The 42,265-nt window shown below is 59.0% G+C and carries 40 protein-coding genes, 2 tRNA genes, 2 rRNA genes and 1 pseudogene (1 of these 45 running past the window's edge); 22 read left to right on the forward strand and 23 right to left on the reverse strand.

What is annotated here, in order from left to right:
* Positions 1-39: 39 nt before the first annotated feature.
* The 3 genes from fabI to fabA form a co-directional block, all read right to left on the reverse strand.
* Positions 40-846, reverse strand: a complete 807-nt coding sequence (gene fabI / locus PR017_RS13325) for an enoyl-ACP reductase FabI (RefSeq protein ID WP_111220857.1) — start codon at positions 844-846, stop codon at positions 40-42.
* Between the two features lie 4 nt (positions 847-850).
* Positions 851-2,074, reverse strand: coding sequence for a beta-ketoacyl-ACP synthase I (fabB, locus tag PR017_RS13330; RefSeq protein WP_111220856.1), 1,224 nt, complete (start codon positions 2,072-2,074; stop codon positions 851-853).
* Positions 2,075-2,141: 67 nt separating this feature from the next.
* On the reverse strand, positions 2,142-2,657 hold the full coding sequence (fabA, locus tag PR017_RS13335; protein WP_111220855.1) for a 3-hydroxyacyl-[acyl-carrier-protein] dehydratase FabA: 516 nt from the start codon (positions 2,655-2,657) through the stop codon (positions 2,142-2,144).
* A gap of 298 nt (positions 2,658-2,955) precedes the next feature.
* On the opposite strand from fabA, the gene irrA reads away from it, so the two are divergent.
* A complete protein-coding gene (irrA, locus tag PR017_RS13340; protein ID WP_111220854.1) occupies positions 2,956-3,375 on the forward strand; it encodes an iron response transcriptional regulator IrrA in 420 nt (139 codons plus the stop codon).
* Positions 3,376-3,391: 16 nt separating this feature from the next.
* Here the strand turns inward: irrA and PR017_RS13345 are convergent, their stop codons facing one another.
* Positions 3,392-4,027, reverse strand: coding sequence for a trimeric intracellular cation channel family protein (locus tag PR017_RS13345; protein WP_111220853.1), 636 nt, complete (start codon positions 4,025-4,027; stop codon positions 3,392-3,394).
* Between the two features lie 136 nt (positions 4,028-4,163).
* On the opposite strand from PR017_RS13345, the gene PR017_RS13350 reads away from it, so the two are divergent.
* Positions 4,164-4,640, forward strand: a complete 477-nt coding sequence (locus PR017_RS13350) for a hypothetical protein (RefSeq protein ID WP_111220852.1) — start codon at positions 4,164-4,166, stop codon at positions 4,638-4,640.
* A 27-nt stretch (positions 4,641-4,667) separates the two neighbouring features.
* Here the strand turns inward: PR017_RS13350 and PR017_RS13355 are convergent, their stop codons facing one another.
* From PR017_RS13355 to PR017_RS13370, 4 genes are all read right to left on the reverse strand, one after another.
* A complete protein-coding gene (locus PR017_RS13355; protein WP_111220851.1) occupies positions 4,668-5,342 on the reverse strand; it encodes a pentapeptide repeat-containing protein in 675 nt (224 codons plus the stop codon).
* Between the two features lie 158 nt (positions 5,343-5,500).
* Positions 5,501-5,743, reverse strand: coding sequence for a DUF2188 domain-containing protein (locus tag PR017_RS13360; RefSeq protein WP_111220850.1), 243 nt, complete (start codon positions 5,741-5,743; stop codon positions 5,501-5,503).
* Between the two features lie 179 nt (positions 5,744-5,922).
* Positions 5,923-6,129, reverse strand: coding sequence for a hypothetical protein (locus PR017_RS13365; RefSeq protein WP_111220849.1), 207 nt, complete (start codon positions 6,127-6,129; stop codon positions 5,923-5,925).
* Between the two features lie 75 nt (positions 6,130-6,204).
* Positions 6,205-6,375: a hypothetical protein gene (locus PR017_RS13370; RefSeq protein WP_164498248.1), complete on the reverse strand. Its 171-nt coding sequence runs from the start codon at positions 6,373-6,375 to the stop codon at positions 6,205-6,207.
* 205 nt (positions 6,376-6,580) lie between these two features.
* Between PR017_RS13370 and tkt the strand changes: the two genes are divergently transcribed.
* Positions 6,581-8,626: a transketolase gene (gene tkt / locus PR017_RS13375; protein ID WP_164498247.1), complete on the forward strand. Its 2,046-nt coding sequence runs from the start codon at positions 6,581-6,583 to the stop codon at positions 8,624-8,626.
* A 105-nt stretch (positions 8,627-8,731) separates the two neighbouring features.
* Here tkt and PR017_RS13380 read toward each other — a convergent pair whose 3' ends face one another.
* The gene (locus tag PR017_RS13380; protein ID WP_133255602.1) at positions 8,732-9,268 is read right to left on the reverse strand and encodes a hypothetical protein; all 537 of its coding nucleotides are present in this window, start codon (positions 9,266-9,268) and stop codon (positions 8,732-8,734) included.
* A 363-nt stretch (positions 9,269-9,631) separates the two neighbouring features.
* Here PR017_RS13380 and PR017_RS13385 point away from each other — a divergent pair, with 363 nt between their 5' ends.
* From PR017_RS13385 to PR017_RS13400, 4 genes are all read left to right on the forward strand, one after another.
* Entirely contained in the window at positions 9,632-9,949 is a 318-nt protein-coding gene (locus PR017_RS13385) for a PepSY domain-containing protein (protein ID WP_111220846.1), read from the forward strand.
* 39 nt (positions 9,950-9,988) lie between these two features.
* Entirely contained in the window at positions 9,989-10,603 is a 615-nt protein-coding gene (locus PR017_RS13390; RefSeq protein ID WP_111220845.1) for a general stress protein, read from the forward strand.
* Positions 10,604-10,740: 137 nt separating this feature from the next.
* Positions 10,741-12,858, forward strand: a complete 2,118-nt coding sequence (gene katE, locus PR017_RS13395) for a catalase (RefSeq protein ID WP_111220844.1) — start codon at positions 10,741-10,743, stop codon at positions 12,856-12,858.
* Between the two features lie 287 nt (positions 12,859-13,145).
* Positions 13,146-13,430: a hypothetical protein gene (locus PR017_RS13400; protein ID WP_111220843.1), complete on the forward strand. Its 285-nt coding sequence runs from the start codon at positions 13,146-13,148 to the stop codon at positions 13,428-13,430.
* 11 nt (positions 13,431-13,441) lie between these two features.
* On the opposite strand, the gene copD is transcribed toward PR017_RS13400, so the two are convergent.
* Together copD and copC are read right to left on the reverse strand one after the other, a co-directional pair.
* On the reverse strand, positions 13,442-14,329 hold the full coding sequence (gene copD / locus PR017_RS13405) for a copper homeostasis membrane protein CopD (protein ID WP_111220842.1): 888 nt from the start codon (positions 14,327-14,329) through the stop codon (positions 13,442-13,444).
* Positions 14,326-14,694 carry a copper homeostasis periplasmic binding protein CopC gene (gene copC / locus PR017_RS13410; protein ID WP_111220841.1) on the reverse strand — a complete coding sequence of 123 codons (369 nt, stop codon included), beginning with the start codon at positions 14,692-14,694 and terminating at the stop codon, positions 14,326-14,328. Before copC ends, copD begins: the two co-directional genes overlap by 4 nt.
* 312 nt (positions 14,695-15,006) lie before the next feature.
* Between copC and PR017_RS13415 the strand changes: the two genes are divergently transcribed.
* Entirely contained in the window at positions 15,007-15,744 is a 738-nt protein-coding gene (locus PR017_RS13415; RefSeq protein WP_111220916.1) for a metallophosphoesterase family protein, read from the forward strand.
* Between the two features lie 6 nt (positions 15,745-15,750).
* Here PR017_RS13415 and PR017_RS13420 read toward each other — a convergent pair whose 3' ends face one another.
* A complete protein-coding gene (locus tag PR017_RS13420) occupies positions 15,751-16,044 on the reverse strand; it encodes an exopolysaccharide production repressor protein (RefSeq protein WP_111220840.1) in 294 nt (97 codons plus the stop codon).
* 766 nt (positions 16,045-16,810) lie between these two features.
* Between PR017_RS13420 and PR017_RS13425 the strand changes: the two genes are divergently transcribed.
* The 3 genes from PR017_RS13425 (at position 16,811) to PR017_RS13435 (ending at position 20,138) form a co-directional block, all read left to right on the forward strand.
* A complete protein-coding gene (locus PR017_RS13425; RefSeq protein WP_111220839.1) occupies positions 16,811-17,491 on the forward strand; it encodes a sugar transferase in 681 nt (226 codons plus the stop codon).
* A gap of 174 nt (positions 17,492-17,665) precedes the next feature.
* A complete protein-coding gene (locus PR017_RS13430) occupies positions 17,666-18,292 on the forward strand; it encodes a ribonuclease D (protein ID WP_111220838.1) in 627 nt (208 codons plus the stop codon).
* A gap of 232 nt (positions 18,293-18,524) precedes the next feature.
* The gene (locus PR017_RS13435; RefSeq protein WP_133255601.1) at positions 18,525-20,138 is read left to right on the forward strand and encodes a hypothetical protein; all 1,614 of its coding nucleotides are present in this window, start codon (positions 18,525-18,527) and stop codon (positions 20,136-20,138) included.
* A 101-nt stretch (positions 20,139-20,239) separates the two neighbouring features.
* On the opposite strand, the gene rpsA is transcribed toward PR017_RS13435, so the two are convergent.
* From rpsA to PR017_RS13450, 3 genes are all read right to left on the reverse strand, one after another.
* Entirely contained in the window at positions 20,240-21,940 is a 1,701-nt protein-coding gene (gene rpsA / locus PR017_RS13440) for a 30S ribosomal protein S1 (RefSeq protein ID WP_111220836.1), read from the reverse strand.
* Positions 21,941-22,112: 172 nt separating this feature from the next.
* Positions 22,113-22,745, reverse strand: coding sequence for a (d)CMP kinase (gene cmk, locus PR017_RS13445; protein ID WP_111220835.1), 633 nt, complete (start codon positions 22,743-22,745; stop codon positions 22,113-22,115).
* Positions 22,746-22,771: 26 nt separating this feature from the next.
* Positions 22,772-23,416, reverse strand: a complete 645-nt coding sequence (locus PR017_RS13450; RefSeq protein WP_111220834.1) for an FMN-binding negative transcriptional regulator — start codon at positions 23,414-23,416, stop codon at positions 22,772-22,774.
* Positions 23,417-23,721: 305 nt separating this feature from the next.
* Here PR017_RS13450 and PR017_RS13455 point away from each other — a divergent pair, with 305 nt between their 5' ends.
* Both PR017_RS13455 and PR017_RS13460 read left to right on the forward strand, forming a co-directional pair.
* On the forward strand, positions 23,722-24,111 hold the full coding sequence (locus PR017_RS13455; RefSeq protein WP_111220915.1) for a TIGR02300 family protein: 390 nt from the start codon (positions 23,722-23,724) through the stop codon (positions 24,109-24,111).
* A 147-nt stretch (positions 24,112-24,258) separates the two neighbouring features.
* Positions 24,259-24,334, forward strand: a tRNA-Ala gene (locus PR017_RS13460).
* Between the two features lie 91 nt (positions 24,335-24,425).
* Here PR017_RS13460 and PR017_RS13465 read toward each other — a convergent pair.
* Positions 24,426-24,905, reverse strand: a complete 480-nt coding sequence (locus PR017_RS13465) for a MarR family winged helix-turn-helix transcriptional regulator (RefSeq protein ID WP_111220833.1) — start codon at positions 24,903-24,905, stop codon at positions 24,426-24,428.
* Positions 24,906-25,138: 233 nt separating this feature from the next.
* Here PR017_RS13465 and PR017_RS13470 point away from each other — a divergent pair, with 233 nt between their 5' ends.
* Together PR017_RS13470 and PR017_RS13475 are read left to right on the forward strand one after the other, a co-directional pair.
* Complete coding sequence (locus tag PR017_RS13470) at positions 25,139-26,116, forward strand: quinone oxidoreductase family protein (RefSeq protein ID WP_111220832.1); 978 nt, start codon at positions 25,139-25,141, stop codon at positions 26,114-26,116.
* Between the two features lie 71 nt (positions 26,117-26,187).
* The gene (locus PR017_RS13475) at positions 26,188-26,601 is read left to right on the forward strand and encodes a cupin domain-containing protein (RefSeq protein WP_111220831.1); all 414 of its coding nucleotides are present in this window, start codon (positions 26,188-26,190) and stop codon (positions 26,599-26,601) included.
* A 297-nt stretch (positions 26,602-26,898) separates the two neighbouring features.
* On the opposite strand, the gene PR017_RS13480 is transcribed toward PR017_RS13475, so the two are convergent.
* From PR017_RS13480 to PR017_RS13490, 3 genes are all read right to left on the reverse strand, one after another.
* Complete coding sequence (locus tag PR017_RS13480; protein ID WP_111220830.1) at positions 26,899-28,575, reverse strand: flagellin N-terminal helical domain-containing protein; 1,677 nt, start codon at positions 28,573-28,575, stop codon at positions 26,899-26,901.
* A 201-nt stretch (positions 28,576-28,776) separates the two neighbouring features.
* A complete protein-coding gene (locus tag PR017_RS13485; protein WP_111220914.1) occupies positions 28,777-30,171 on the reverse strand; it encodes an ArnT family glycosyltransferase in 1,395 nt (464 codons plus the stop codon).
* Positions 30,172-30,433: 262 nt separating this feature from the next.
* Positions 30,434-31,018 (reverse strand): dual specificity protein phosphatase family protein, encoded by a 585-nt coding sequence (locus PR017_RS13490; protein WP_111220829.1) that lies wholly within the window; start codon positions 31,016-31,018, stop codon positions 30,434-30,436.
* A gap of 253 nt (positions 31,019-31,271) precedes the next feature.
* On the opposite strand from PR017_RS13490, the gene PR017_RS13495 reads away from it, so the two are divergent.
* The 5 genes from PR017_RS13495 to PR017_RS13515 all read left to right on the forward strand — a co-directional run bounded on the left by PR017_RS13495 (position 31,272) and on the right by PR017_RS13515 (position 36,261).
* Positions 31,272-31,487 (forward strand): hypothetical protein, encoded by a 216-nt coding sequence (locus PR017_RS13495; RefSeq protein WP_111220828.1) that lies wholly within the window; start codon positions 31,272-31,274, stop codon positions 31,485-31,487.
* 272 nt (positions 31,488-31,759) lie between these two features.
* Positions 31,760-32,167, forward strand: a complete 408-nt coding sequence (locus PR017_RS13500) for a hypothetical protein (protein ID WP_111220827.1) — start codon at positions 31,760-31,762, stop codon at positions 32,165-32,167.
* 97 nt (positions 32,168-32,264) lie between these two features.
* Complete coding sequence (locus PR017_RS13505) at positions 32,265-32,984, forward strand: YoaK family protein (RefSeq protein WP_111220826.1); 720 nt, start codon at positions 32,265-32,267, stop codon at positions 32,982-32,984.
* Between the two features lie 59 nt (positions 32,985-33,043).
* Complete coding sequence (locus PR017_RS13510; protein WP_111220825.1) at positions 33,044-33,835, forward strand: YdcF family protein; 792 nt, start codon at positions 33,044-33,046, stop codon at positions 33,833-33,835.
* 464 nt (positions 33,836-34,299) lie between these two features.
* Complete coding sequence (locus tag PR017_RS13515; RefSeq protein ID WP_278330474.1) at positions 34,300-36,261, forward strand: methyl-accepting chemotaxis protein; 1,962 nt, start codon at positions 34,300-34,302, stop codon at positions 36,259-36,261.
* 393 nt (positions 36,262-36,654) lie between these two features.
* Here the strand turns inward: PR017_RS13515 and poxB are convergent, their stop codons facing one another.
* Positions 36,655-38,376, reverse strand: a complete 1,722-nt coding sequence (poxB, locus tag PR017_RS13520; protein ID WP_111222014.1) for a ubiquinone-dependent pyruvate dehydrogenase — start codon at positions 38,374-38,376, stop codon at positions 36,655-36,657.
* A 254-nt stretch (positions 38,377-38,630) separates the two neighbouring features.
* Between poxB and PR017_RS13525 the strand changes: the two are divergent.
* Positions 38,631-39,140: pseudogene (locus tag PR017_RS13525) on the forward strand (MSMEG_0569 family flavin-dependent oxidoreductase); the annotation flags it as partial.
* Between the two features lie 3 nt (positions 39,141-39,143).
* Positions 39,144-40,031, forward strand: a complete 888-nt coding sequence (locus tag PR017_RS13530; protein ID WP_111222015.1) for a Pnap_2097 family protein — start codon at positions 39,144-39,146, stop codon at positions 40,029-40,031.
* A gap of 180 nt (positions 40,032-40,211) precedes the next feature.
* Here the strand turns inward: PR017_RS13530 and PR017_RS13535 are convergent.
* The 3 genes from PR017_RS13535 to PR017_RS13545 form a co-directional block, all read right to left on the reverse strand.
* Positions 40,212-40,288, reverse strand: a tRNA-Met gene (locus PR017_RS13535).
* Positions 40,289-40,410: 122 nt separating this feature from the next.
* Positions 40,411-40,525, reverse strand: a 5S ribosomal RNA gene (gene rrf / locus PR017_RS13540).
* Positions 40,526-40,713: 188 nt separating this feature from the next.
* Positions 40,714-42,265 (reverse strand): 23S ribosomal RNA (locus tag PR017_RS13545); it runs 1,343 nt beyond the window's last position.

The raw sequence follows: 42,265 nt of genomic DNA on the forward strand, positions 1-42,265 counted from the left end.
ACGGACCGACGCAGGGCTGCGCCGGCCTGATGTTTGGTATCAGTCGATTTCAGCACGCGTCAGCGTTTCCAGCGTCGGCATCGAAGTGATGTTGAAGCCGGAATCGACGTGGTGGATCTCGCCCGTAACACCTGCGGAAAGATCCGACAGGAGATACAGCGCAGAACTGCCGACATTGTCGATCGTCACGGTCTTGCGCAACGGCGCATTATGCTGGTTCCACGACAGGATCGCACGGGCATCGGCAATACCGGCGCCTGCAAGCGTGCGGATCGGGCCGGCCGAGATGGCGTTGACGCGGATACCGCGCGGACCGTAATCGGCAGCCAGATAGCGCACCGATGCCTCGAGCGCCGCCTTGGCGACACCCATGACATTGTAGTTCGGGATCACGCGCGACGAGCCGTTATAGGTCAGCGTCAGCATGCTGCCGCCTTCGGTCATCAGCGTGGCAACCCGCTTGGCGATTTCCGTGAAGGAGAAACAGGAGATCACCATGGTCCGCGAAAAGTTATCGCGCGTGGTGTTGGCATAGAGACCCTTAAGTTCGTTCTTGTCGGAAAAGCCAATGGCATGGACGACGAAATCGACGCTGCCCCAGCGGCTCTTCAGGGCATCGATGACGCTATCGACCGAGGCGACATCCTCGACATCGCAGGGCAGGATGAAGTCCGAACCGAGTTCGGCGGCCAGCGGCTTTACCCGCTTGCCCAGCGCATCACCCTGGTAGGTGAAGGCCAATTCCGCACCCTGGGCCGCCAGCGCCTTCGCGATGCCCCAGGCGATGGAATGATTGTTCGCGACGCCCATGATGAGGCCGCGCTTACCCTGCATTATTCCGGTCATTGATTTATCCGTTGTGGCGCTGGAACACGAGCGTAGCGTTGGTCCCGCCGAAGCCGAAGGAGTTGGAAAGCACGGTATCCATCCGGGCATTGTCGATGCGCTTGCGCACGATCGGAACGCCGTCAAATTCCGGGTCAAGTTCCGTGATGTGGGCGCTTTCGCCGATGAAGCGCTCCTGCATCATCAGGATCGAGTAGATGGATTCCTGGACACCGGCAGCACCGAGCGAATGGCCGGTCTGCGACTTCGTGGACTGGATCGGCGGAATTTTGTCGCCGAACACTTCGCGGATCGCGCCGATTTCCTTGCTGTCGCCCACCGGGGTAGAGGTCCCGTGAGTGTTGATGTAGTCGACCTCGCCGTCCACCGTCTTCAGCGCCTGGCGCATGCAGCGAATGGCACCCTCCCCCGATGGCGCGACCATGTCGTAGCCATCCGAGGTGGCACCATATCCGGTGATCTCGCAATAGATCCTGGCGCCGCGCGCCTTGGCATGCTCGAGCTCTTCGAGCACCAGCACACCAGCACCGCCGGCAATGACGAAGCCGTCGCGGCTGACGTCATAGGCCCGTGATGCAGTGGAGGGAGTGTCGTTGTACTTGGAGGACATGGCACCCATGGCATCGAACAGGTTCGACATGGTCCAGTCGAGATCCTCGTGGCCGCCGGCAAACATCACGTCCTGCTTGCCCCACTGGATCATCTCCATCGCATTGCCGATGCAATGGGCGGAGGTCGAGCAGGCCGATGAGATCGAATAGTTCACGCCGTGTATCTTGAACCAGGTGGCAAGCGTCGCCGACGCGGTCGAAGACATAGCCTTGGGAACCGCGAACGGGCCGATGCGCTTCGGGCTGTTGTTCTTGATGGTGATGTCGGCCGCTTCGATCAGCGTGCGCGTCGAAGGCCCGCCGGAGCCCATGATGATGCCGGTGCGCTCGTTGCCACCGATATCCGAATCCTCGAGGCCCGAATCAGCGATTGCCTGCTTCATGGCCACATGGTTCCACGCACCGCCCTGCGACAGGAAGCGCATGGCCCGACGGTCGACCAGATCGGTTGGGTCGAGCGACGGCTTGCCCCAGACGTGGCACTTGAAACCGTGCTCGGCAAAATCCGGCGAGAAAGAGATGCCGGACTTGGTCTCGCGCAGCGCAGCAGTGACTTCGGAGGCATCGTTTCCGATGGAAGAGACAATACCAAGACCTGTGACAACAACCCGTCTCATGTGTTGGACCTTTTTGTTAGTGTCGAATTGTGTGCGGTGGATAGAGGATCGCGCGCGTCAACGCCAATCACTCCGCCTTTTCCTTGGCCAACCCGACCCGGAGGTCGGTTGCCCGGTAGATTTCTTCGCCGTCGGCCTTCATCCAGCCATCGGCAATGCCAAGCACCATGCGGCCGCGCATCACGCGCTTGAAATCTATGCCGAATTGCAGAAGTTTCGTCGCCGGACGGACCATGCCCTTGAATTTGACTTCCCCGGTCGAGAGCGCCATGCCGCGGCCCGGTTCCCCGAGCCAGCCGAGGTAGAAGCCCGTCAGCTGCCACATGCCGTCGAGACCAAGGCAGCCTGGCATGATCGGATTGCCGGCAAAATGGCACGGGAAATACCAGTCGTCCGGACGCACGTCGTATTCCGCACGCACGTATCCCTTGTCGAAGGCGCCACCAGTTTCCGAGATATCGGTTATGCGATGAACCATCAGCATCGGCGGCAACGGCAATTGTGCGTTACCTGGGCCGAACAGTTCGCCGCGACCGCAGCTCAGGATTTCCTCGTAGTTGAAGCTGGATGGTTTCGTCGTCATAAAAATCCGTTTCCCCCGCATGAATGCCTATGGAGAGTGAGGTTAGTGTAAGATCGGCAGGAATTGAAGCTCTAGCATTGGCTTCTGCATTCCCACCCACTGATCGGGCACGTTTCACCTTTATGTGGTGGTCGCATACAGGAAGCCCAAGGCCGCTGCCAGAGGCAAATGCTGTAAAAGCCGGACATTGCGGCTTTTTGCCCGTCGATGTCCCCACTGGAACTATTGAAAGCCGGGCAATCAAAAGATATATGAAGCACTCAAGATTAGTCGACACGACGACTTTGGAGTCCGTTTGATGGCGTTTGCAGCCGAATTGCCGATCGAGACCAGACTGCGCATGGCGGGCCTGAGGCCGACCCGGCAGCGCGTCGCGCTGGGCGATCTGCTGTTCGCCAAGGGCGACCGTCACCTCACCGTCGAGGAACTGCATGAGGAAGCCGTCGCCGCAAAGGTGCCGGTCTCTCTGGCAACCGTCTACAATACGCTGCACCAGTTCACCGAAGCGGGCCTTATCCGCGTTCTGGCCGTCGAGAGCGCCCGCACCTATTTCGACACCAACGTGTCGGACCATCACCACTTCTTCGTTGAAGGACACAACGAAGTTCTCGACATTCCGATCAGCAATCTCGTCATCGACAATCTGCCGGAGCCACCGGAAGGCATGGAAATTGCCCATGTCGACGTGGTCATCCGCTTGCGCCCGATCCAGCGCTAGCTGCCAGTCAGTCCTTCTATAAGACATCGTCCGGATGACGTCCGGGCCTCGGGCGATAGCCGCGAAACGTCCAGCCAAACCACAAAGCTCCGCCGCGAACCCCGAACGCCGCGATCACCCCAAGCGCGGAGGCGGCGTAGAGCGGCATCGGCGTCGAATTGGCGGCGACAAAGACGCAGGCGCCGATGAGCGCCGCTGTCACATAGATCTCCGGACGCAGCAGTACCGAAGGCTCGTTGCTGATCATATCGCGCAGGATACCGCCGAAGGTGGCCGTCAACGTGCCGGTGACGATGGCAACCGTGGGTGAACCCGTGGCTGCCAGGCCCTTGGCGGCGCCCATCACGCAATAGGCTGCCAGCCCGACGGCATCGAGCCATATCAGCAGCTTGTACCGCGACTCCAGCAGATGCGCCGTGAAGAACACGAGGACGCCGATGACGCAGCAGACGAGGATGTAGGTCGGATTGAGCACCCAGAAGACGGGCAGCCTGCCGAGCACGATGTCGCGCATCGTGCCACCGCCGATACCCGTCACCGCCGCCAGAAACAGAAACCCGATCAGGTCGAGCTGCTTGCGTGATGCCGAAAGGGCGCCGGTCGCGGCAAACACGGCAACGCCTGCATAATCGAGGAACGACAGTAGCGACATGAATGGCCCCACGAACAGGTCAGCTGCAAATGCCGCAGTGGATCACGGCAGTCAGGGCCGCGCAAGCAGGAAGGACTAACTTGCAGCCCGGACTGCCACGCGCCTGTGTCGGAGCCAGTTATTGCGAGGTGATTTTGTGAGATTTTTGTTTCTGGCATTTTTGAATGTGATGGCGTTCGTGGTCATGCCCGCAGTCGCCAGCGCCCAGCAGGCGCTCCTGACCGATCCCGTCGCTTTCGAAAAGGAGCATTTCACCAAGCGTTGCGGCGCCGGGGTCAGCTTTGGCGATGGGTTTGCAACAGAGCAGGACATTAACAACGACAAACGCGGCGATATCGTCATCAACGAAGGCGAAATCACCTGCAAGGGCGAAAAAGGCCCCGACTGTACAGACGAAGGTTGCCCGCACAACTTCTACATCCAGGTCGACACCGGCGGCTACCTGATGATCGCCACCGCGCAGATCTACAGCTACGACTTCATCATGCGCTTCGGCAACATGGTGCTTGTGATGAAGATGCATCCGCGCTTCTGCGACCGCACGGACACCGAACCATGCCAGATCACGGTGCGCGTGCGCGGCACGAAGTTCACGACGATCTCCAAGAAGTAGCGGCGCCGCAATCGGCACCTTTAAGTCTCAGTCCGCGTGGCAGGGCCAGCCGGCCGGCTTTTTCAAGGCGGGCGGCAGTTTTGTCTTGTCGTCACCACAGGACAGATCGACCTGCGGCTGCAGCAGACCGCGCGCATTCGAGAGATCCAGACCTTCGATATCGGTCAGGAACATGAAAGCCCTGTCGAAGTTTATCGGCCCCTCGACGCTAGCCGCATCGAAATGGGCCCGCGAGAGGTTAGCCAGGGTAAAATTCGTATCGCCCAGTACCACTTTGTCGAAGTTGGCCCGCCCAAGCTCTGCCTTCTGGAAGTCAGTCCCAGTCAGCTTCGCTCCGGAAAAGTTCGCCCGCTGCAGTTCGGCACTGGCAAAGGACGCACCATCAGCCAGAACCTTGGAAAAACCGCTGCGGTAGGCCTGGACCCGCGCGAAGTCTGCCTTCTTCATCGTCGAGCCGGTAAACCAGGCGCGCATGAGGTTAGCTTTTTCAAGCTGAGCCCCGTCGAGGTTCGAGTTCGGAAGCCCGGTGACAGACAGGTCGGCGCCGGAAAGGTTTGCATCCTTCAGGTTGCTGCCGTCGAGCATGATATTCTTCTTGCTGCATTCGCTCCAGTCGAGACCAGGCTCCGGCATACTGTCGCAATCCGCAGCTCGAGCGCCCGGCGCGCAAGAAAACGCCAGCGATGCGGCAAGTGCGAACATGGCAAGCTGCAGAGGGTGGCTACGGCTTCTGGAGCCGATGGCTTCAGACAAGGGCATACCCTGTCTGGACGAAACTACCGGCGTATTAACAACCATGCCACACCCATGTCACCTGATTTCCAACGCTCGAGCCTCCGGCCTTTGCGCCTGTCTATCGATCAGCCGTCATCCTTGACGTCCGCTTCGGGGCGATCGCCGCCGCTGGCCGACTCGGTCTTCCAGCTTCCGTCCGCCGCCTGATAGGCAATCTCCGCATCCTGGCCACCAATCTGCTGGCGCTTGGCCGCGTCCTTGGCGGCTTTCAGCGCCTGCGCATGATCAGGGAAGGTTTCCGACCATACGTCGCCCAGTCGATAGCCCCAGCCTTCGTCGTGTTCGGCAACATGATACGTAACGTGCATGACATATTTTCCTAATTCCAGATGTCGCAGCCTAGCCTACTTCGTATGCCGGAAGGCATAATCCTTGCGGCATACCCGGTAGTCGTCTTCCGCGCCTACACGAAATAGGGCTGCAACTGCGACTGGACAATGTGGATGCCGCGATTGCATGCGGAAATTGTCATCGGTCTGGATGGCGCCTATTCCACCATCAGCCCGTCGAACACTTCGAGCATGGCATCGGAGATCGCCTTGCCGAGAGCGCCGCCGGTACGCTGCAAGGCTTCCTCGTCCATATCGCGGGCAGACAGCGCCAGCGCCGAGCCTTCATTGCGAACGATTTCCTGCGCCCGCTGGATGGCCCAGAGTGCGAATTCGCTGCGGCTGTTGATTTCGACGTTATCCATGACGGCTCCGGCTCAAGCCTGAACATACTGCATTTTCAAGCGCCGGTGTCACGCCAGCTACTGTGAAAATCACCATCAGCGGCTGGTATGATCGAGGTTGGCATCCTGGCGCTCCTCGACGGGACCCATCAGCATCTTCAGCCGACCGATTTGCTTTTTGTCAAGAAGATTGAGGCGAGCAAATTCGTGCAGGCTCCAGATGTCGCGAAGGCTGGTGTCGCGTGTGTCGGATCGTTTTAATGTCATCGAGCCCGAGTACAAGACAATCTGGTCAAATGATAGGCGTCGCATGCCCAATCGGGGAGCAACATCCCCTCCCCTGCCATCGCCAGCCGTTCACCTTTTGCGGAGGACGGTTGAATTCCACAACCTGGCTATATCTACCAATAGACGAGCCCCGGCCCTGTCGCGCGGCAAACCATTCCCTGAGAACGAAATTTGGAGCATCCCCATGGCAACCCAATCCCCGGTCCAGACCGAAAAAACCGTTCCTGCCCCGCGCGACCAGCACCTGCGCGACATGGCCGATTGCATCCGTTTCCTGTCGATGGATGCGGTGCAGAAAGCAAAAAGCGGCCATCCGGGGATGCCGATGGGCATGGCTGATATCGCCACGGTGCTGTTTTCCGAGTTTATGAAGTTCGACGCAGCAGATCCGCACTGGTTCGACCGTGACCGCTTCCTGATCTCCAACGGCCATGGCTCGATGCTGCTCTACAGCCTCCTCTACCTGACCGGCGTCAAGGAAATGACCATCGACGAAATCAAGAACTTTCGCCAGATCGACAGCCGCACGCCAGGTCACCCCGAATACCATCATGCCCACGGCATCGAGACCACCACCGGTCCGCTTGGTCAGGGCCTTGCCAATTCCGTGGGCCTGGCTTTTGCCGAACGCATCATGAATGCCAAATTCGGCGATGCCCTGGTCGATCACTTCACATATGTATTCATGGGCGACGGTTGCCTGATGGAAGGCATCAGCCACGAGGCAATCTCGCTTGCCGGCCACCGCAAGCTCGGCCGCCTGATCGCGTTCTTCGACAACAATTCGATCACGATCGACGGTGCAGTCAACTTGTCCGAGTCGGATGACCAGGCAGCGCGCTTCCGGGCGTCCAACTGGCATGTGCAGGAAATCGATGGCCACGATACCGACGCCATCCGCGCTGCGATCATCGAAGCACAGAAGGTAACAGACAAGCCATCGATGATCTCTTGCAAGACCGTCATCGGCTTCGGCTTCCCGACCAAGGCCGGCACCCAGAAGGCGCACAGCGATGCACCCGGCGAAGAAGAAATCGCCGGCGCGCGCCGTCTGCTGAAGTGGGATGCACCACCTTTCGAAATCCCGCAGCCACTGCTGGACGCCTGGCGCGCTATCGGCGCCAAGGGCCGCGACGCCCGCATGGCTTGGGCTGACCGCGTCAAGGCTGCCCCAAATGGGCTGGGCGAAGATTTCGACCGCCGGATGAAAGGCGAGCTGCCGGCCGGTTGGAAGCAGGCAGTCACCGACGCCAAGACAGAGCTGCTTGGCAGCGAAAAGGATCTCGCCACGCGACAGGCAAGCGGGATCGTCCTCAACCATCTGTTCGATGCCATTCCGGAGATGCTCGGCGGCTCGGCTGACCTGACACCATCCAACAACACCAAGGCGAAGAACCAGGTCGAAATCCCCGCCGGCCAGTTCGACGGCTCCTATGTCCATTACGGTGTTCGGGAGCACGGAATGGCCGCGGCGATGAACGGCATAGCCCTGCATGGCGGCCTGGTGCCCTACGGCGGCACCTTCCTGACATTCTCCGACTATTGCCGCCCGGCAATCCGCCTGGCAGCGATGATGGATATCCGCACCATCTTCGTCATGACCCACGATTCGATTGGCCTCGGCGAAGACGGTCCGACGCATCAGCCGGTCGAGCATCTGAGTGCGCTGCGTGCCATCCCGAAGCTTGCTGTCTACCGCCCGGGCGATCCGATCGAAACAGCCGAATGCTGGGAAGCTATTCTCGACGCACCACGCCAGGCAGCGCTGATTGCCCTGTCACGCCAGCCGATGCCGCTGCTGCGCCGCGATCCCGGCACGGAAAACCTCTCGGCCAAGGGTGGCTACGTGCTGCTGGAGGCTGAGGGCGGTCGCCGCAAGTTGACGATTCTTGCGACGGGATCCGAACTGCATCTGGCCGTCGAAGCGCGCGACCTACTGCAGGCCGAGGGTATTCCGACCGCCGTCGTCTCCATGCCCTGCAAGTTGCTGTTCGAAGCCCAGGATGCCGCCTACAAGGCATCGGTGCTCGGCGAGACGCGCGCACGCGTTGCGGTCGAGGCTGCCGTGCAGGATAGCTGGGACAGGTATCTCGGTCTCGACGGTCGTTTCGTCGGCATGCACGACTTCGGCGCATCCGGCAAAATCGAGGATGTCTACCGCAAGTTCGATATCAACACCGAAGCTGTCGCCCGCGCCGGCCGCGAAGTTGTGGCCGCCCTCGCGGTTTGAAGATCTGACGCGAGTTTCCAATAGCCTGAATAGAAAATGCCGCCCGGTGAGGCGGCATTTTCGTGGGCAGTAGAGTCTGTCGTTTCTGAAACACGCCTACTGGTGTCAAAGGTACGGCGAATACGTCCCACCGGCCTCGAAGTTGGACCGGCGAGACGCTGCGGCGGCATTGCTTTCGCGGCGCTCGGCCATCCGCATCGACTGCTGGAAAAGCTCATCCAGGCGAACGCGCTCGGATGCCATCGCCGCGAAGGCACGGTCAAATCTCACTATCAAATGACGATGTTTTTTCACTTCTGCCTGCAGCTCTTCCTCGCTCATCCTCTCCTCCGAGGGAAGCGGACGCATGGTCATGCGCTGGCCGATATCGTCCTGGAAGGAAGCGAGCGTCAGCCCGACCTTGCGCAACTGCTGGCGCGTGGTTGCCGAGGATTCCGTTGCAATCAGCAGGCGCACCGCGCTGACAAGCAACTGTTTGCGGAATGGTAGGTCGTCTATATCGACAACATCCAGCGCCAGATCCGCCAGCTTGAGATAGTGAAGATACTGATCGACCAGATCGCGCGCCTCTCGCAACGTATCTGCGTCTGACTGCTTGCTGGAATTGGCGCGAAAATTCTGTCTCTGCTGGGTAGGGTTCATCGGGTCCACCATCCTTGTCGACAGCGTAAACGTCATGTGAACCATAATGTTTCACGCGATGACGGTCTTTTGATAGCTGCAGACTGGAAGGCATTTTTGAACTGAAACGATGCCCTCCCAGCGGCCGTCATTGCCCGCTTGAAAACGGGGTCAAGATCCTTTGAGGGATTGCTTCATCTATCGGAAATCCAAGCTATCCCAAAGGGTTGACTTGAGCCTCGGTAAGTCATCACGTGTCCGTCGGAAAACTCCCTGTACCGTTTGACCCGCGTAATTACTTCAACTTGACTTTGGAACAACTCAACAGCGAACTGGTTGTGAGAGGGCAACAAACAACAACAAGACACAGACGAGGAAACCCCGATGAAGAAGATTTTGCTGACGTCGATTGCTGCCCTGATGACAACTTCGGTTGCCTTCGCGCAGAGCCAGACACCGACAACATCGCAGGATACACCGGCCGTCGCCACGCCTGCAACTAACAACGCCGGCGCACCCGTGCAGGGCAAAAACAGCTTTACGGAAGCTCAGGCAAAATCGCGCATGGAAGCAGCCGGGTTCGCTGATGTCGCCGACCTGAAGCTCGATGACCAGGGCATCTGGCGCGCCAGCGCAAACAAGGATGCCAAGCCGGTGCAGGTGTCGCTCGATTATCAGGGCAACGTCGTCCAGGCGAAGTAATCCATTCCCCAATTAAAATATATTCGGAAGGACACTACAATGAGAACTGTCACAGGTCTGTTCGACAACTATAATGATGCGAAGACTGCGGTTGGCCAGCTCGAAAGCGCCGGCGTGGCATCGAAGAACATCAGTATCGTTTCAAACACTGCCGATGGCCGCAAGGTCGAGGATCAGGGTAACAACGCAGCTGAAGGAGCAGGCACGGGCGTTGGTATCGGCGCAGTCGCTGGTGGTGCTGGCGGATTGCTCGCCGGCCTCGGAATGCTCGCCATTCCAGGCGTCGGCCCGGTCGTCGCAGCGGGTTGGCTTGTCGCCACGCTGACAGGCGCCGTTGCCGGTGCAGTAGTTGGCGGCGCCGCTGGCGGTGTCGTTGGCGCCCTCATCAGCTCCGGCGTGCCGGAAGAGGACGCCCATGTCTACGCTGAAGGCGTTCGACGTGGCGGCACTCTGGTCACCGCCCAGGTCGAAGAGGATGAGGCTATTGCGGCTGAAGCCATTCTCGACCGCTCGCAACGCGTCAACCTGACGGACCGTCGCGACGCATACACTGCCGGTGGCTGGAACAAGTTCGACGACACTCTCGATCCTTACTCCCAGTCGGAAGTCGAAGCCGAGCGCAACCGCTACCGCCCGAACGACCCACGCATCTGATTAATAGATAGAGAATCTCGAGGAAAGCCGGCCATCATGGCCGGCTTTTCGTATTTCCGGGGTAGTTTGGAAAGCAGGGGGAACGAAGTCGCAAGGTCTAGGTTCAACCTTGGTCTCATCCCGACCGGAGAACCCTCATGGCTAAAAAACCAACCCAGACCTTTGTCTCTGACAAGGTAACGATCCACGACCAGACGCTGCAACGCGGCAATGGCGGCGAACTGCACCAGTATGCCGAAGGCGATACGCCTGTCCTGACGACATCCCAAGGCGGCCCCGTCTCGGATGACCAGAACACCCTCAAGGTCGGAGCGCGTGGCCCGGCACTGATCGACGACTTTCATTTCCGCGAAAAGATCTTCCATTTCGACCACGAGCGCATCCCTGAGCGCGTCGTTCATGCGCGCGGCTATGGTGCACACGGCTATTTCGAAACCTATGAGTCGCTCGCAGACTACACCCGGGCTGACCTTTTCCAGCGGCCCGGCGAAAAGACGCCGGCTTTCGTGCGTTTCTCGACTGTCGCCGGCAGCAAGGGCTCGTTTGACCTTGCTCGCGACGTGCGCGGCTTTGCCGTTAAAATCTACACCAAGGAAGGCAACTGGGACCTGGTTGGCAACAACATCCCGGTATTCTTCATCCAGGACGCCATCAAGTTTCCCGATGTCATCCACGCCGTCAAGCCGGAGCCGGATAAGGGCTTCCCGCAGGCGCAGTCGGCCCACGACAATTTCTGGGACTTCATCAGCCTAACGCCGGAAAGCATGCACATGATCATGTGGGTGATGTCCGATCGTGGCCTTCCCCGCTCCTTCCGGTTCATGGAAGGGTTCGGTGTTCACACCTTCCGCTTCGTCAATGCCGACAACGAGTCGACATTCGTCAAATTCCACTGGAAGCCGAAGCTCGGCCTGCAGTCTGTCGCCTGGAACGAAGCGGTCAAGATCAACGGTGCCGACCCGGATTTCCACCGCCGCGATCTCTATCAGGCCATCCAGTCCGGCAATTTCCCTGAGTGGGAGCTGCAGGTACAGCTCTTCGACCAGGATTTTGCCGACAAATTCGATTTCGACGTTCTCGATGCCACCAAGCTCATCCCGGAAGAAATCCTGAAGCCCGTGCCCGTCGGTCGCCTTGTATTGGACCGGATGCCCGACAATTTCTTTGCGGAAACCGAGCAGGTCGCATTCATGACCCAGAACGTGCCGCCCGGTATCGATTTCAGCAATGATCCGCTTCTGCAGGGCCGCAACTTCTCCTATCTCGATACGCAGCTCAAACGTCTGGGCGGACCGAACTTTGCCCATATCCCGATCAATGCGCCAAAATGTCCGTTCAACAATTTCCAGCAGGACGGCCACATGGCGATGCACAACCCCAAGGGTCGTGCAAATTACCAGCCGAATTCCTGGGGTGAAGGTCCGCGGGAATCACCGACCTCAGGCTATCGTCACTTCCCATCCGACGAGCAGGGCCAGAAGGTCCGGCTGCGTCCGGAAAGCTTTGCCGACCATTACAGCCAGGCGCGGCAGTTCTACATCAGTCAGACGCCGCCTGAGCAGCGCCATATCGTTGCGGCAATTACCTTCGAGCTCAGCAAGGTCATGACGCCGGTCATCCGAGAACGGGTCGTCTCGCACCTTTTCAACATCGACGAAACGCTGGCCTTGACCGTCGCCCGCAAGCTCGGTCTGCAAACCATGCCGAAGCCCGCCGATGCTGCAGTCGCGACGCGCCAGGACCTCGAAGAGTTGCCCTCGCTCAGCATTGTCAGAAAGGGCCCTATGCGCTTTGAAGGTCGCAAGCTCGGAATTCTTGTGACCGACGGCGTCGATGCCGCCATGGTCAAGGCAGTCGTGGCCGCCGTAGTCGATGCCAAGGCAGACTTCGAGGTGATCGCCCCGAAGGTCGGCGGTGTCACCGCATCCGATGGGAAATGGCTGGCTGCACACCAGATGATCGATGGCGGGCCATCTGTTCTCTATGATGCCGTCATGCTGTTGACCTCACCGGAAGGCACGGAAGAGCTGCTACGGGAAGCAACGGCACGCGACTTCGTGGCCGATGCCTTCTCTCACTGCAAATACATCGGCTATGTCGATGCTGCTCTTCCGTTGATGCAGAAGGCCGGCATTGCCGATGCGCTCGACGAAGGCACGATCAGCCTCTCCGCACCAGGAGACCTCGCCGAATTCTTCGAGGAAATCGGCAAGCTCCGCGTCTGGGGCCGTGAGCCCTCCGTCAAACTGCCGTAAGGTTCTGAAGATTCCCAACACAGGTCACGCAGCCATTTCAAGGCTGCGTGACCTTTTTATTTGCCGCTACGGCGAGCAAAAAAGACACGATTGTTGCGAAAACAACCCTATTTGGGGCCATTCAACTACATTGATCCGATTTTCTGAATAGTCCTTTTCATTTTCCGCTCTTCAATAGTTCGCTCCCCGATCACACATGACGCCTGCAAGCACCATGACCAGCCTCACACGCTGGTTTGCAGTCGGCCTTGCATCAAAGCAGACCTTAAGCGCCGGGAGATTTTGAGATGGCATGTTGTGATTTTTTCGAACAGCCCCACCGGGACGAGCCTGCGGGCAACGGCGAAAAGGACTATCGTGAACACGTAGCCGCCCACAAGCTTTCGTTCGGCGAGATCATCGTGGTTGTTGCGGCCGTGGTGATGCTGGCAGGAATGGGCTTCGTACACAAAGACGCCCCGGCTGAGCCCCGCATCACGGGATCGATTTCGGCATCCAGCGCCTCACCGGCGAGTGCCTTCACCAGCTGCGACGACGACAATCATTACCTCTCGCAAAGGTGCGAGCGTTAAAGCCCGGACAGTCAAACCGGATCGAACGTGCCGAACACGGCCACCAGCCCGATAGCGGCAATACCCAGCAGGATCTCGACCACGCTTGCCCGCCGGATTGACCGCAAGGTGGCTTCGGGGTTTTCTGCGATCGCAGGAACGAAAATGTAGCGGTTGACGATTGCAAGGCATGTCATCATGCCGACGGCACCGATCTTCATGGTCAGCATCAGCTGGTATGGTGATGACCAGTCCGTCGGCCAGCGGCCGAGCGTCATGACGGAATTGACGACCCCCGTCGCCAGCACGGTAAAGACCGCCCCGTGCCCGAAATTCGAAAAACGCCGCAGCGCAACTTGCGCTGCGGCATGATACTCGGGCACCGCAAGCATCCTGAGCACGACCACAAATGGGATCAACGCCCCCACCCACGCACCGCCTGCTAGAAGGTGGACGACATCGTTGATCCGATGGGCAATCCGGAGCAGGCCATCTTCCATCGAGGCATGCCCGGTCAGCGCCAGCCCCGCGAGGCCAAGAGCCGACGCAATGGCCACGGCCGCCATTCGCCTGTCGGCGCGGCGGATGAAGGCCAGCAGTAGAAGCAACCCTGCTACCGACTGCACCTGAAAGAAGAGGGCGAACGGGCTTTCCAATAACACCGCGTACGCCGTTGCCCCGTTCACGGCATCGGACCAGCCATCTCCGAGCGCTGCCGCCTGCAGCGGTAGTGCTGCCACCGTCGTCAGAACTGCCAGACCGGCTGCAGCGATCGGAAGGCCACTAAACCGCCGCAACGTTGGGGCTGCCAGCGAGGGTGGCATGAGAAACGCCACGAAGGCAGCCGAACCCCATAGCAGCAGCAGGGCGCTGTCATGCAGAAAGCGGCAGATTTCGATCGCTGTGGATGGTTCGATCAAGGCTTGACTGTGAAACCGAAGGAGCCGCTGGTCTTGTGCCCATCGCTCGACAGCACATGCCATTCGACAGTATAGGATCCCGCAGCGAGCGGACCGGCCACAGGCACGATCAAGCCCTTGTCCTCATCGCTGAGGCTCGCATCCCCTGTTTTCACCGCAACCTTTTCCGGCCCGATCACCTTGATGCCTGAAAATTTGAGATTTAGGCTTTCCGTAAACGTCATCGTCACCGCCGGTGGCGACGATGTTACGGTACTTTTATCGGCCGGCAGCGAGGTCTTGAGGTGGGCATGCGCCGAAGCCTGGCCAGCCACGCCGAGCGTGCAGAGAAAGAAGAGAGCAGAAGCGACGCTACGATTGGTCATGACGACTCCTTGCGAAAAATGAAACCAAGCCTAGGGAACGTGCAGTTCGCCGGTCAATATAACCGAACTGCATGAAAAGCCGGTAGGAGCGTCAAAAGCCCCTGTCAATCGAATGATATCGTTGGGCTCCCCACGGTGACGCTTTGCCGCAAGCCCTTGCACCAATGGCGCAGATGGAGGATTGCAGATGATATACTCAAGGCTGCAAAGAAAGTGGCGGTCATTTGATGGCCAAGCGAGTAGCATGGCGCCGGACCGGCCGCGATGGCGATTAACCCAAGACCGTGAAGGCATTTTATGGCAGGCAATGGAATGCAGGAAAGTCAGCGTCGACGTGAGTTTCGCGATATAGCCGGAGTACCCACCTACGCGATCGGCGATATCCACGGTCGCTACGATCTGCTGACCGCCATCGAGGCATTGATCGCCGAGGACGCAGCGCAATTTTCCGGGCGCAAGCTGATGATCACGCTCGGCGACTACATCGATCGCGGCCCGGATTCGGCCAGGGTCGTCGGCCACCTCATGGCGCCGGCGCCAGACGGTTTCGACCGCATCTGCCTGACCGGCAACCATGAAACGGCGATGCTGGCCTATATCGACGGCGAGATCACCTTGACGCAGTGGCTGGCAATGGGCGCCGAGGCCACGCTTCTGTCTTACGGGCTGGATAGCAATCATCTTGCGCGGCAATACCCATCGCCTAAGAAACTCGACGAGTTCATCCGCGCATCGCTGCCTGCGGATCACATTGCATTCCTGAGAGACCTGCCAATCATGGTGGATACTCCGAGCGTGCTCTTCGTTCACGCCGGCATAGATCCGCACTTGTCCATAGCCGACCAAACCGATCAGGATCTCGTCTTTATAAGAGGACGTTTCCTGAAAAGCCGCACGCCGCTTCCAAAGCTCGTCGTTCACGGCCACACGCAAGTGAAATCGCCTGAAGCACGTGGTCGTCGCCTCAATCTCGATACCGGCGCATTTCACTCCGGAAGTCTGTCAGTGGCACGATTTTACGAGGGGACGGTCAACGTCATGTCGACCTGAGCGTTGCTAGTGGCCCAACGGACCCGGCTGGTTGAAAGGCGTGGACGGCAAGTGGGCGATCTGCTCGTCACGCACGCCTTCGGTCCTGTCGATGAGATTGGCGGCGCCACTGGCTGCGGCGCGCTTTGCCTGCTTCCACACAAGGTAGCCAATGCACAGAAAATAGCCCAGTTGCAGCAAGATTGCCGCAGCAATTGATTCCAATACGGTTATGACGAGAGATCCAGTCATGCAATATGTCACGATTGCAAAGACGATGATCGTAACGAACATGCCCGCGAAAACGCGTGGCGCACTCATGAATGTCACCTTGAAGTAGATTTCGTTGATAAGCTGACCGAATACATCACTGCAGTTCTTCCCGCTCTTGTAAAATGAATATATTTTAGAAAGCGGTATAATTCAATCACATGCTGTTCTTCAGTCGCGCTTTTATGATGCCCTGCGAACATGAATTTTTGGTATAGCGGGCGTCTTTCGACGTCGATAGAGACGACGTTAAGTTGCATCAACATTAACGGCGGATGAAGTCGCTCGATTTAATATTTGTCATTTTCTTGCCATTTTTTAAACCCCAACTCCCGCAGTCGACAGGTGTCGAATGCGCGCCCAAAGGCCTCCCAAAGCCACCTCCAATCAAATATTATTACAAAGTGACGAGGCCGCCGCTGCAAGAGTGCGTCGCAACAAAATCGGTGCATTGCAGCAAAAACGATTAGAATTTGAAACGATTGAAAGGCGACCCGCAGTATATACTTCCAATCTGCAACGCCTTAAAACGTATATATTTCTGGTTTTTACGCGCTTTTTTCCCAGATTTTTGTATAATGTCATTATAAAAGTGATTTTAGCAAAAAATTAAGCAATTTTTTAATGTATAAAAATCAAAATTTTACGCCAGAAAATTTCTATACTGGCGACAAACGCCACGATTTTTCGTGTCGCCACACGTGTTACAAAAATTTGGCTTAAAAAAACCATGTCCTACGATATACTCTTGAACATGGAGCCCTATCTACCCTCCCCTGACGCATCCGACCAATCGCCAACAAAAGTGGAGCAATCTATGAAGTATGCGACGAGATCGGCCGATCCGGCTTTTTTCAACGCCGCAAGTTCCGGCACTCATCCACCGACAGGCGGTATTTTGAAGCGGGGATTCGACATCGCCCTGGCTTCGATGGCCCTGCTGTTTCTCAGCCCCGTTTTCCTGATGCTGGTTGCATTGGTCAAGTTTACGAACAAGGGCCCCGCGCTTTACGGGCATTCTCGTATCGGCCACAACGGCCGCACATTTAAGTGCCTGAAGTTCCGCACGATGGTCGTCGATGGCGATCAGGTGCTGCGCAAACACCTCGACGCCAATCCCAAGGCGCGCGAAGAGTGGCTGGCAACCCGAAAGCTTCAGGACGACCCCCGGGTTACCCCTGTCGGCGCAGTGCTCCGCAAGCTCAGCCTCGATGAATTGCCGCAGCTGCTGAACATCATTCGTGGTGAGATGAGCATTGTCGGTCCGCGTCCCGTCGTGGAAGACGAATTGATGCTCTATGAAAGCTCTGCAGTCTACTATCTGAAGGCTCGTCCGGGTCTGACAGGTCTCTGGCAGGTCAGCGGCCGCAACGATGTGTCCTACGCAGAACGTGTTGGTCTCGACACGCACTATGTAAAGAACTGGTCTCTCCTGAGCGACGTGACGATCATCGCCAAGACGATCCCGGCTGTATGCCTCTCCCGCGGCAGCTACTGATCGACCTCTGCAATTGAAAATGCCGGCATGGCGATTTGCCGGCATTTTTTGTGTCCGAGGGGTAAGCCCTACGACCAACCTCTGCATCCAGCGCGCCCGAGAGGTATCCCCGGCAGTGTCTCTGCGCTATAGCGGTCTCAAAGCTCGCAAGTGGACGACCAGACTGGAGACATCATGGCCACGACCATCCGCTATCACGAAGGCGACATTTCCGACGTGGCCGCAGCGCGATATTCCGACGCGATCGCAATCGATACCGAAACACTGGGCCTGATACCGCGCCGCGATCGCCTCTGCGTCGTGCAGCTTTCGCCTGGCGACGGCAGCGCCGACGTCATCCGCATCGCCGCCGGGCAAACGGATGCCCCCAACCTCGTTGCCATGCTCGCAGATCCGAACCGCCAGAAGATCTTTCACTACGGCCGATTTGATATTGCCGTGCTGTTCCATACGTTCGGCGTCACCACGGTCTCTGTCTTCTGCACCAAGATAGCCTCGCGCCTCTGCCGCACCTACACCGATCGCCACGGCCTGAAGGACAATCTCAAGGAAATGCTGGAGATCGACGTGTCCAAGGCACAGCAGCAGACCGACTGGGCCGCAGACAAGCTTTCACAGGCCCAGCTCGAATATGCGGCCTCAGACGTGCTCTACCTTCATGCGCTTCGGGACAAGCTGACATATCGCCTGGTTCGCGACGTACGAATGGAGCATGCGCAAGCCTGTTTCGAATTCCTGCCGACCCGGGCCAAGCTCGATTTGCTCGGCTGGCAAGACACCGATATTTTCGCCCACAGCTGAGCACACGAAGCCTTTCTGTATCCAATTCCGAATTATCGGCCGATGGATTCGCTTCCTTAACGGCTTGTTAACGCTCTTGGCGATATTTTGTCGGTAACTACTCGCATTCGACAGGCGCCATGATGCGCCGCACAGCCGTTATCTGGCTCTGGGATGCCATGCCTGCATAAGCAGCCCTGTTTTTGTTTCCGTTACTGTGTCCATTTTCAGCTGTCCGATATGGAGCATGCCGATGTTGCCTCCCGTTGCCGCGGTTACTAGCGCAAGTCCCGTTGCCCCACAGCGCGAGGTCGCAGTCGTATCGGAGATGCTGTCCGGGATCTCGGCCGAGCCCGATGCAGCGGTTGCCTTGTCACTGGCTGCCAACGCCGGGGTAGAAGGCAAGCTGAATATCCTCCTGCTCAATGCCCGGGCAAGAATGCTCGACAGCCTGTTTGCCGTCATCGACGCCGTCAGCCAGTCCCTCGCGCTGCCGCAGGCACCCGGCGAGAGCAAGGCCACCTATGCGCTGAGGCTCGCCGACACCATGACGGAACTGCCGCCAAAGCAGATGGCCGCGCTGCAGCAGCAACTGGCCGCGAAGGGACAGACGGCACCCTTGGCGCTGGTGGCTGCCGCCCTTCACGATCCGGCCGGGGCCGAGGCAGCACAACTCATCGCCTATCTCGAAGTCGTCCGCTATAAGGAAAAGGATCTGGCAACCAAGTCGGTCGTTGCATCCTACGGGCAGAACAACAGCCAGGCCGACACGGCAGCCGCAGCCTTGCCATTGCCTGCGCGCAACGGAGCCACGCAGACGGCCGCACTCCCGACCACCGTTCCTCCGCAGCCTGGCCAACCTGCCGCCCCGACGTCCGCCGCCACCGCTCCTGCAGACATCGTGCAACTCCAACCACCGGAAACTACTGTCGATCCGCATCCGCCGGAAACTGCTACCATCGCCCTGAAGGACCCGACAGACCCACAACTGCGAAATCCTTCGGTGCCTGCTGCAACCGCCCAGCCCACGACGGCGCCGGCAAACACTCCAGCCGCCCAAGCACCACAGGCGCCACAAGCACAGACAGCTGCCGCACCGGCACCTTCAGCAGACCCCACAAAGACGGCCGTCCCGACTTTGACGCCGGACGAAAGCACACCGCGCGCCAACCAGCAGATCCGTAGCGACATCAAGGAGGGGCTGAAGGCCGTCTTCGACCGGTTGGTCCAGGCAACAGGCACCGATTTACTGCAGACCTTGGCTGAAGCTGCGCCGCTAGCCGACAAGGCTATTGCCCAGGCGCTGATCGCAGACATGATAGACGGCACGGAACTGCAGAACCTGCCGGTACCCGGCGCAGCGACCGCGCCGGATCGGACACCTCCTCTTGCCAACGCCATACCCGTCTCGCTCACGCCACAAACCGTGGCAGAGGAGCAGGCACTAGCAGTTGCCGTTGCCAATGGCCAGTCCGATCAACCCGAAGCCGCACCGCCGCTACCCCTGCAGCACTCCCCTGCTGCCATCCCGCCGGGCCTTGCCGTCGCTTTCGTCACCGTGCCCTATGCGCCGGGCGATGATGTCGTCAAGAATAAGGAAGCCCTCCGCATCGACCGCGTCGATGCCGTCGATGACGATGAGCACGAATATCCCGGCCACCAGCCGCAAGAGGACGCCGAACCCGAGGAAGAGCCGGAAACGCCCGCCGAAGAGGCGCTCGACATGCTGGAAGCCGGACCAAATTCCGAAGCTTCCGCTGGCCTACCCCCGGTCAGTCGCTCGTCCCTGACGGCCCTGCCAAGCCCGCCATCCACAGAGCCGGTACCGAGCGCCGGTTACGAACTCTACCAGCGCATGGGCGCCTGAGCGTTCCGCGACAGGCTCCGACAAATCCGGCTTAGACACCGGACACAAAAAACCCGCCGGATCGCTCCGGCGGGTTTCTCATTCAGCAAGACTTGCGAAAATTATTCGCCGCGGTTCTTCAGAGCCGCGCCGAGGATGTCGCCGAGCGAAGCGCCGGAGTCGGACGAACCGAACTGTGCGACGGCTTCCTTCTCTTCAGCGATTTCGAGCGCCTTGATGGACAGCATGATCTTGCGGTCCTTCTTGGAGAAGTTGGTGACGCGGGCGTCGACGATCTGACCGACCGAGAAACGCTCAGGACGCTGCTCGTCACGATCGCGCGACAGGTCGGCGCGACGGATGAACGAAGAAACGTCTTCGTGCTCGACGAGCTTCACTTCAATGCCGCCTTCGTTGACTGCGGTCACTTCGCACGAGACAACCGCATTCTTGCGGAGTTCGCCCGAGGTGGCTGCGTCGCCAACAGCGTCCTTGCCGAGCTGCTTGATGCCGAGCGAGATACGCTCCTTCTCGATGTCGACGTCGAGAACCACGGCCTTGACCATGTCACCCTTGTTGTACTCCTCGATGACCTGTTCGCCTGGACGGTTCCAGTCGAGGTCGGAGAGGTGCACCATGCCGTCGACGTCGCCTTCGAGGCCGATGAACAGGCCGAATTCGGTCTTGTTCTTGACTTCGCCTTCGACTTCGGTGCCGGCCGGATGGCTATGGGCAAAAGCCTGCCATGGGTTTTCGAGGGTCTGCTTGAGGCCAAGCGAGATACGACGCTTGGTGGGATCGACTTCGAGAACGACCACTTCGACTTCCTGTGTCGTCGACAGGATCTTGCCGGGGTGTACGTTCTTCTTCGTCCAGGACATTTCCGAGATGTGGATCAGGCCTTCGATACCGGGTTCCAGCTCAACGAATGCACCGTAGTCGGTGATGTTCGTGACGGTACCGGAGATCTTCTTGCCTTCAGGATACTTGGCCTGGATGCCATCCCAAGGATCGCTCTCGAGCTGCTTCATGCCGAGCGAGATACGGTGGGTTTCCTGGTTGATGCGGATGATCTGAACCTTGACCTGCTGGCCAATGGACAGGATTTCCGACGGATGGTTGACGCGGCGCCATGCCATGTCGGTCACGTGCAGCAGACCATCGATACCGCCGAGGTCGACGAACGCACCGTAGTCGGTGATGTTCTTGACGACACCGTCGACAACCTGGCCTTCTTCGAGGTTCTGAACGATTTCCGAACGCTGTTCAGCGCGGGATTCTTCGAGAACGGTACGACGCGAGACAACGATGTTGCCGCGACGCTTGTCCATCTTGAGGATTTCGAAGGGCTGCGGGTTGTGCATCAGCGGCGTGACGTCGCGGATCGGGCGGATGTCTACCTGCGAGCGTGGCAGGAAGGCGATGGCACCGTCGAGATCGACCGTGAAGCCGCCCTTGACCTGGTTGAAGATCACGCCTTCGACGCGCTCTCCGGCTTCGAACTTGGCTTCGAGCTTGACCCAGCTCTCTTCGCGGCGAGCCTTCTCGCGCGACAGAACGGCTTCGCCCAGCGCATTTTCGATGCGTTCGACGTAAACTTCGACTTCGTCGCCGACTTTCAGTTCGTTACCCTTGGAGCGGGCGCCGAATTCCTTGAGCGCGATGCGCCCTTCGACCTTGAGGCCGACGTCGACAACCGCAACATCTTTTTCGATGGCGGTGACGATACCCTTGGTAACGTAGCCTTCAGCCAGATCGTTCTTGGCAAAAGACTCTTCGAGCAGGGAGGCAAAATCCTCATGCGAGGTGGCAGCTACAGACATAAAATCTCCTGGCGTGTCCCGGATGGTCTCGGACACTGGGCGCCGGTGGGTTGTTCTGATGAACCTGGATCCAGTCCGCCCTCTCGAAGAGGACAATCCGGCGCGGGGACGAAAACCCAGGCTTTGCTTTATGCAAAAGCGCCTCGTGCAAGCACGCGACGCTGACTTTAATTCAGGCATGTCGGTTCAGGGCAGCATCGATGATGGTTTTAGCCGCATGAAACGCCGCCTCTATACTCATTTCCGACGTATCAAGCAAGTGCGCGTCTGCAGCGGGACGCAAAGGGCTGTCGGCCCTTCCCATGTCGCGCTCGTCGCGCCGCTTCACGTCCTCGAAAATCGCCTCGTAATCGGCTGTGACGCCGTTCGCGACGATCTCGTCGAACCGCCGACGGGCGCGGATGTCGGCAGATGCCGTCACGTAGAATTTCACCGGAGCGTCCGGGCAGACGACGGTACCGATATCGCGGCCGTCGATCACGGTGCCCGGCAACATCCGCGAAAACTGCCGCTGCGCCTCCACCAGCGCCCGGCGCACCGTCGGCATGACGGCGACCTTCGAGGCCGCCTCGCCGATCTCGTGGCGCGACAGGACCGCCCGGTCAAGCGCGTTGAGGTCGAGCCCTGCCGCCACACCTGCGGCCACCGCCTCGTCGTCCAGAGGCCGGCCGGCATCGAGCAGCGCCTTCGCCGTCGCGCGGTAGGTCAGGCCCGTATCCAGATGATGGAAGCCATAGGTCTCGGCAATCCGGCGCGACAGCGTTCCCTTGCCGGCAGCGGCCGGCCCGTCGATGGCGATGATCATGCCTTGCTCCTGCTGTCTAGGATTGCTCACGGCCTGCCGCGTTCTCTCACCATGGCAGCCATAGCCGCCGCGTCGTTCGCAACGTCCGGCTCGGCCATCAGCCCGTGCGCCACACCATTGCGGTCGGCTTCAGAACGGTTCTGGCTGACTTTCCACTTGCCGTCGATCTCGGCGATGTCGATCTCGATGCCGACAATGCCCTTGATCTGGGACGCAATATAAGTGTCGGGCGCGTCGCCGACCGCCCAGGGCTCTGCGCGCGGTCCTTCCTGGTCGCGGGTCAATGCCTCGATCTGGGCGCGGATCCATGCGCCATCTTCCATGACGCGTGCAGGGCCGCGCACCTGCACGATGACGTAATTCCAGGTCGGCACGACCTTGCCGGTTTCCTGCTTGGTGCGGTACCAGGACGGGGTGATATAGGCATGCGGCCCCTGGAAGACGACCAGCACGGGTGCGCCGTCACGGATCTCCCGCCACTGGCCGTTGGCGCGCGCCACATGCGCCTGCAGTCGGCCTTTGCTCCCAAAGGACGGATCGAGATGAAACGGTATGGGATTGGCAACCGGACCATCGGCGCCCGAGGAGATGAGCAACCCGAGTGGATGGGCGCGGATCAGCCCGTGCTGGATATCGATGCGGTCTTCCCGGAAATGCGGCGGCTGGTACATGGCAACCCTTGGCGAAGTGTAAATCCGGTCGTGCGGGACGACGCAGCACGTGGCGCGATTTATCACGGTTTAGCCGTTGCCGACCAGTCATCACCCGAGCTTTTATGAAGGATCGCTGCTCCTCGATAACAGCAAATTTCAAGCCTTTGCGGGCATTCCGGTGAGCCCGGAAAGGCCTTTGGCGAAGTTAGGCTTTGACAGAAACGGCCATACCGACTATGGGGACCGGCTAATAATTTCCCTATGAAACGCCGGCTTGCACGGCACTGCCGAATATCTCTTCGGCCATTCACGAGGCTATGACAGTGGCGAAAGCGGAACTTGGAACGAAGCGGACCGACCCGGACTCCGGCAAGAAATTCTACGACCTGAACCGGGACCCAGTGGTTTCTCCCTACAGCGGCAAGTCCTGGCCCCTGTCCTTCTTCGAGGAAACCGCAGCTGCCGTGAAAGAAGTTCCGGAAGAAGAAGAGGTCGCGGAAGTCGACGCTGAAAACCCAGAAGTCGAACTGGTTTCGCTGGAAGAAGCCGACGAGGCCGCTGCTGGCGACGACATCCCGGATATCGGTGATGACGACGTCGAGATCGACGGCGACGACGATGACGACGACACCTTCCTGGCGCCTGACGAAGACGACGATGACGACGATATGAGCGACATCATCGGCGTTACAGGCGATGACGACGAGGTCTGATCGACCCACTCCGGCCTGCGCAAAGAAAAGTGCGCAGGCCCTGATTTTTCGGCTTGCTATCTGAATTTACCAGACGTAATAAGCCGCCACCCCAACGAGCGAAGCGCTCCACGGGGACCCAGGCCGGCCAGACCGGACCATTTCGATGGGGCTATAGCTCAGCTGGGAGAGCGCTTGCATGGCATGCAAGAGGTCAGCGGTTCGATCCCGCTTAGCTCCACCAAATCTTCCCAAGAACAAACCACCTATAACATCGCAATTTCATCATCATCCCGCCTACTGCGATCATCGCAGGCGGACCGAATTTCGCCTGATCAATCCTCGAATTCGACATTCATCGCATCTGCCAGTTGCCGCATCAGGCGTACCAGATTGGCGACGTCTTCTTCTGCCCATGTGCTGAAGATTGCCCGACCGATTTTCTCGCGGGCCAGGTCGACTTGGTCGGTCATTGCCTTGCCGGCAGCGGTAATCGTGGCTTGTCTTGATCGGCGGTCGGACGGGTTTTCCTTGCGGTCGGCCAGCCCGAGGCTCTCCAGCTTGGCAACCTGGCGACTGACAGTGGTGTAGTCCCGCCCTACCCGGTCGGCCAGGTCGATGACACCAATGGGTCCAAGCCTCTCGATGATGACAAGCAGCGGGAAAAGAGCGCGATCAAGCGAGATTCCCGCCTTTTTGACCATGGCCTCGTCACGCTGAGGGCGGTTCATAACACTGACAATATCGAGCAATGCGCCGTGGAGTTCCCGGAGAACTTCTCTATTAAGTGTATTATGCACGTTTTTATTTGACATTGCAACGACCTCCCTGATATATGCATATTACACGCAATTAAGCGCCGATGACAACTCGTTTTGCCACCTGCGCCAAACAGAGTTCACCAGTGCGAGCTATCGCGTGGGGAAATGACCGGGCGTCTTCCGCGATGCATGAATCCGGGAAGGGTCCTCACAGGGCGCGGCATCGGGACGCGACCCTCAGCGCTTATCCGCCGGGATAGCCCCGGCACAATCGAAGGACAAAATCCATGAAAGCCGCAATCGTTACAGCTTCCGGGCATCCGCCAGTCCTGACGGACATTCCGGAACCCGTCGCCTCCGCAGGCGAAGTCCGCATCAAAGTTACCGCGTCGGCGGTCAGCCAGGTTACCAAGAGCCGGGCATCCGGGCATCACTACAGTGCTGCCGGCCAGTTTCCCTTCGGCGTGGGCATTGACGGTGTGGGGACTTTGGATGACGGGCAACGCGTCTATTTTGTGCTGCCGCGTCCCCCTGTCGGCGCGATGGCCGATGTGGCCGTCATTGCCGCCAATCAATGCATCCCGCTTGCCGATGATCTCGACGATTTGACAGCGGCAGCAATCGCCAATCCGGGCATGTCGTCATGGGCGGCCTATAGCGAACGCGCAAGATTGCAGCCCGGCGAAACTGTGCTGGTCAATGGCGCAACCGGGACATCAGGGCGGCTGGCGATCCAGATCGCCAGGCATCTCGGCGCCGGCAAGGTTATCGCCACAGGCCGTGGAGACAAGGACAGCCTGCGCGAACTGGAAGCGCTCGGTGCGGATGTCGTCATTCCACTCGGCGATGATCAGGAAGCATTCAAGGAGAGCCTGAGACAGGAGCTTCGCTCCGGCGTCGACGTCGTCGTCGACTACCTCTGGGGGAAGAGTGCGGAAGCGATTCTATCAACAAAGGCGGAAACCAGCCCGGCGCCAACGCGGTTTGTCCAGGTCGGTTCAATCACGGGTTCGGACATCAATCTTTCCGCGTCGATCCTGCGGTCGTCCGCAATCGACCTGATGGGCAGCGGGATCGGCAGCGTGCCGCCCAAGCGCTTCCTGCACGTCCTCGGCGAAGTCTTGAAAGCCGCGGCTGGAGGCAGGTTCCAGATCGCGTTCAAGCCCGTTCCCTTCTCTGAATTCGACGAGGCATATCCGCTGGACGCAAGCACCTGCCGCACAGTATTTAAGATGCCTGGCGCCAAGGTTCCAAATGGCGCGTAGGCTGCCGACCGGACTGAAACGATCACAAGCACATCGGCACCCAGAACTTAATCAGTAGGGAGCGAAGTCAAATGAATGCTTTGTCAAAGCCCACATGCCGCGTCGTCCGACCGGAAAACACCTATGCCGGGAAGCAGGGATTGGAGTATTTTGAAGGGATTGCCGCCGAGACGGTCGGCTCGACCCGGATCTGCATGCATCTGCTGACTATTCCGGCAGGCGGACGGGCGAAGGCACATCTGCACGCCGAGCACGAGACGGCGATCTACGCCGTTTCCGGCGAGACGCAGTGCTGGTTTGGCGAACAGCTGGAACAGCACGTGGTGGTGCGACAGGGCGAGATGTTTTACATCCCAGCAGGCGTCCCGCATCTGCCCGCCAATCTGAGCGATACGGCAGCGACGGTTGTCATAGCCCGAACCGATCCGAATGAGAAAGAAAGCGTCGTCCTGCTGCCGCATCTTGAGGACCTCGTTCCGCGCTAAGCGATCCAGACATGATGCTTGACTTGGCCGGCATGAGCTCAGCCAGAGCAGAACAAAGAAGAGGCTGACGAATCCGGGGGGGTGTCGTCAGCCTCGAGCGAAGAGATACGGCTCTAGCGCTTTTTTCGCCTGTGTGGGGCAGAGGCGAGACACTCGAATGCCATGCTAAAATGAGCCGAAGCTGACGAATAAGCATTTCGCGCGCTGGTTGGCGCCCGATAGCCGGCATATGGCTTCACGTTTGCTTGATCCTGCATATTCGCGGAATGGGCTGCTCTGCCGCGTCGGCTGTGTGCATCAGCCGCGGAAAAGCGAAAGCAGTCTCTGCGGCGCCTGGTTGGCGATGGACAGCGACTGCACGGCCAACTGCTGCTGGGTTTGCTGCGCCGCCAGTTTGGACGATTCGGTTTCCATATCCGCATCGACAAGCCGACCAACGCCCCGGTCGATGCTGTCCATCAATGTGTTGGCAAAATCAGACTGGACGCCGATCGACGATTGAAGCGAGCCGAGCAGTGCGGCGGCGGCCGTCACCCTGTTCTGCATCGCATCGAGGCCACTGATATAGTAGTCGACATCGGCCCCGGCGGTGGTGATATCGATATCGGTGAAATTGAAGTCGATTGCACCGGCAGTGTGCTTCTGTGGCGCAGAGACAGTCATGCCGACACCGGCCGTCGGATACCGGGCCTTGTCGCCTGACAGCGTCACCGACCCGCCGCTTGCGGTTGCCAGAAGTCCCGCCTGCTGGCCGGCAGCACCAAGCACGGCCGCCATGTCGTCCGCCGAGGAAACGATGCCGTTGGCCGATGTGCCGAGTGCTGCATCGACGGTGGCGCGGTCGACGCTGATGGTCTGCTGCGAACTGCCGTCTATCGCAAAGCTGAAAGAGAACGACTGGCCTTCCGGAACTGCAAATCGACTTCCGAAACTGAAATCGACCTGGGGATAGACATTTTGCACCGACGCCGTTGGCGTGTTTTCCAAACCTAGACCAGACCCTCCACTGAGACTGGATACCAGATTGCCGGTGGAGACGCTGGAGCCCGCAAGGCCCGTTGCATGCCGTGTGGCAATCTCAAAGCTCGTGGTTCCACCCCCAGAGGAGGCCGGTGCGCCGGCCAGCTGGAACGCCTTGTTCAGCACCGCCGCCATGTCCTGTCCGTTCGCAATCCTGCCGTTTGCCACAGCACCAAGGGCAGCCGTGACGACACTTCTATCGATGGTGATCGAGTAGCTGTTGCCGGCAGACGCGTCGCTGGCATCAAGCGTGAGGTCGAAGGAAACCGCATCGCTGGCGCCGAATGTTTGCGCGCCGGTGAGATTGAAGTCCTGATGGCCGGCCACCGCGCCGATGCTGCCGCCGGAAAAGCTGCCGAGGGTGGCAAGGCCCAGCGCGTCGCTGTCGCTTTGCAGCAGCCCGCCACCACCTGTGTTGAACAGGATGGTCTTTGTCATGTCGATGTCACTATCGCTGATGACCGCCGTGCCGTCGTCGGAACGGACGAAAGCCGACGGAACCGATGTCGTTACCGAATTGGTGGTCTTTAGGTTTGCCGCTTGGCTATAGCTCAGCATGTTGACGCCGTTGAAGCTGGCGCTGGTGGCAACGCTTGCGACCTGCTGCTTCAACTGATCCAGTTCATCCTGGACTTTGCTCTTGTCGACGCTGCCTTCCTTGGCCGTCACCAGCTTAGCCTTGAATGCGGAAAGCGTATCGAGCACCGACGTCATCCCGGCATAGGCAGTGTCGACGGTTGCAGAAGCCACGCCGAGCGCATCGGCCACGGCAGACGTCGCGCCTCTGTCAGAACGCATGGTTGTGGCGACGGACCAATAGGTGGCATTGTCGGATGCGGAAGCGACTTTCAAACCGGAGGAGACACGCTTCTCCGTTGAGGTCAGCTGTTGCGTGACGCTCCCCAGCGTCTGCAAGGCCGCCATCGCAGACACGTTCGTCTTGATCGACGACATACAACCCCCAGATATCGAACCGAAAAATCAATCGTTTTGAAAAAAACCAGCTTCATGCAGCCATAAGATGTAGAATCACGACTTTGTGTTAACTTCCAATGAAGTACCGGGAAACTGGATAACATAGCCGATGCGACGGCCACTCGAGGGTGCATCGCGCCTTTTGCCGGCCGACACGCCGCCGCCGGTGGATTGCCTGACCTACCCTGCGAGACAGGATGCATCCAGTCTGTAGGCATAGATCGTCTTGCCGCGATAGTTGCCTGTCTGCGGTTGCCAGGTCGCGGCCGGCGCCTGAGGTTCGGACGGACACGCGTTCGGATGAGTCGACACGAAGAGCACGGCCCCGTGCAGGGACTTCGGCACCGGAAACTTCTGATCGTAATAGCTCTGCGGCGCATCAGGATCGCCGCTGGCGTAGATGCTATAGCCCCGCCCCTTTAACGTATAGAACATGTCGGCAAGAATATCCCTGTTGTCGCTGACGATATCCCTCAGGCCAAGCGTCCGGGCGAGTGCGGCAGCATCGTTGCTGACCTTGCTGCGACCTAGATAGCGATCCAGCACGATAGAAGCGCCGCTTTCGCTGACGGGAATGGCAAACACCGGCGCCGTTGCCACCAGGCAGGATACCGTCCCGTTCAGCAGCAACGACCATTTGAGGCCCTGCGGCCAAACGCGCCTCAGCGTCCAGACGGCGAGCAGCGTGCCGGCAATATAGGCCGTAGCCGCCCAGTTGGCGTAGGCCTTGGCTAGGGTCGCCTGCAGTGAGATCAGGGCGATGATCGGCAGGGACAGGCAGACCAGTATCTGCTCGCGCCACTCGCCTGCCCGCTTCAGCACCCGGTAGCTGGCGATGAGGATCGCCGCAAACACGATCGGTCCGACCACGCCGAACTGGGCACCGAAAAATTCCAGCCCGCCCGACAGGTGCGGATTGAGCCGTCCCCAGTGGGCAATGTTCTCGGTATGCTTGACGGTGACCATCCGGTTTTCGAGGTTCCACCAGATGTTTGGCAGGCAGCCGACACCGGCCACAGCCACAGCGATGCAGGCGTCACGCCACGCGATGCGCGCCCTGGGCACACAAGCAATCGCAATCAGGCCACCCGGCAGCAGAAAAAGGATCGCGTATTTCGACAGAAAAGCGCCGGCAACGGCAATGCCAAGCGCAACGGCCATCGTGACGAATCGCCTGCCCGTCAGGACCACGTAAGCCGCAAGAGCGACCGCGAGGAAAAACAGCAGCGGCACATCCGTCGAAAAGAACACCGACGACAGCGCCACCCCCGGCAACGTGATGTAGGTGACGCCGGCCCAGGCAGCGATCTCCCTGTCGAACAGCCGCAATGCGACCTGCATCAGCACCAAGCCGGTTGCGAAATGTATCAGCGGCCCGCAGATCCGAATCCAGAAGATGCCGCTCGAACCGGAAATCTCCGACATCGCCCGGAGGATCCAGGCAATCATCGGCGGCTTCGAATAATAGCCGAAGTCGAGGCTCTGCGACCACAGCCAGTACTGTGCCTCGTCAACGAAGAGATCCGTCGTGTCGAATGAAAGCGTCACGATCCGCCACAGGGTAAGTGCGACCATGACGAGAACGGCTGAATGGATCGATAGTGACGGAATCGAGAGCGGCGCTGCGTGCTCTACGGTCCAATCCGCTGCTAGAGCACGGTCATTCCCGGCGGCGAGATCTAGCGTCCGGTCGGCATAGTCAGATGGTACGCCACGGCCGGTCGCCAATCGGCGAATGTGAGAAAACATGGATTAAACCGCTGGAGATTGTTGTGCCGATCCCAATATCAACCGAATGTTACAACCAGACGGCAAAGCACCCGGCAGCGTCTGACTTTCAGCCACCTTGCTTGACGTCCAGATGATGCTCCAGATCCTGCCAGCTACGGTCCATGGCAAAGCTGGCTGACAGATATGGAACGCCGATATGCCCGAACAGCACGGACAGCTGCCATTCCGCAACATCCCCGGGAACGCCCGCGACCTCGTAGCTGTAGATCAGCGAAAACAGGCCGGTCCTGTCGGCACCGGACATGCAATGCACCAGGATCGGCCTTGGGGCAGTCTTCATGATGTCGATCAGTGCAATCGCTTTGTCCACTGTCAGGATTTTCGTCGCCGACATGCGGAAATCGATATGCTGCACGCCGAGACGGCGGGCGACTGCGGTCTCCTCCTGATACCAGGGCTGGTCGTTGCTGCCGCGAAGATTGACGATCGTCTTTATGCCGTACTGGTGAACATAAGTCTCGAGTTGCGCACCCGAGGGCTGCGCGGAGCGGTACAGCTGGCCGGGGATCACCGTATGGAAATTTCCGGTTGCCTGCAGCAATGCGAGATGTCCGCCGAAAAACAGGAGGCCAACTAGAAAACAGGCAACCGCATAGCGCATTATTTTACGAATACGTCCGAGAATTGCCATTCTTTCCCCGATGCTATTCTTTTACTGCACCTTTCCGCAGGCTAGCTGTCGAATCCAACAAGAGATTGAAGATCATACGAAGCTTTTATGTCATTGCTTGTGCAAGCTTGACTATCGTCTCCAGCACCTCGGCCAAACTGCGACATGAATAATCCATGCTGATGCCGTACGGATCCGCTATCGATAGCTCTGCGGGTCGGGTCGTGGTTTCCATGCCCGACCCGCTATCAACAACCTCACGGAGGACCGACTGATGACGCCTGCCCGCTTCAACGAGTGTCTGCTGCATATCCGCTGGACACCCATCAATCTGGCAAGTGCCCTGCAATGCGATCTGTCCTGGGTCGAAGCGCTGGAGGTCGGCGCCGTGGAGGTACCCGCAGCTCTCGCGGAATGGCTCGAGACGCTTGCCCGCTGCCACGAGGCAAACGAAACACCGAAAGCCTTTCGCGGTCGCGGCCAGGACTGACATCTGCGGATATCCTGGCGCGGAAACAACAAGACAGTCAAACGACTGAAACTAATCTAGCGCGAGGGTCGTATCCCTATAGGCCTTTGGTCGGGCCCGAGGCCGTCGCCTGCACACCGCAAGGTCGAAGGTGGCGGCCTCACTTCATACTTTCATCCCCAAAGGCACACACCGCATGAAGTCCCTTCGCCCGGTCCCACCGGGCAAGGGCCAGTCCGCCAATGGCTTTCCGGTTGCAGATGCACTACGCATAGTCTTCCGAGGGGGAAATCATGAAGCTATTTGCTGCAACACTGTTGTTCTCGACCGCGCTGATAGTGCCGGCCGGCGCGCAGTCTTCCATTTCGACCGACCGCGGCCAGCTCATCGAGAGCTACCGGGCCTTTATCAGCGCCGTCGACATCATCAATTCGAACGGTGACCGCCTCTCCGAGCCATGGCAGATCATCCGCCAGGATCGCGCCAATTATCACCACTTTCACCTGATGGACGCCGAAGACGAAACCGATACCTTTTTCGCCAGCCCCACCAATCGCCAGCTCATGGAGGCAATGCTGGCCGATGGCGAGATCGAAGGCGACGCAGCCGAACGGATCGTCGCCGGCGATGTCCATATCAAGGTCGCTATCTATGGCCATGGAACCACGGGCGAACGGATAGCCGTGCGCGTCGAGGACTGACCGGCGATCCCCAGTTCTCGGTGCCATGTCCGCAATTTCTTCTGGCCTCGCAACCATGGCCGGAATAGGATGAACCATCCGTAGCCGCAGAAACGCCATGACCCTCTATCGACGCCGCCTGATCAAGATACGCCGGAAGACGACGGGCCTTGCGCTCGTCGGTATGATTTCCTTCATCGCCGGCATGACGGATGCCGTGGGCCTTGTGCTGAGCGGCGACTTCGTCTCGTTCATGACTGGCAATACCACCAGGGCAGCCATCGCTCTTGGCAATGGCGAAACCCGGCATGGTCTAGTGCTCCTGGCGGCAATCCTGATCTTCGTCGGTGGCAACGCGCTCGGCGTCGTGCTCGCCCATGCCGCCAGCCGGCCAGCCTTCGTCGTTCTCGGATGGGTCAGCGTCCTCCTGTCGCTCGCCTCCACCTTCGCATCCCCATCCAACGTCGTGATACAGTTCTACCTGGTGGTGCTGGCGATGGGAATGATCAATGCGACGGTCGAACATGTCGAGGGGCTGCCGATCGGCCTCACCTATGTCACCGGTGCGCTGTCGCGTTTCGGTCGCGGTATCGGCCGCCTGATGGTCGGCGACAGGGATTTTGCGTGGACGATACAGATCGTCCCGTGGATCGGAATGCTGGCCGGCGCGGTCGTCGGCGCGTTGCTTGTGCATCAATTCGCAGCGAAGGCCCTGCTGTTCGTGGCTGTCATGGCGCTTATCGCCGCCTTTGTGACACTCATCATCCCTCCTGCCCTGCAGCACCGCTATCGGCAGCGCGTCGCCCGCCGGGCGTTGGCTGCAGGACGGGCGCCCTAAGAGGGCTTTTTCACACAGTAAAATCTGTTAGGAAGGCGCGTCGCTGCCGGAGTGCCTGCATGTTCGTAATTTCCAAACTTGTCTGGATTCTGTGCCAGCCTCTATCGCTCGCTTTCTTCTTCGGCTTTGTGGCGCTGCTTGCAGCACTCCTTCGGCGCCATCGGTTGGGCATCTTCGCCTCCGCGCTATCGGTGTCGATCCTGTTCGTCACGCTGTTCACCTCGGCTGGCTCGGTATTGATCGAGGGCCTTGAAGACCGTTTCCCCCGCCCCGTCGCCGATCCCGCCACACTCGAATGCATGATTGTCCTCGGCGGCGGGTTCGCTACCGAGGTCACCACCGGCCGTGGCGGCTACGACCTCAATGCAGCCGGCGATCGCTTCGTCGAGGCGCTCCGGCTGGCGATGAAATATCCCGGCTCGCGCATCCTGATCTCCGGTGGCGATGGCACCATCACAGGCGGCCTCGAGGGCGATGCGATCATAGGAGAGCGGATGTTCACAGCCTTCGGCATCGACAAAGCCCGCCTCATCGAGGACCGCAGCTCGCGGACAACCTATGAAAACGCCGTCAACACCAAGGCACTGCTGGCCAGCAACGGTCTCAGCGATTGCCTGCTGATCACCTCCGGCTTCCACATGCCGCGATCGATGGGGACTTTCCGCAAACTCGACATCCCTGTCGTCCCCTGGCCGGTGGACTATCGATCGGGTGGGAATGACAAGCTGGGGCTCGATGCAACACAGCCATCGCTCAACAGCGAGCTCCTCGGCATTGCCGGACGCGAGTGGATCGGCCTAGCCGGCTACTATCTTACAGGCCGTACCTCCGCGCTCTATCCAGCGCCCTGAGCAGACATAGCGGTCACGCTGTCCAAAATGTCACATTGGAATATGCACAGCACAGCCCATCCTAAAAATGAAATTTTACTACCGCAAGCCTGTTTTCTGGAAGAGCACGCACTACCAGGATACCGACCCTATCGATAATGCCGTGGCAGGCGACCAGTCACCAAAGGCAGCGGCGATATCAGCCGATACGGCGAATCTCCGTCCGAAAAGCCGCTCTGCTTCACCGGAGCGCCAGCTTCCGCATCGTCTTCCCGTCATCAAAGGCATTGATCGGTAGTACACGTGAAGTCTCGACTTACCGCTTGAAGCTCCGGCCACGATGGTTTCTTCGGGCTCGTAGTAGCGACTTTAAGGTTAACGAGCCAGATATGTTCGCAAGTTGAAATAAACTTATTCTTCATTTTAGTCATCTAGAACATTCTTAAATAGATTACCAATCATGGCGCAAGAGACGGGTCGTTATCATGAGAAACATCTCGATTATCGGAAAATTTCTGTCCATAATGGCATTGTTTGGCGTCTTTGCCATCGGGGTGGCAAGTTATGCTGCCTTTCAGATCAAGGCAACAGATACGGCCTACAGCAACCTTCTGGATCATGAGGCAATTGCCGCGCTGTATTCCGCTCGTGCAAACAGAGCTTTGCAGGGGTCTCGCGCTGCGATTGGCGACCTGCTGATAGCCCGGTCGAGTGAGGCCAACGACAAGGCTTCAAAGGAATTCCAGACCCAGCATGATAATTTTATCAAATACATGGATCAGGCGATCACAGCCCTGCCTTCCTATAAGGACGCGCCATCCCTCAAGGCGGATAGCCTGGCTTTGATCGATAATACGTGCGGCAACACGGTTGCTCTCGCCAAGAAATCAACGACGGCGGATGATATTTCGGCAAGCCAGGATGTATTCCTGAAAGAATGCCAGCCAGGTTTCGCAGTCTTGTTACCGCGTTTCACGCAAATGGTGGACACTATCTCTGCCGCAAGCAGCCAGAATAGCGACGACCTCACTGTATCGTCCAATCACACTGCAATTCTGACCATGGTCGGGGTTGTCGGCGGACTTCTGGTTGTCCTTGCAATTGGCTTCTTTGCAATCCGTTCGTGGCTGGTGACGCCGATCCGGGGCCTGGCTGAGACGATGGGCACGCTCGCCGGTGGCGATCTGTCTGCAAACGTTGCCGGTACCGAGCGCCGTGACGAAGTTGGAACGATGGCAAAGGCCGTTCAGGTCTTCAAAGACAACGGCCTGCGCAGCCTCCAGATGGAGCAGGAAGCAGCCACCGTCCGCAATACAAGCGAAGCCGAACGTGCGCGCACTGCAGAGGCAGACCAGAAGCGTACGAGCGAGATGGCTCAGGCTACCTCCGGTCTTGGCGAAGGCTTGCAGCATCTCTCCAGCGGCGACCTCACCTTCCAGCTCAACGAACCGTTTGCAGCTGCCTTCGAAGGCCTGCGGTCGGACTTCAACAACACCGTCGAACGCCTCCGCGAGACACTTTCGTCCGTGAGCCTGGCAACCGGCTCAATCGACAGCGGCTCCCGCGAACTGAGCCAGAGCGCCAACGACCTTTCCAAGCGGACCGAGCAGCAGGCTGCGGCCCTTGAAGAAACTGCCGCGGCACTCGACCAGATCACCACCAACGTCGCCAATTCCTCCAAGCGTGCCGAAGAAGCTCGCTCGGTGGCAATCGAGGCCAATCAGTCGGCCCGTCAATCCGGCGAGGTTGTGTCCAATGCTGTCGATGCCATGCAGCGGATCGAGCAATCCTCAACGCAGATCTCGAACATCATCGGCGTCATCGACGAAATTGCCTTCCAGACAAACCTCCTGGCCCTGAATGCAGGCGTCGAGGCAGCACGCGCCGGAGAGGCCGGCAAGGGTTTTGCCGTTGTCGCGCAGGAAGTGCGTGAATTGGCTCAACGCTCGGCGCAGGCAGCCAAGGAAATCAAGGGTCTGATCCGCAATTCTGCAACCGAAGTCGAAAGCGGCGTCAAACTGGTGACCGCAACAGGCGAGGCCCTCAAGATCATCGAAGGCCAGGTCATTTCCATCAACACCCAACTCGACGCGATCGCAACGTCCTCGCGGGAACAATCGATCGGACTTGCTGAAGTCAATACGGCCGTCAACCAGATGGACCAGGTCACCCAGCAAAACGCGGCGATGGTCGAGGAGGCCACGGCTGCCAGCGTCTCGCTGGCAGATGAGTCCGACAAGCTTCGCCAGTTGATCAGCCAGTTCCAGCTCGGACGCAGCGCTCCATCCAATGCAGGCACCAAAAACAGAACCACCAGCCATGCTCCAACCCCGATCCACGCCGGGCAAAAGCCTGTCTCCTCGCCGGCTAGGCGCATGGTAGGCCAGGTCGCAAAAGCATTCGGTCTCAACACCGCCGCCAAAGCCGAAAGCTGGGAAGAGTTCTGAACCCACGCATAGAAGCATGTCCGCCACTCCGAGGGGCCCGTATCACCGATACGGGCCCCTCGCTTTTCGGCCCCCGGCCGAGGCACCCAAAGCGTCGTCTTCCGGCGCGCCCCCCCGCCGCTGCAGTTCCTTGATAAACGTCAATTTTTAGGACTGGCACGCCCATCGAGGCATTCGATGAACACAAATAGGGATACTGCGTTGATGTTGGCGCCAGTATCAGGATTGGCGTGCGCTGAGCATTACAAACGCAGGGCGCCGTCATGGGTACGCGCCTGTATCTGCAAAAAAGAGAGCCGGTGCCTCACCGACACCGGAGCGCAGCGCTTTCACCAGGCCGCCGCAGTCTCCCTCGTAAGGCGGCATAGTCCGCGGCAGGCGCACCCGGGGCAGTCATCGTTTCAGGTTAGCCTTGGCAAGGTCCACGAGCTGGTTCGCCCTTCCGTCAAGCACCGCAGCCATCATGAAGAGGCCGAAATTGAAGGCTTCTCCGAACGTTGTCTTCGGTGGCATCACCAGTTCCTGCCGGGCGCTGACGACGTCGACGAGCACGGGACCGTCATGGGCGAGCGCCTCCCGCAACGCTGCTTCCAGATCCTGCGGCCTCTCCACGCGGATACCCCTTATGCCCATGGCTTCAGCCATCGCCGCAAAGTTGGGGTTCTTCAGGTCACAGCCTACATCGAGGAACCCGCCCGCCTTCATTTCCATCTCGACAAAGCCGAGCGTACCGTTGTTGAGGACGATGACTTTGACCGGCAGCTGCATCTGGGTAAGGGTGATGAAGTCGCCCATCATCATGGTGAAACCGCCATCCCCCGACATAGATATCACCTGGCGTTCGGGGAATGCGGACTGGGCCCCGATGGAATGCAGCAGGGCGTTTGCCATCGAGCCGTGATTGAAGGAACCGACCAGCCGGCGCTTGCCGTTCATCTTGAGATAGCGAGCCGTCCAGGCGATCGGGGTTCCCACGTCACACGTAAAGATGGCGTCCTCAGCCGCCAGTTCGCTGACCAACCGCGTCAGATATTGCGGATGGATTGCGCCGCTTTCCGGATCGGGCACCGCCAGCGCATCGAGTTCCTTGCGCGCCTTCGCGTAGTGCGCAAGCGCATTGTCGAGAAAACGGTGGTCAGTCTTTTCCGTCAGATGGGGCATCAGCAGCTTCAACGTCGACCCCACATCGCCCAATATGCCGACATCCAGCCTGCAGCGGTTGCCGAGCGCTTCCGGCCGGACATCGACCTGCGCGATCAGCGCTTTTTCGGGGTAGAACTGCCGGTAGGGAAAGTCGGTGCCGAGCAGAAGCAATGCATCGCATTCCTTCATGGCAGCGTAGCCCGAGGAGAAGCCGACGAGGCCGGTCATGCCGACATCGTAGGGGTTATCATACTCCAGATATTCCTTGCCGCGAAGCGAGTGGATGATCGGAGCTTTCAGCCGGGCTGCAAGCTCGACGACCTCGTCATGCAGCCCGGCGCACCCCGCGCTGCACATCAAAGCCACCTTTTTCGAGGAATTCAGGATTTCCACCAGCTTGGCGACCTCCGATGCGTCAGGGATCACCTTCGGCATCTTCGGCGTGAGCCACGCCGGCACGACTGCCTTGGTCTGCTTCAGGGCGACGTCGCCCGGAATGACGACGACTGCCACGCCTTTCCTGCCAACCGCCACCCTCATCGCCCGGGCAAGGATCTGCGGAAGCTGGTCGGGATTCGATACCAGCTCGACATAGTGGCTGCATTCCTTGAACAGATGCTCGGGATGCGTTGCCTGGAAGTAATCGATACCGATTTCCGAGCTCGGGATATGCGCTGCAATTGCGAGCACCGGCACCCCGCTGCGGTGGCAGTCGAAAAGGCCGTTTATCAGGTGCAAATTGCCGGGGCCGCAGCTGCCTGCGCAAACGGCGAGTTCGCCAGTCAGATGCGCCTCAGCACCAGCTGCGAATGCGGCACCTTCCTCGTGACGGACGTGCACCCAGTCGATCGTCTTCAGGCGCCTGAGAGAATCGGTGAAGCCGTTCAAGGAATCGCCGACAACGCCGTAGATGCGCTTTACCACCTGCTGCTGGAGGGCCTCTGCGATGTAATCGGCCACCGTTCTTGACATCGAACTCTCCTGTCTGGTTTCAAAATAACCTAGGCGGGTTCCGCTGGACGGCAAGGCAGCTCGCACGCGCGTAAAACGCATATCGGGGATGCATTATAGCCAGGAACCCCAAGCTCAGGCTTGCGGCGCTGCGGCCGGCAAGTCGGTCAGAAGAAAGCGCCGGCCGTTTGGGGCGAACCTTCGAGCGCATACCCCATGAATTCCAGCGCGCCTTTCAGCGTATCCCGACGGATCGGGCCGCCGAGGCAGACGCGGACGGCTTCGCCCTCGAAGGAATGTCGCTTTACGGGCGGATGACCGGCGTCTCGGACGGAAAAATGCTGTTCGAGACAGATCTCAAGGCCAACCTCGACAACGCCGACCGCGTCTACAATGGCATCAACGCCCTGATCGATCGCCACATCGCTGAAAAGGGCATCGAAGCCGCAGACGGCAGCCCTTATGTTCCCCTGTGGGAGCCCGACGCCGAACCGGGAGAACTCGATCTCGAGGCCGAGGGCGTCACCTGCGTCATCTGGGCGACCGGATTTACCCCCGACTGGTCCTATGTCGGCCTGCCGATCTTCGACGGTACGGGCTATCCCGTGCAGCAACGCGGCGTCACGGGCATTGATGGCGTCTACATTCTCGGCCTTCCCTGGCTCTGGACCTGGGGCTCCGGCCGCTTCCTCGCCGTCGGCCGCGATGCCGAGTATGTCGTCGGTCATTTGGCAAGCCATCTCGATCTGGTGGATAGCCCGTTGAAGCAAGCGGCGAGTGGCTGACCGATGAACATTGCCTTGCGGCCTCCCGGGTTTCGGGACCCCTCTTCGCGTGACCTCGTGGACCGCGCCCTCTATCCGCATCTCCTCGTCGGCATGCCGCACATGACACCGCACAGTCTGTCGGAAACCTGGCTGATGAAGGAACTCGGCCATCGCCACTGGCTGATGCTGGCGCGCGAACTGGACATGGAGAATGCCGATTTCCGAACAGCCGAAGGAAACGAAGCCTACGCCGCCATCTGCGCCACCTCGCTGAACGCCGAGGGGTTCGGCGATGTGAAGGCAAACGACATCCTGACGATACGCTCAAAGCTGTCAGCAGTCTCGATGACGCAGACCTCGACGACCCACGAACTCTCCGTCAAGGGCAGATACATCGGAGGTGCCGAACTGATTTCCACCTTCGTGCATCGGCGAACCCAGGGCTGCAATCGCTCCATCGCCCGTGTCGCGGTGAGCATACCCAGACCGGAGATCTACAAACCCAGCCAGCTTTCAAAAACTGCCAGCGATCTACGTAACCGCCGGCTCGACCGACACTGGGGCCTGCCCGTCATCGCGGCGAAACCGCTGCAGACGTTCGGCTTCACGCCCAGCCCGTCGCAGGAATTCAACGGCGCGGGCCTTTTCTACTTTGCAGAATTGCAGGCGGTGGCGGAGCGGGCACTTGAGACTTTCTTTCCGGACAAGCCGCCAACGACGCATTGCGAAGTTTTCTTTCTAGGCAACATCGAAACAAACGAAACCGTCTTTTTCGACCTGCTCAGCTGCGACGCGCAAACTGAAACCTTTCACGGTCAACTCCGCCGAACGACAGGAGACGTCATCGCCACGATGTTCATCAGATGTAACGGAGTAGCCCGAACGTCAAACGGCCCGCGTTCGTTATGACGCGGGCCTGTTGATATCGCCGTAATGCATGCCTTGAGAGATTTGGGTTGCGAATACCGGATCCCAACGGCTGACAAATCGCCAGGCCCTGATGTGACGCGGCACCCCGAACGCAAGATGACCCGCGGTCGTTATGACTGCGGGCTTGGTGGTGCTGGGCTGGTTTATGTTTGATTGGTTTGGTTGCGGGGGCAGGATTTGAACCTGCGGCCTTCAGGTTATGAGCCTGACGAGCTACCGGGCTGCTCCACCCCGCGGAATGTGACGTTGGCATTTGCCGTTGTCTGTTTGCGTTATGCAAACGGTATTGATTGTTGGTTTTTGGAACGACGTTGTGTGGTTATGCGATTGTGAATGAGAATTATGTTGCGTTTTGCAGACCTGGCAGCGACCGACTCTCCCGCGTCTTAAGACGGAGTACCATAGGCGCAGGGGCATTTCACGGCCGTGTTCGGAATGGGAACGGGTGCAGGTGCCCCGCCATGACCACCAGGTCGGCAAAGCGCAACATTTGAGAAGCTGGTGCAGGGCTATGCCCTGCTTTTCTTGAGTTTATGTGAACACGTTTGGCGTCGGTCCGGACAACCGCGAAGCGGTTGCCGGGTTGTACGCAAAAGCTACGCTTTCGCTCTGTCGGGACAAGTGCTTTGCACTTGCCCTGAGATGAGCACAAGCAATGAGAACGATCAAGCCAGTCGAGCTATTAGTACCGGTAAGCTTCATGCATTGCTGCACGTCCACACCCGGCCTATCAACGTGGTCGTCTTCCACGGCTCTGATAGGGAACACTCGTTTTCAGGTTGGTTTCCCGCTTAGATGCTTTCAGCGGTTATCCATTCCATATTTAGCTACCCTGCTATGCCCTTGGCAGGACAACAGGTCCACCAGAGATATGTCCATCCCGGTCCTCTCGTACTAGGGACAGATCCTGTCAATATTCCTACACCCACGGCAGATAGGGACCGAACTGTCTCACGACGTTCTGAACCCAGCTCACGTACCGCTTTAATTGGCGAACAGCCAAACCCTTGGGACCTGCTCCAGCCCCAGGATGCGATGAGCCGACATCGAGGTGCCAAACAACCCCGTCGATATGGACTCTTGGGGGTCATCAGCCTGTTATCCCCGGCGTACCTTTTATCCGTTGAGCGATGGCCCTTCCACGCGGGACCACCGGATCACTATGACCGACTTTCGTCTCTGCTCGACTTGTCAGTCTCGCAGTCAGGCGGGCTTATGCCATTGCACTCGACGACCGATTTCCGACCGGTCTGAGCCCACCATCGCGCGCCTCCGTTACTCTTTCGGAGGCGACCGCCCCAGTCAAACTACCCACCATACACTGTCCCGGATCCGGATAACGGACCGCGGTTAGACATCCATGACGATAAGGGTGGTATTTCAAGGATGGCTCCACAGAAACTGGCGTCCCTGCTTCAAAGCCTACCACCTATCCTACACATGCCGACACGAATGCCAGTGTAAAGCTATAGTAAAGGTGCACGGGGTCTTTCCGTCTGACCGCAGGAACCCCGCATCTTCACGGGGAATTCAATTTCACTGAGTCTATGTTGGAGACAGCGGGGAAGTCGTTACGCCATTCGTGCAGGTCGGAACTTACCCGACAAGGAATTTCGCTACCTTAGGACCGTTATAGTTACGGCCGCCGTTTACTGGGGCTTCAGTTCAGAGCTTGCACCCCTCCCTTTAACCTTCCAGCACCGGGCAGGCGTCAGACCCTATACGTCGTCTTGCGACTTCGCAGAGCCCTGTGTTTTTGGTAAACAGTCGCTACCCCCTGGTCTGTGCCACCCCACAAGAGTTGCCTCGAGTGGGGCCACGCTTCTTCCGAAGTTACGCGTGCAATTTGCCGAGTTCCTTCAACATAGTTCTCTCAAGCGCCTTGGTATGCTCTACCTGACCACCTGTGTCGGTTTCGGGTACGGTCTATACGGTGGAGCTATTTCCTGGAACCGCTTCCCTGCACAATCAATCCAATAAGATCGTACAAGTTACGCAATCCGTCACTACCACCAGGCCCACGATTATTAACGTGGTTCCCATCGACTACGCGTGTCCGCCTCGTCTTAGGGGCCGGCTAACCCTGCTCAGATTAACTTTAAGCAGGAACCCTTGGTCTTTCGGCGAGGGGGTCTCTCACCCCCTTTATCGTTACTCATGTCAACATTCGCACTTCCGATACCTCCAGGAGCCCTCACGGGTCTCCCTTCACA

The organism is Rhizobium tumorigenes (genome assembly GCF_003240565.2).
GTDB lineage: Bacteria > Pseudomonadota > Alphaproteobacteria > Rhizobiales > Rhizobiaceae > Rhizobium > Rhizobium tumorigenes.

What these genes read in the sequence shown, in the direction of transcription:
- fabI (WP_111220857.1), bottom strand. Translation starts at nt 846, where the DNA reads ATGACCGGAATAATGCAGGGTAAGCGCGGCCTCATCATGGGCGTCGCG.
- fabB (WP_111220856.1), bottom strand. Translation starts at nt 2,074, where the DNA reads ATGAGACGGGTTGTTGTCACAGGTCTTGGTATTGTCTCTTCCATCGGA.
- fabA (WP_111220855.1), bottom strand. Translation starts at nt 2,657, where the DNA reads ATGACGACGAAACCATCCAGCTTCAACTACGAGGAAATCCTGAGCTGC.
- irrA (WP_111220854.1), top strand. Translation starts at nt 2,956, where the DNA reads ATGGCGTTTGCAGCCGAATTGCCGATCGAGACCAGACTGCGCATGGCG.
- PR017_RS13345 (WP_111220853.1), bottom strand. Translation starts at nt 4,027, where the DNA reads ATGTCGCTACTGTCGTTCCTCGATTATGCAGGCGTTGCCGTGTTTGCC.
- PR017_RS13355 (WP_111220851.1), bottom strand. Translation starts at nt 5,342, where the DNA reads ATGTTCGCACTTGCCGCATCGCTGGCGTTTTCTTGCGCGCCGGGCGCT.
- PR017_RS13360 (WP_111220850.1), bottom strand. Translation starts at nt 5,743, where the DNA reads ATGCACGTTACGTATCATGTTGCCGAACACGACGAAGGCTGGGGCTAT.
- PR017_RS13365 (WP_111220849.1), bottom strand. Translation starts at nt 6,129, where the DNA reads ATGGATAACGTCGAAATCAACAGCCGCAGCGAATTCGCACTCTGGGCC.
- PR017_RS13370 (WP_164498248.1), bottom strand. Translation starts at nt 6,375, where the DNA reads ATGACATTAAAACGATCCGACACACGCGACACCAGCCTTCGCGACATC.
- tkt (WP_164498247.1), top strand. Translation starts at nt 6,581, where the DNA reads ATGGCAACCCAATCCCCGGTCCAGACCGAAAAAACCGTTCCTGCCCCG.
- PR017_RS13380 (WP_133255602.1), bottom strand. Translation starts at nt 9,268, where the DNA reads ATGAACCCTACCCAGCAGAGACAGAATTTTCGCGCCAATTCCAGCAAG.
- PR017_RS13385 (WP_111220846.1), top strand. Translation starts at nt 9,632, where the DNA reads ATGAAGAAGATTTTGCTGACGTCGATTGCTGCCCTGATGACAACTTCG.
- PR017_RS13390 (WP_111220845.1), top strand. Translation starts at nt 9,989, where the DNA reads ATGAGAACTGTCACAGGTCTGTTCGACAACTATAATGATGCGAAGACT.
- katE (WP_111220844.1), top strand. Translation starts at nt 10,741, where the DNA reads ATGGCTAAAAAACCAACCCAGACCTTTGTCTCTGACAAGGTAACGATC.
- PR017_RS13400 (WP_111220843.1), top strand. Translation starts at nt 13,146, where the DNA reads ATGGCATGTTGTGATTTTTTCGAACAGCCCCACCGGGACGAGCCTGCG.
- copC (WP_111220841.1), bottom strand. Translation starts at nt 14,694, where the DNA reads ATGACCAATCGTAGCGTCGCTTCTGCTCTCTTCTTTCTCTGCACGCTC.
- PR017_RS13415 (WP_111220916.1), top strand. Translation starts at nt 15,007, where the DNA reads ATGCAGGAAAGTCAGCGTCGACGTGAGTTTCGCGATATAGCCGGAGTA.
- PR017_RS13420 (WP_111220840.1), bottom strand. Translation starts at nt 16,044, where the DNA reads ATGAGTGCGCCACGCGTTTTCGCGGGCATGTTCGTTACGATCATCGTC.
- PR017_RS13425 (WP_111220839.1), top strand. Translation starts at nt 16,811, where the DNA reads ATGAAGTATGCGACGAGATCGGCCGATCCGGCTTTTTTCAACGCCGCA.
- PR017_RS13430 (WP_111220838.1), top strand. Translation starts at nt 17,666, where the DNA reads ATGGCCACGACCATCCGCTATCACGAAGGCGACATTTCCGACGTGGCC.
- PR017_RS13435 (WP_133255601.1), top strand. Translation starts at nt 18,525, where the DNA reads ATGTTGCCTCCCGTTGCCGCGGTTACTAGCGCAAGTCCCGTTGCCCCA.
- rpsA (WP_111220836.1), bottom strand. Translation starts at nt 21,940, where the DNA reads ATGTCTGTAGCTGCCACCTCGCATGAGGATTTTGCCTCCCTGCTCGAA.
- cmk (WP_111220835.1), bottom strand. Translation starts at nt 22,745, where the DNA reads ATGATCATCGCCATCGACGGGCCGGCCGCTGCCGGCAAGGGAACGCTG.
- PR017_RS13450 (WP_111220834.1), bottom strand. Translation starts at nt 23,416, where the DNA reads ATGTACCAGCCGCCGCATTTCCGGGAAGACCGCATCGATATCCAGCAC.
- PR017_RS13465 (WP_111220833.1), bottom strand. Translation starts at nt 24,905, where the DNA reads ATGTCAAATAAAAACGTGCATAATACACTTAATAGAGAAGTTCTCCGG.
- PR017_RS13470 (WP_111220832.1), top strand. Translation starts at nt 25,139, where the DNA reads ATGAAAGCCGCAATCGTTACAGCTTCCGGGCATCCGCCAGTCCTGACG.
- PR017_RS13475 (WP_111220831.1), top strand. Translation starts at nt 26,188, where the DNA reads ATGAATGCTTTGTCAAAGCCCACATGCCGCGTCGTCCGACCGGAAAAC.
- PR017_RS13480 (WP_111220830.1), bottom strand. Translation starts at nt 28,575, where the DNA reads ATGTCGTCGATCAAGACGAACGTGTCTGCGATGGCGGCCTTGCAGACG.
- PR017_RS13485 (WP_111220914.1), bottom strand. Translation starts at nt 30,171, where the DNA reads ATGGTCGCACTTACCCTGTGGCGGATCGTGACGCTTTCATTCGACACG.
- PR017_RS13490 (WP_111220829.1), bottom strand. Translation starts at nt 31,018, where the DNA reads ATGGCAATTCTCGGACGTATTCGTAAAATAATGCGCTATGCGGTTGCC.
- PR017_RS13495 (WP_111220828.1), top strand. Translation starts at nt 31,272, where the DNA reads ATGACGCCTGCCCGCTTCAACGAGTGTCTGCTGCATATCCGCTGGACA.
- PR017_RS13500 (WP_111220827.1), top strand. Translation starts at nt 31,760, where the DNA reads ATGAAGCTATTTGCTGCAACACTGTTGTTCTCGACCGCGCTGATAGTG.
- PR017_RS13505 (WP_111220826.1), top strand. Translation starts at nt 32,265, where the DNA reads ATGACCCTCTATCGACGCCGCCTGATCAAGATACGCCGGAAGACGACG.
- PR017_RS13510 (WP_111220825.1), top strand. Translation starts at nt 33,044, where the DNA reads ATGTTCGTAATTTCCAAACTTGTCTGGATTCTGTGCCAGCCTCTATCG.
- PR017_RS13515 (WP_278330474.1), top strand. Translation starts at nt 34,300, where the DNA reads ATGAGAAACATCTCGATTATCGGAAAATTTCTGTCCATAATGGCATTG.
- poxB (WP_111222014.1), bottom strand. Translation starts at nt 38,376, where the DNA reads ATGTCAAGAACGGTGGCCGATTACATCGCAGAGGCCCTCCAGCAGCAG.
- PR017_RS13530 (WP_111222015.1), top strand. Translation starts at nt 39,144, where the DNA reads ATGAACATTGCCTTGCGGCCTCCCGGGTTTCGGGACCCCTCTTCGCGT.